The sequence below is a fragment of the Streptomyces sp. NPDC088197 genome, assembly GCF_044741185.1.
GTDB lineage: Bacteria > Actinomycetota > Actinomycetes > Streptomycetales > Streptomycetaceae > Actinacidiphila.
In genome coordinates, this window is record NZ_JBIUSD010000001.1 from 687,986 (window position 1) to 743,465 (window position 55,480).

The following is a 55,480-nucleotide window of genomic DNA, read 5'->3' on the forward strand; positions in this document are numbered from 1 at the left end:
CCGCGGGGGGGCCCTTAACCGGGGGGGGGGGGGGGGGGGGGGGGGGGGGGGGGGGGGGCCGGGTGGGGGGGGGGGGCCCGGCCCCCCCCCCGCCGCGCGTCCTAAGGGACAATGGCGGTATGGAGATGCCGATGAACGCGATGAACGAACGCTCGCCGGAAAGCTCGCAGAATCCGCAGAATCCGCAGCACTCACCGAATCAGCAGGTCCTGATCGTCGGTTCCGACGGAATGGCCCTGGGAGGCGCGCCGACCGGTGACGGCGGCGAGCACGGCGAGATCCCGGTGACGGAGATGGTCGAGCAGCCCGCGAAGGTCATGCGCATCGGCAGCATGATCAAGCAGTTGCTGGAGGAAGTGCGCCAGGCGCCGCTCGACGAGGCCAGCCGCGTACGCCTGAAGGAGATCCACGCCAGCTCGGTGAAGGAGCTGGAGGCCGGGCTCGCGCCCGAGCTGGTGGAGGAGCTGGACCGGCTCTCGCTGCCCTTCACCAACGACAGCGTGCCCAGCGAGGCGGAGCTGCGGATCGCCCAGGCCCAGCTCGTCGGCTGGCTCGAAGGGCTCTTCCACGGCATCCAGACCGCGCTGTTCGCCCAGCAGATGGCGGCCCGCGCCCAGCTCGAACAGATGCGGCGCGCCCTGCCGCCCGGCGCCGGCGGCCACGAGGAGGACGACGGCGGCAACCAGGGCGCCCGCTCGGGCCCGTATCTCTAGTCCGTATCTCTCGTCCGGATCTCTCGTCCGGCCTTTAATCCGCATCCGAGCCGGTGAGGTGTCGCACCGGCGGGGGCCCGGTCAGTTCGAGCTCTTGCCGGTGGACACCCAGATGGTGACCTTGCCGCCCTTCTTCGGGTTGTAGTCCTCCAGATACTTCGGGGTCTGGCTGGTCACCGCGCCCTTGCCCCACTGCTGCTCGTCGGTCTGCTTGATCGTGTACTGCCAGCCCGCCGCCTTGATGCAGGCGACGACCGAGTCCACGTAGATCGACGTGAAGTCCGGCATCGTCATGACGTCCGGGTCGTTCGAGATCAGGTCGTTGTGCGCCTTGGTGCACTTGTCGGGGTCGATCGTGCGGCTCTGGTCGCCGTTCACGACGTCGCCCGCGCCGGTGCCCGTGGTCGGGTCGTCGGACGCCTGGGTCGAGGACGAGGTCGTCGGGCCGCCCGACTGGTCGTCGGCGCTGGGGCTGCCCTTGCCGCCGCCGCTGTTGGCCAGGACGATCGCGACGATCACCGCGATGGCCACGACCACGACGGCCGCGCCCGCGATCAGCGGTGTGTTGGACTTCCCGCCGCCACCGGTGCCGCCGCCGACCCCGCCGTGACCGCCGGGGCCGCCTATGCCGCCGCCCGGGTGACCGCCCGCGCGCTGCTGCGGCATCTGCTGCTGGTGCTGCTGGTGCTGCATCTGGGGCGCCATGGTGTACGCCGGGGTCGGCGGCGGCGTCTGGGACTGCTGCGGGTAGCCGTACGCCGAGGGCAGCGACGGGGCCGGCGCGGGCTGCCCGTAACCGCCCTGCTGCGGATTGCCCGGCGCGTACGGCGTCCGCATCTGCGGCGGCGGGGTCTGGAGCGGGCCCTGCGCGTACGGGAAGACCGACGCCGCCACGTCCTGGCCGCGGTTGCCGGTGGGCGGCGCGGAGCCGGACATCAGCGGCATCGTGTCGCGCCGCGTGGCCGCCAGGACCCGGTCCGCCTCGTCGTGCATCGCGTCCGCGGTCGGGAAGCGCTCCGCGGGGTTCTTGCGCAGCGCGCGCGCCACCAGCGCGTCCACGGCCGGGCCCAGCGCGCGGTTGAACGTCGACGGCGCGGGCGGGATCTCCTGTACGTGCTGGTACGCCATCGCCAGCGGCGAGTCCGCGTCGAAGGGCAGCCGCGCGGTCAGCAGCTCGAAGAGCATGCAGCCGACCGAGTACAGGTCGGAGCGCTCGTCCACACCGCGCCCCAGCGCCTGCTCCGGCGACAGGTACTGCGGGGTGCCGACCACCATGCCGGTCTGCGTCATCGAGGTGACACCGGACTGCATGGCGCGCGCGATGCCGAAGTCCATGACCTTGACCACACCGCGCTTGGTGATCATCACATTGCCGGGCTTGATGTCCCGGTGGACCAGGCCCATCTCGTGGCTGACCGCGAGCGCCGCCAGCACGTCCCCGGTGATCTTCAGCGCCTTGTCGGCGGGCATCGCGCCGTGCTGCGCCACATCGGCGGCCAGCACGTCGCCGAGCGGGCTGCCCTCGACGTACTCCATGACGATGTACGGCACGAGCTGGCCGTCGATGGTGTCCTCGCCGGAGTCGAAGACGGAGACGATGTTGGTGTGGTTCAGCTTCGCGACGGACTGCGCCTCGCGGCGGAAGCGCTCGCGGAAGGACTGCTCGTTGCCCAGGTTGGTGTGGAGGGTCTTGACGGCCACCGGCCGGTCGAGCACGGTGTCGTGCGCCAGGTGCACAGACGCCATGCCGCCCTCGCCCAGCAGGTCGCGCAGCACGTACCGCCCGCCGCCGACCGAGCGCCCCGTGTACTCGCCCTGCGTGGCGTCCCCGCTCATCTGTACCGCTACCCCCTGGAAAGTCCACCGGGGAGAGGGTCGCGCCGGTACCTGTGCGGTTGCCTGTGGCGATATTCGTCCCCGAGCTTGCCCGCCAAGTCTGGCCCATCGCACGGACACGTCAAGTTCGTTGACCATCTCGTCACCTGACGCACATCGGGCACGCACATGCTGTGTATCCCCGCGGGACCGCCGTATTGAGGTGCTGTGACGCGGACGTGTGCCCGGCGGGGCACGCGAAAGCGGTACGGTGGCCGCTCCGGGGCATCCGTACGATACGGGCGTCCGCGCGCGCCCGCCCGGACGATGACCGCGTACGAACGACGGCGAGGACTGATGGTCGACCCCAAAGAGACGGCCCCGGGCCCCGGAGCGTCGGAGACATCCGGCCAGTGGGGCGTGGGCACCGTCGTCGGCGAGGGCCGCTACCGGCTGACCGGGCGGCTCGGCCGCGGCGGCATGGCCGAGGTCTTCGCGGCGGAGGACGTACGCCTGGGCCGGATCGTGGCGGTGAAGCTGCTGCGCACCGACCTCGCCGAGGACCCGGTCTCCAAGGCCCGCTTCACCCGCGAGGCCCAGGCCGTCGCGGGTCTGAACCACCACGCGGTGGTCGCGGTCTACGACTCCGGCGAGGACCGTACGCCCACCGGCACCGTCCCCTACATCGTGATGGAGCTGGTCGAGGGCCACACCATCAGGGACCTGCTCTCCAGCGCCGAGCCGCCGCCCGTCGACCAGGCGCTGCTCATCGTCTCCGGCGTCCTCGAAGCGCTGGCCTACAGCCACCAGCACGGCATCGTGCACCGCGACATCAAGCCCGCCAACGTGATCATCACCACGAACGGCGCGGTCAAGGTCATGGACTTCGGCATCGCGCGGGCGCTGCACGGCGCCCAGAGCACGATGACGCAGACCGGCATGGTCATGGGCACCCCGCAGTACCTCTCGCCCGAGCAGGCGCTCGGCAAGGCCGTCGACCACCGCAGCGACCTGTACGCGACCGGCTGTCTCCTCTACGAGCTGCTGGCGCTGCGTCCGCCCTTCACCGGCGAGACGCCGCTTTCGGTGGTCTACCAGCACGTCCAGGACGAGCCGCAGGTCCCGTCGCAGATCAGCGACCGGGTGCCGCCCGAGCTGGACGGGCTCGTGCTGCGCGCGCTCGCCAAGCAGCCGGACGACCGCTTCCAGAGCGCCGAGGAGATGCGCGGCGTCGTCCAGTACGCGCACCAGGCGCTCGTCCAGCAGGGCGGCTGGACCGGCGGCATGTGGAACACCGGCGTCATCACCCCCCTCGCGGGCCCCCGGACCGGCGGCATGTCGCCGACCGTCGTGGCACAGGGGCGGCCCGGCAACAGCACCACCGCCGAATTCGGCGCCCCGCTGCTCGCCGGCATCTCCGGCACCGGTGACGACGACGGCGGTCAGGGCTACGGCGAGCGGCCGCCGGGCGGCGGCGGCAACCGCTGGCTCAAGCCGGTGCTCTTCGCCATCGCCGCGGTGCTGGCCATCGCGCTGGGCGTCTACTTCGCCACGCGCGGTACCGGCGGGGACGGCGGCGCCCCCGCCAACTCCCCGTCGCCGTCGGTGACCCAGGACACGGGCACCCCGTCCGACCCGCCGTCCACGGAGCCGACGGAAACCGGGTCCGACCAGACCGACCCGACCACGACTCCGGCGACGACCCCGCCGACGACTCCGTCCACGACCCCGCCGACGACTCCGACCACCAAGCCCCCCACGACCCCGCCGACGACTCCGCCGACCACGCCCCCCACCACCCCCCCGACCACGCCCCCCACCACCCCGCCGACGACCCCGCCGACGTCGGACGCGGCCACCCCGGAGAACTGACCCTCACGGTCAGCGCCCCTCCGGGCGCACGGCGGGTCGGAGCCCCGTAGGGGCGCGGGGAACTGCGCGCTCAGCCAGCGCGATGGTGCGCCGTGAAAAACCGGCCCCAGTGGGGCAGATGCTGTTGTTTTCGGTCTGACAGCCCGGTGGGGGCTGGTGGCGCAGTTCCCCGCGCCCCTAAAAACTCGGGGTACCGCCCTGCGCAGGGGCACCGCTGAAGACTCCGCGCACCGCCCCGCGTAAGGGCACCCCTGTCGGGGGGGCCGTTAGGACGTGAAGGCGTCGATGACGGCGCCGTATTCGGCCGTCCACCAGACGGCCAGGGCGGAGGCGGGCGGGAAAAGCGGATCACTGCGGGGGTCACGCCGCTGATAACGCCACTGGAGCATCCAGAAGTCGTTGAGGCGTTCCCACCAGACGCGGTGGACGGCGGCGGCCAGCTCGGCGACGGGAACCCCCGCCGCGGAGCGGTAGGCACGGGCGTAGGAGCGGATCTTCCGCAGGTCGAGACGCCCGTCCAGCGGGTGGACGAAGAAGATGGCGGCGGCGCGTACGGCCTCCTCGGCACGCGGCTGCACACCGAGCCGGTCCCAGTCGACGATGGCGGCGGGCTCCTCACCGCGGTAGAGCAGGTTGAGCGGGTGGAAGTCGCCGTGCACCCAGCCGCTGACCGTCCCGTCGGCGTCCGGCGGCCGGCGGTGGGCGTGGCGGCGCAGCAGGGCGCGGCGCTCCAGCAGCCGGTGCTCGGCGAGTTCGTCGAAGGCGTCGCGCGGCCGGTGCCGGCGTACCAGCGCGAGCAGTTCGTCGATCTGCGCGTACGTACGGTCCGGGTCGGCGCTCGGGTGGTGGCGTTGGTCCTCCGGCGGGGGCGGCTGCACGCGGGCGAGCCCGGCGTGCACCATGCCGAGCAGCGTGCCGAGCCGCCGCGACTGCGTGGCGGTCAGTTCGGTGCCCTCTCGGTGCCTGCCCTCGATCCAGGGGAAGAGCGCGTATCCGTGGCCGCCGAGCCGCGCGACCGTACGCCCGCGGGAGTCCGGCAGGGGCGCGGCGACGGGCAGTCCGAGGCCGACCAGACCCCGCGTCGCGCGGTGCTGCCGGGCGATCACGCCGGGGTCCGCGGTGTCCCGGGCGACGTACTGCTTGAGGAAGAACCGGCCGCGGGTGGTGGTCACCTCGTAGCCTTTGTTGAGCAGTCCCCGGGGAACGGGTACGCAGGTCAGCGGGGTACCCGCGTCCTCGTAGCGGCGCAGCAGAGCGGTCAGCGAAGCCCGCGCCGGCGGCACCTTCGCCGTGCCCGTCACGTGCAGAAGCGTAGATCACCGCGACACCCCGCCCGCGCGGACTGGCGCCGACCCCCTGGGACGTGCTAAGGCATATGCCTCCGGTCACCCTCGGCCTGCATGCGGGCCACGTATGCGGCGGCCTGGGTGCGCCGCTCCATGCCGAGCTTGGCGAGCATCGAGGACACGTAGTTCTTCACCGTCTTCTCCGCCAGGTGCAGGCGCTCGCCGATCTGGCGGTTGGTGAGGCCCTCGCCGATCAGGTCGAGGATGCGGCGCTCCTGGGCGGTCAGGTCGGCCGTACGGTCGTCGCCCTCGGAGCGTGCGCCGCCGTGCCGGAGCCGGTCCAGGACCTTGGCGGTCGCGACCGGGTCCAGCAGCGACTTTCCCGCGGCCACGTCGCGGATGGCGTCGATCAGGTCGTTGCCGCGGATCACCTTGAGCACGTATCCGGCGGCGCCCGCCATGATCGCGTCGAAGAGCGCCTCGTCGTCCGCGAAGGACGTCAGCATCAGGCACTTGATCGACGGGTCGTGCGAGCGGACCTCGCGGCACACCTCGACGCCGCTGCCGTCGGGCAGCCGTACGTCGAGCACTGCGACGTCCGGGCGGGTGGCCGGAATGCGCGCCACCGCCTCCGCGGCGTTCCCGGCCTCGCCGACGATCTCGATTCCCGGCTCGGCCGAGAGGAGTTCGTGCACCCCGCGCCTGACCACCTCGTGGTCGTCGAGCAGGAACACGCGGATTGTGGGGCTATTTCCTTCTACAGGCACCTGCCCAGCGTCGCACCGCCGGGAGCTCCCCGCCTCTTACGGACAACAGCCCGCGTCTCTTACGGACGACAGCGCCGCCTCTTACGCACTTTCCGTATCCGGGATACGGTGCGGTTGTCCCGGTGGCCTGCGGTAACGCGTATTTACTAGGAACTCCAAGCAAAACCGCAGGTCGGACGGCTTCGCGCGATGGCGTGGGTTATAGGTAACGTCTCTGTTGCAGGCCACGTGGCCGGGGCACTGTCACGCCTGGCTCGGCCATGCCGCACACACCCCGTGCGCCGCGTCGTACCAGGTGAGCCGCACACTGGCTGCCCGGCGGATCCCGGGGGCCGGACAGACGGAGGAGCGAACGTGAGCGTGAAGAGCACTGCCGCTGGGGCCACCCCCGCCAGGAGCGGGGGGCGAAGCACCGCCACTCCCGCCAAGGGCAGGGGACGGACCACCCGCGCAGCAGGCGCCAAGCGCCGTGGCACCGAGCCCGAACTCGTACAGTTGCTGACGCCCGAGGGCGAGCGCGTCGAGCACGGCGAATACTCCATCGACCTGACGCCGGAAGAGCTGCGTGGCCTGTACCGCGACATGGTGCTGACCCGCCGTTTCGACGCCGAGGCGATCACCCTGCAACGCCAGGGCGAGCTGGGCCTGTGGGCCTCGCTGCTCGGCCAGGAGGCCGCGCAGATCGGTTCGGGGCGGGCCACCCGCCCGGACGACTACGTCTTCCCGACCTACCGCGAGCACGGTGTGGCCTGGACCCGTGACGTGGACCCGCTCAATCTGCTCGGCATGTTCCGTGGTGTGAACCACGGCGGCTGGGACCCCAACGAGAACAACTTCCACCTCTACACGATCGTCATCGGCTCGCAGACGCTGCACGCCACCGGCTACGCCATGGGCGTGGCCAAGGACGGCGCGGATTCGGCCGTCATCGCGTACTTCGGCGACGGCGCCTCCAGCCAGGGCGACGTGGCGGAGGCGTTCACCTTCGCCGCCGTCTACAACGCGCCGGTCGTCTTCTTCTGCCAGAACAACCAGTGGGCGATCTCCGAGCCGACCGAGAAGCAGTCCCGCGTGCCGATCTACCAGCGCGCCGCCGGTTACGGCTTCCCCGGCGTCCGCGTGGACGGCAACGACGTCCTCGCGGTGCTCGCCGTCACCCGTGCGGCCCTGGAGCACGCGCGCAGCGGCCAGGGCCCGATGCTGGTCGAGGCGTTCACGTACCGGATGGGCGCCCACACCACGACCGACGACCCGACCCGCTACCGCGCCGACGAGGAGCGCGAGCAGTGGGAGTCGAAGGACCCGATCCTGCGGCTGAAGACCTATCTGGACAAGCAGGGCCTGGCCGACGAGGCGTACTACGCGTCGATCGAGCAGGAGAGCGACGTACTGGCCAAGCGGGTGCGCGACGGCGTACGCACGATGGAGAACCCGGACACCATGGCGATCTTCGAGAACGTCTACGCCGACGGGCACGCGCTCGTCGACGAGGAGCGCGCGCAGTTCGCCGCGTACCTGGCCTCGTTCGAGTCCGAGGGCGCCGCTTCCGGAGAGGGACGCTGACATGACCCAGATGTCCATCGCCAAGGCCCTCAACGAGTCGCTGCGCACGGCGCTCGACAACGACCCGAAGGTCCTCGTCATGGGTGAGGACGTCGGCAAGCTCGGCGGCGTCTTCCGGATCACCGACGGTCTCCAGAAGGACTTCGGGGAGGGGCGCGTCATCGACACCCCGCTCGCCGAGTCCGGCATCGTCGGCACCGCGATCGGCCTCGCGCTGCGCGGCTACCGCCCGGTGGTCGAGATCCAGTTCGACGGCTTCGTCTTCCCGGCCTACGACCAGATCGTCACGCAGCTCGCGAAGATGCACGCCCGTGCGCTCGGCAAGATCAAGCTGCCGGTCGTCATCCGTATCCCGTACGCGGGCGGCATCGGCGCGGTCGAGCACCACAGCGAGTCGCCCGAGGTGCTGTTCGCGCACGTCCCCGGCCTGAAGGTGATCACGCCTTCGAACGCCTCCGACGCGTACTGGATGCTCCAGCAGGCCATCGAGTGCGACGACCCGGTGATCTTCTTCGAGCCGAAGCGGCGCTACTGGGACAAGGGCGAGGTCGACACCTCGGCCGTGCCCGGCTCCCCGCACAAGGCGGTCGTGGCCCAGGAGGGCACCGACCTCACGCTCGCCGCGTACGGTCCGATGGTGAAGGTCTGCCTGGAGGCTGCCGCGGCCGCCTCGAACGAGGGCCGTAGCCTGGAGGTCGTGGACCTGCGCTCGCTCTCGCCCCTCGACTTCGACACTCTCCAGACGTCCGTGGAGAAGACCCGCCGCCTGGTCGTCGTGCACGAGGCCCCGGTCTTCTACGGCACGGGCGCGGAGATCGCGGCCCGGATCACCGAGCGCTGCTTCTACCACCTCGAGGCCCCGGTCCTGCGGGTGGGCGGTTTCCACGCCCCGTACCCGCCGGCCCGCCTGGAGGAGGAGTACCTGCCCGGCCTGGACCGCGTACTCGACGCCGTCGACCGCGCGCTGGCGTTCTGAGGAGAGGGTTGTGACGACCATGACCGCACCTGCACAGCGCTTCCGCGAATTCCGGATGCCGGATGTCGGCGAGGGCCTGACCGAGGCGGAGATCCTCAAGTGGTACGTGGCCGTCGGTGACACCGTCACCGACGGGCAGGTCATCTGCGAGGTGGAGACGGCGAAGGCCGCCGTCGAGCTGCCCATTCCGTACGACGGGGTGGTGAGCGAGATCCGCTTCGGCGAGGGCACGACGGTGGATGTCGGTACGCCGATCATCGTGGTGGACGCCGGGGGGGACGGGGCCGCCGGTTCCGTCGATTCCGCAGGGTCCGCCGGGGTCGCGGCTTCCGAGCCGCCCGCCGTGGAGACTCCCGCCCCGGAGGCCCCGCCCGCCGAGCCCAAGCGGCAGGCGGTGCTCGTCGGATACGGCGTCGCGCCGTCGGCCACGACGCGCCGTCCGCGCAAGCAGGCGGCCCCTGACGTACCAGTCCCTGACGTACCGACCGCTGACGTACCGGCCGCTGCCGTACCGGCCCCCTCCGTACCGGCTCAGGCCGCCGAGCTGAACGGTCACGACCGTGCGGCGGCGGTGGACCGGCCGCTGGCCAAGCCGCCGGTACGGAAGCTGGCCAAGGAGCTGGGCATCGACCTGGCGACCGTGGTGCCGACCGGGCCGAACGGCGTGGTGACCCGCGAGGACATCCGCGCGGCGGCGGCCCCGCCTGCCGCGCTGCCGCCGGTGACGGCCGCGCCCGAGCCGTTCGCGGCGACCGCCGGCGCCCGGGAGACGCGTATCCCGATCAAGGGCGTCCGCAAGGCCACCGCCCAGGCGATGGTCACCAGCGCCTTCACCGCGCCGCACGTCACGGAATTCGTGACGTTCGACATCACGCGGACGATGAAGCTGGTCCAGGAGCTGAAGGAGGACCGCGCCTTCACGGGCGTACGGGTCGGCCCGCTGCTGCTGGTCGCGAAGGCCCTGCTGGTCGCCCTCAAGCGGCACCCCGAGGCGAACGCCGCGTGGGACGAGGCCGCGCAGGAGATCGTCCACAAGTCGTACGTCAACCTGGGGATCGCCGCCGCCACCCCGCGCGGTCTGATCGTCCCCAACATCAAGGACGCGCACGACAAGACGCTCCCCGAACTGGCCGCCGCACTCGGCGAACTGGTCGCCACCGCCCGTGACGGCAAGACCTCGCCGGCCGCGATGCAGGGCGGCACGGTGACCATCACCAACGTCGGTGTCTTCGGCGTGGACACCGGCACGCCCATCCTCAACCCGGGCGAGTCGGCGATTCTCGCCTTCGGCGCGATCAAGCTCCAGCCCTGGGTCCACAAGGGCAAGGTGAAGCCGCGTCAGGTCACCACGCTCGCCCTCTCCTTCGACCACCGCCTGGTCGACGGCGAACTCGGCTCCCGCGTGCTGGCCGACGTGGCCGCCATCCTCGAACAGCCCAAGCGGCTGCTCACCTGGGGCTGACGCCGTCACCCGCACGGAGGGCCCGGACGTACAAACGTCCGGGCCCTCCGTCGTGCGTGCGTCCCACCCATTCGTCCCCTTTTATGCTGCCATCACCCCATGGCCGTCTCCGTCTCCGTCGTCCTGCTGCTCCTCGTCCTCGCCGCCATGATGATGCGCAACAAGTCCCTCAAGCCCAGCCACGCCGTCATCTGCGTCCTCCTCGGCTTCTGCCTCTCCTCCACCAGCCTCGCCCCCACCATCCAGTCCACGATGAACTCCACCGCCTCCCTGGTCAGCACGATCCGTCCCTGACGAACGCCGCTGACGCCCGCAGGACCATGAGCGGCCCCTCCACGGCCGCCACCATGGCGAAGGGGAACCGGTCGAGTTCGAGGCAGAGCGCGATGTCGTCGGGGTGCACTCCTTCGCGCACCCCCTCCGCCAGCTCGGCGGCGGCGCGCGACGTGGCGGCGCGGCGCAGGAACTCGGCGGCGTCCGTTCCGGCCCCGGCGGCCCGCCCGGCGATGTACTGAGCGCACGCCAGGTCCTCGTCGGCCTGACCGTCCTCGCCGGTGACCACGAAGGTGACGCCGTCGCCCGCGTGCGCCCGCAGGTGGTCGGCCGTCGCCTCCGCCACCACGAACGCGGCGCACAGCACCAGCGGCGCGTCCTTCACCGCGAGCGCGCCGACCGTCCCCGCCGTGGTCTTCTGTACGACGGTCCGTCCCTCCAGGGCGAGCGACCGCATCAGGCCCGGTGAGTTGACGGTGTCGAACCCCGGCGCGGGCGCACCGTCCTTGACCGTCACCCAGTCCGGATGCCGGGCCTTGAGCGCCAGCGCCTCGTCCAACGACCCGGCCAGCACCACCTTCTCCGCCCCGCGCCCGAGCGCCCAAGCCGCCACGGTGAACGCCCGCATGACGTCCACGACCACCGCCACGGCCGGCGCCCGGCCCCGCTCGCCGAGTTCAGCGATCCCGAGAAATGAAGTCTCCATACCGCCCATGCTCCCCCTCACCCTCGCCGTCGCCCCAGGGGCGTCAGATCCAACTCGGCCCAGACCGTTTTGCCCACGTCCAGGGGGACGACGGCCCAGCGGGCGGCGACGGCCGCGACGATCAGTAAGCCCCGGCCGGACTCGTCGTCGTCGCTCACGGCCTCGGGCACCTGGGGTCGCCGCTCCCCGCGCGCGTCGGTGACGCCCACCCGCAGCACGTCGTCGGCCAGCCGCACCTCGACCCGGAACAGCCGCCCGGCCACCCGCCCGTACCGGACCGCGTTGGTCGCCAGCTCGCTCACCAACAGCCCGGCGTCCCCGGCCACTTCGGGGTGCCCCCACTTCTCCACCAGCTCGGCGGTCCGCACCCGCGCCCTGCTCACACTCCGCGCCGTCGGTGCGTACAGGCATGTGTCATACGTCGTCTCCGCGTCGCCCATCCCGGCGACCTCCCAGCCTCGCGCGTCAGCCCGCGCACGGTCCCTGGCGGTGGCGTCGCCCCTACGCCCTCCGCCCCACCCGGGCATGACGCAGCGGTGCACTTCCGCCGTGCGGCGCCGCTGTGCGAGCGGGTCGTCACCGACGGTAGAGGGTTCCCTTTCTTGGGTGCAACCTTCTTGGGGAAACATGTCTCCGTAACTGGCTTGCCGCTGCGGAAGATCGGTTGCAGACTGAGTCCGCTTCCAGGGAGGTGGCGACCCGTGGCAACCAGCCGGGCAGATGTGGGCAATCGCGTATCGACCGTGCTCGCCCGCAAGTTGGGCGGCGAACTGCTCCGCCTGCGCGAGGACGCCGGACTGACCCAGCCGCGCGCGGCGGAAGTGCTCAGCGCGTCGGTGGCCAAGGTGACGAAGATGGAACGGGGCTGGGTCCCGTTCCGCGACCCCGACGTCATCGCCCTGTGCAAGCTCTACGGCGTTCAGGACGAGTCCGCCGTGGAGGGACTGCTGCAAATCGCCCGGCTGGACCGGGAACGGCGCAAGGCAAAGGGCTGGTGGAAGCCTGACGCGGGCAATCTCAGCGAATACATCGCGATGGAGGATGTCGCCGTACGTATCCGGACGTGGCAACTGTCGGTGGTCCCAGGCCTGTTTCAGACCGCCGACTACGTACGCGCGCTCGCTGTCAGCGGCGGCGTATGGGAGAACCCGGACGACATCGAGCGGTTGGTCGCCGTCAGGATGAAGCGCCAGGCCCGTCTGCAAGGGGAGAACCCGCTACGCGTGCACGCCGTCATCTGGGAGGCGGCTCTGCGACAACTCGTGGGCGGTGCCGAGGTTATGCGCGAGCAGTTGTCGCACCTCCATGACCTGGCCAAGCTCCCGAACGTGCACATCCAGGTGCTCCCGTTCCGAGCGGGCGCGCATCCCAGCATCGGCGGTCCGTTCAATATCCTTTCGTTCCTCGACAGCGCGGCGATGGAGGTGGTGCACATGGATACGCTTGCTTCCACGCAGTGGGTGGAGGACGCGGCCCATAGCACCGTCTACCAGTCGTTCTTCGAGAGCACGGCCCGGCTAAGTCTGTCGCCGTACGCGTCCTCGAAGCTGATCGATGACATGGGCAAGGGGTTGCACGACTGATGCAGTTCGAATTCGTGAAGTCGAGCTACAGCACTTCGGGTGGTGAGTGCGTTGAGGTCGCCGTCAACGTGCCCGGCACCGTACGTGTCCGCGACTCGAAGAACCCCGAGGGCCCGGCCCTCGCCTTCACCCCCGTCGAGTGGACGCACTTCCAACGGGCGCTCGCCGCAGGCGACTTCGTCAACTGACCGGCAGCCGCCGGTTACGGCGCCCGCACCACGGAACCACCTCGGCGTGCCCGCCCCACGGTGTCAGCGGTCGGCGTACAAACCGGCACCCGTACGGCACCGGCCCCGTCAAGGCCGCCCGTCACCGCGACCCACCCCGGGCCCGGGCCCGCCCGACAGCCTCGACCCGCCCCCCTCCCCACCGCAGCCAGCGGCAGTGCGCCCGCAGGGCGCGAGACGAACCCGCCACGGCCCCACCGGGCCGTTCGCCCCAGCCCCCATCAACGAGAGCGGCGTTGAGATGAGTCAGTACTACGAGGTCGGCGACCGCGTCCTGTGGAACCCCTCGACGGGCGTCAGCCGCCTCTTCCACGGGCAGGTGCCGGTGTTCGAGGAGCGGGTCGGGGTGGCGTCGGGCATCGGACCGATGGTGAACGACGACTGCCGGGTCGACCCGGCCGCGCTGGCCGTCTTCGCGCAGGCGCTGCTGGACTGGGACCTACGGGTCGGCCATTCGATCAACCGGGCGCTGTCCGAAGGCTTCGTCGGCACTGTCCTGGCCCTCGCCTCCCGCGCGGGCGTCACGCTCACCTGGCCGTCCCCGCCGGACCTCGGACGCGGTGCCCGGCTGCGGCGACTGGCGCGCGAACTGGAACAGGCCATGCCGGGCGACCGCCCCTGAGGGCGTACGCGCGCGTCGTAGCCAGGCAACCTGACGGGCGGGGGCCGTACCGCTGGTCAGGCCGGGACGGCCGGGGAGGCGGGCTGGATCGCGCGGCGCCTGACGAGCAGCACGATGATCAGGGCGACCTGGAGCAGGATGATCAGGAGGGTGCCCAGCGACACCTGGGGCTTGTCGCCCACGAGGTTGGAGATCAGGCTGGTGTCCCACAGGCCGTGGACGAGCATCGGCAGCACGAGGACGCCGCCGGCGCGCAGGCACAGGTAGAAGAAGTAGCCCGAGGTGGAGACGACGGCGGCCTGCCCGAGCGCTTGTGGTCCCTGGCTGATGGCGTTGCTGATGTGGACGAGGCCGAAGACGACGGAGGAGCAGAGTGCGACCTTGCCCTCGGTGAATCCCGCGCGGCGGAAGACATGGACGCCGATGCCCCGGAACATGAGTTCCTCGCCGACGCCGACGAACAGCCCGAGCAGCAGCAGGCAGGCCACGAGAGACAGGCTCTGGTCCGCCAGGTGCGGGTAGTTCAGCCCGATCACCGCGGCGGCGATCATCGAGATCGGTACCCAGCGCACCCAGCGCCGCACCGGCGCGCGGTAGCGCAGGACCTCGCCCCACCAGCCCAGCCAGGAGACGACCGCGGCGCCGAACGCGATCGACGCCCCGATCGGGATCAGCGCGTTGCGCACCAGGGACGCGGTCGTGGGGAACTGGCTGTCGGAGTCACCGGTGTCCACGCCGATCAGCAGGCCCAGGCCCTGGATGATGCCCACGTACACGACCACCACGACGAGGAACCAGGGCCACGACAGCCTGCGTCCCGCCCCGGCCTCCGGTATCGCTTCCGCCGTGTCGCGCATCGTGCAGCCCTTTCAGTGGCGGCGAGGTTCGCCGCCCGACGGGCACCGTCACACATCGCCGCGGTTCCCCAGCAGACTCTCATACCGGAATGAACACCCCTCGTGTCCCTTCCCCGAACCGGCGGCACCACCCCGAGGACCGGCCGACCGTCCGCGGTGGCCGTCCCGGTGGGCCGCGAAAGCCGACAAGCGATCGGGGATTCGGCTACTCCGCGCTCCTGACACTTCACCGCGCCGCTGACACTTCACCGTGCCGGTGATGCCGAACGGGCATATGACGTCGAGGATATGGCAAAACGAATATGCCGGGAATCGTCTCGGGGCGGGAGGCGCATCATGCATATGACCGCGCATGGGGGTAAATCGGCTATTCGGGAGGGGCGATGGGGCCCGGACCGGTGGGAACCGGACAGGCTCGGGTGCCGTGAAGTGGTGCGCAAGGAAGGTGAGTTGGGCGGGGCGGCCGGTCGGCAGGGCGGGGGACGGGCTGGTCAGGGCGGGAAACGACGGGACGGCGGCGGGTTGCGGCGAGAGAAAGTTGATCTTGGCCGGAAGGGGCGAAAACTTGCCTCGGTGAGGCGGCCTCGGGGTGCCTCGAATTGCGCATGAGTGATATCGAGCCCCACGCGTCCCCGCTGTGTACCAATTTTGAAGATCAATATCGCCGAATGGCCGTATAGGTGATACAAGGTCGTACACCTGTGCGCGCGTGCCTCTCCGGCCTGCGCTGTCGTCACTTCACTCAGCAGGCAGGAAAATCCTGAGAGGGCCGCTCAAATGCAACACCACGAACCGCTCTGGTCCAACTCCCTTTATCCGACGTTCGCTTACGTGATCGCCTTTGTCGGCTCCGTGCTCGGCCTGGCCTGCTCGTCCCGGCTGCACCTCGTGGGATTCGGGCGGGGAAAGAGCTGGCTCGGATCGGGAGCCGTCGCGCTGGGCACCGGAATCTGGGGCATGCACTTCGTCGCGATGCTCGGCTACGACGTGCAGGGCGTGACGCTGCGCTACAACGTGACGCTGACCGTGCTGAGTTGGGTGCTCGCGGTGGGCGTCGTCGGCGTCGGGATCTACGTGGCGGGCCGGGACTCGTCCTGGCCGTCGCTGCTGGCGGGCGGCCTGCTCGCCGGGGTCGGCGTGGCGGGTATGCACTACCTCGGCATGGCGGCGATCATCATGCCGGGCACGATGAGCTACGACGGCTCCACCGTCGCCCTGTCGATCGTCATCGCCATCGTGGCCGCCACGGCGGCGCTCTGGGCGACGCTCCGCGCGCGCGGCCCGCTCTTCATCACCGGGGCCGCGCTCGTCATGGCCTTCGCGATCAGCGGCATGCACTACACGGGCATGGCGGCGGTCAGTTCCACGATCACCGACCACACCGACCCGACCACGGGCGTCTCGGCCTCCGCCTTCGTCCTGCCCCTGATCGCGGGCCTGAGCCTGATCGTCTTCGTGGTCGCCTTCGCGGTCCTGATGAACCCGACCGAGGAGCTGGCCGCCGACAATCCGGCCCCCGTCCGCCAGGCCCCGCCCCAGCCCGCGACGACCCACGGCGACTGGCCGTCCTGAGCCCGGACGCCCGGACGCCCAGACGTCCGGACGCCCGGACGCCCAGACGTCCGGACGCGTACGAACCGCCCTCCCCGGTCGTCCCGGCAGCCCCACCAGCGGGCCGACGCGGCCCGCTCGGTAGCGTGGACCGGGTTCCGGCGGCCCGAGGCCGTTACGGGGAAGTGTTGTTCACGGGGAAGCAGGGACTCATGGTTAACCGAAAGCACCGCGTCGCGCTGGCGGCGGGCCTCGCGGCGACGTGTCTCGTCCTGACCGCCGGGTGCGGCGGCTCGTCGTCGGACGAGACGTCGGACACGTCCACGGAGAAGAGCGGGGACGCGGGCAAGGGCAAGGGCGGGAAGAAGGCGGCGCCGCTGCTGACCGTGGCCGAGGCGAACAAGATCGTGGACACGTATCAGGCGCTCAACAACGAGGCGAACGCGAAGCTCAGCCCGGCGCTGATTGCCAAGGTCGAGGCGGGGGCCATGCTCGCCTTCGACAAGGGCTACTTCACGCAGGCGTCCGGCCTCGACCAGAAGAACGTCAAGGCGAATCTGGCGGCCTTCGTGTACGTCAACCGCGCGTTCTACATCCCTCCGGCCGCGGCCAACACGGACTGGTTCATGGTGAGGGCACAGGGCGCGGAGCTGAAGGACGGCAAGCCGGGCGCGCCGTGGACGACCGGCACCCGCTTCATCGTCTTCAAGCACACGGCCGACGGCTGGCGCGCGGTCAACTCCCAGGACTTCTCGGGCGACGAGCAGAAGAAGATCCCGGAGATCGCGCTGGACGCGGACGGGCTGGCGCGGGTCGCCGAGCCGACGGCGAAGATCGGCGGCACCGCGCCCGCGGACTTGGCCGACCTGGTGGCGGACCTCTACGTGACCGGCGGCGCCGACACCCCGCTGGCGCGGACCACGGCGCGCGAGAACGCGATCTCCGCGTACAACAACCGTCTCAACGGCCTCGACGGCCACGCGTACAACGACTACAAGAAGGCCGCCCCGCGCGTCGGCACCACGTACGCGCTGCGCACGAAGGACGGCGGGGCCCTCGTGCTCAACGACAGCGCCGTCGACGAGACGTCACTGGCCAAGGACCTGACCTCGTACATCACCCTCGGCAAGCGGCTCAAGCCGTTCGTCAAGAAGGGCGCGAGCGACCACATGTACCAGGTCGTGAACCACGAGATGCAGATGGAAGTGGGCGTGATCGCCCCGAGCGGCACCCCCGCCGTCTACGGCCTCGAACAGCAGACGACGAGCGTGGACGCGACCCCGATGAGCACCGTCTGACGGACGGTGCGTCCGCGCCGACAGTACGGCGGGCGGCGGCCGTTGAGCCGCCCGCCGCCCGCCGCCTCGCGTCCGTCCGCCCGCCGCCCGCCGCCTCGCGCCCGTCCGTCCGGGACGACATCACCCGAAGACGGCGACCAGCCGTCCGATCACCTCGCCGCGCTCCAGCCGCCCGACACCCTCGCCGATCTCCTCGAATCCGATCTCGGTGACCCGCGACGACAGCTTCCCCTCGGCGACGAGGTCGAGTACCGCCGCGCAGTCCTCCTTCGACCCGGCCTGGGAGCCGACGAGTTCGACCTCGTTCAGGGTGAGCGCCTGAAGGTCGATCTCGCCGCGCGCGCGGCCGAGGCCGACCTGGACGATACGGCCGCCCCGGCGTACGGAGTGGATCGCGCCGTCGGTGGTCGTCCCGAACCCGGCGAAGTCGACGACCACGTCGAGGTTCTCGCCCGCGAAGTCGGTGATGTCGCCCGCGACCTTCTCCGCGCCGAGCGAGCGGGCGAAGTCGTGCACGCGCTCGTTCTTCTCGGCGACGAACACCGTCGCGCCGAGCGCGAGCGCGGTCTGGGCGCCGAGCGAGCCGAGCCCGCCGAGGCCGATGATCCCGACGCGGGAGCCGGCGGTGACCCTCCCCTGCACGGAGACCGCGTGGTACGAGGTGAGCCCGGCGTCGGTGGCGGCTGCCGCCTGGTCGAACGGCACCCCGTCCGGCAGCGCGACGACGAGCCGTTCGAGGACGACGACCTCGTCCGCGAATCCGCCGTTCTTCGACGTGCCGGGCCCCTCGATGGCGGCCGGGATGACGACCTTCTGGCCCACGGTGAACCGCGTCACGCCCGAGCCCACGGCGGAGACGACACCCGCGATCTCGTGACCCAGTGTGATCGGCCGGAACGGGAGCAGCGGCGTCAGCGTGCCGTCGAGAAACCCGACGTCGCTGTGGCACAGCCCGGCCGCGCGGACGTGCACGACGAGTTCGTCCGCGCCCGGTGCCGGGGCCGGGACCTCACTGAGGGTGAGGGGCTGGCCGATGTCGGTGAACTGCCATGCGCGCATTTTCCGCTCCTTGGACGGTGGGCTCCCGGCGGGGCCGCGCTGATGTCGGCGGTCACCCGGAAGAATATTGGTACCTCATCCCAAAAATACTCCTCCACTACGCTCGGGCGATGACCACCTCCCGAAGGAGCCGCGGGCGACCGCCCGCCTCGACCCGCGAAGCCCTGGAGGAAGTCGCCTTCGACCTGCTGCTTCGCGACGGCTACGAGGCGACGACGCTCCAGGCGATCATGGCCGCGGGCGGTGTCGGGCGCTCGACGCTCTTCCGCTACTTCGGGTCGAAGTCGGGGATCGTGTGGGGCGAGTTCGACCGCGCGGTCGAGCGGCTGCGGGCCGCCCTTCGCGACGCCGACGACGTACCCGTCATGACGGCCGTACGGGCGGCGGTCGTCCGGTCCACGCGGCTTTCGCAGGCGGCGGCGCCGGACTCGTGGCTCGACCGCTTCCGCGTGCTCGACCGGGACCCCGCGCTCGTCGCGGAGGCCGCCGCGCACTGGCGCGTCTGGGGCGAGACGGTGAGCGGGTACGCGGCCGGGCGAACCGGCCTCGACGCGGGCGACCCCGTCCCGGCCGCGATCGGCGGCGCCGTACAGGCGGCCTACGTCGCGGTGCTCAGGCGGTGGGCCGGGGCGGCGGAGACGCGCGGGGACGACGCCGGGGCCGAAGCGGTCGACATCGACGAGCTCGACCGGGACCTGCGCCCGGTCACCGACGCCTTCCAGGCCGTCCTGGACGGCGTGACGCGAGGCTGAACGGAGGCTCCGCCGCCGCTTGGCGACCTCCTTCAGTCCCCTTGTCCCGCGGCGGCGGCCGTGTTGCGACGGTGGGCGCGAGCCAGCCGAAGCGCGAGGGACATCAGGACCGCACAGGCGTCGATCGGGGAGAGAACCTGCCCCGCGATGCGCGGTCGGGCAGCGGCCTGATCCGTGTCGTCTCCTCCGAACCCGTCGGCGACGGCGTCCGCTCCGTCCACGTCGCCTACGAGTTCCCCGAGGGCCGCTGGACCCAGACCTTCCTCTCCCGCCCCCTCACCCCCGTCCCCTTCGAACAGGCCCTCCGCGAAGCCGACTTGACCCTCGGCCGGGGCCGCAGCCCACGTCCGCCACGGGACCGCCCCCGGCGCCGGTGACCTCGGCGGCGAACAGAGCGAGGGCCGTACGCAGGGCCGGCGCGCCGTCCAGGGCCTCCCGTACGAAGTCCGCGTAGCTCACCGCGACCGTGTCGTACGAGGTTCGGGTGTCCGCCAGCCAGTCGTCCGCAGTCATGCTCCGAGACGGTAGCCCCGCGGCCCGCCGCCGCCGAAGCGCCCCTGTGCGACGGGCTCCTGGCATGTCCATATCCCGGACGGCCGTACCGTCCCCTCCGCTGTTGTATCTATGATGCGTGCATCATGGATGCCAGCACTCTCACCGTCGCCGCGCCCGGCCCCGCCGTCAAGGCGCCGCCCGCCGCCGAGCGGGTCTATCTGCACGTCAAGTCCGGTGTCCTGGACCGGAGTTATGAGGGCGGCACGCTGCTCACCGAAGGGGATCTCGCCGACGCGGTGGGGGTCTCGCGCACGCCGGTGCGCGAGGCGCTGCTGCGGCTGGAGGCGGAGGGGCTGATCAAGCTCTACCCGAAGAAGGGCGCGCTGGTGCTGCCGGTGTCGGCGCAGGAGATCGCCGACGTGGTGGAGACCCGGCTGCTGGTGGAACAGCACGCCGTGGCCAAGGTGGTCGGGGCGGTGCCGCCGCGGCTCATCGCGCGGCTGGAGGAGTCCCTGGCCGAGCAGCGCGGGCACGCGGAGACCGGCGACCTGGCGGCCTTCGCCGTCGCGGACCGCTGCTTCCACGCGGAGATCGTCCGCGCGGCGGGCAACCGTATCCTCGCGCACCTCTACGACCAGCTCAGGGACCGTCAGTTGCGGATGGGGGTGGCCACCATGCACGCCGAGCCGAGCCGGGTGGCGAAGAACATCGCGGAGCACACCGAGATCCTGGACGCGCTCAGGGACGGCGCGGCCGACACGGCCGCCGACGTCGTGGACCGGCACGTCTCGTGGGTGAAGGTGCTCGCCAGGGGCGAGTCGTGAGCCGGAGCCCGGCCGCGGAGAAGGTCCTGCCGGGCGACCCGCCCGGCGGACGCCGTGCCGCCCTCGTCTGGGGCGTCGGCACCTCCGTCTACCTCGTCGCCGTCGTCCACCGCACCAGCCTCGGCGTCGCGGGCATCGACGCCGCCGACCGCTTTCACATCGGCGCCTCCGCGCTCTCCAGCTTCTCGATCCTCCAGGTGCTGGTCTACGCGGGCATGCAGATACCGGTCGGGCTGATGGTGGACCGGCTCGGCACGAAGAAGGTCCTGCTGCTCGGCGCCGTGCTGTTCACCCTCGGCCAGGGGGCGTTCGCGCTGTCCCACTCGTACGGCATGGCCCTCGGCGCCCGCGCCGTGCTGGGCTGCGGCGACGCCATGACCTTCGTGAGCGTGCTGCGGCTCGGCTCGCGCTGGTTCCCCGCCAGACGCGGTCCGATGATCGCCCAGGGCGCCGCCCTGTTCGGCGTCGCGGGCAATCTCGTTTCGACCGTCGTCCTCTCCCGCGTCCTGCACTCGGCGGGCTGGACCCCGACCTTCCTCGGCACCGCCCTGGTCGGCGCGCTCGTCCTCGTCCTGGTCGCCCTCTTCCTCAAGGACCATCCCGAGGGATACGAACCCGCGCCCGCCGAACACGCGGGCCTGACGTACGTACGCCGCCAGATCGCCGCCTCCTGGGCCGAGCCCGGCACGCGCCTGGGCATGTGGACGCACTTCACCACCCAGTTCTCCGGCATGGTGTTCCTGCTGCTGTGGGGGCTGCCGTACCTCGTCGAGGACCAGGGGCTCTCGCGCGGCGCGGCGGGCGGGCTGCTCACGCTCGTCGTCGTCGCCAACATGTTCTTCGGCATGGTCTTCGGGCAGCTCATCTCCCGCCACCACGGCGCCCGCATGCCGCTCACCCTCGGCGTGATCGCGGCCACCGCCGCCGCCTGGGCCACGACGCTCGCCTGGGGCGGCGGCCACGGCCAGGACCCGATGTGGCTGCTGGTCGCCCTGTGCGTCGTCCTCGGCGCCTGCGGGCCCGCCTCGATGATCGGCTTCGACTTCGCCCGCCCCGCCAACCCGCCCGAGCGCTTCGGCACCGCCTCCGGGATCGTCAACATCGGCGGCTTCACCGCCTCCGTCCTCACCCTGCTCGCCGTCGGCCTGCTCCTCGACGCGACCGGCGACGACTACCGGATCGCCTGGAGCAGCGTCTTCGTGCTCCAGGCGGTCGGCACCGCCCAGATCCTCCGGCTCCGCCGCCGTGCGGAACGGCTGGAGCGGGAGCGGATCGCGGTCAGCCGCGTCGAGAGCGTGCACCGCCTGCCGGCGGCGGTCACCTCCGACTGACGCCCGGCGCGGCCGTACGACGCTGTACGGCGGCGGGGTTCATGGCGGGCGCGCCGTGATTCGGGAAAGGCGTGATCCGGGTACACCATGATCCGGAAACGGCGTGTTCCGGGAACGGCGCCCGAGGCGCCGGGCGCTACTTCGTGACCGCGATGTGCGACAGGATCGCGTCCGCCAGTTGCCGGTCGCCCTCGATCTTGAGCTGGTCGGCGAGCGCGGCCGGACGCGCCCGGCCGGTGAGCAGCCGCAGGAACGTCTCCCAGTCCACGACGAAGGTGACGGCCGGACCGAGCGAGACGGCCGAGTCGATGCTGCCGTGGCCCTCGGCGTTCACCCGTACGGTCCGCATGAACTCCAGCGGTCCGTGCACGTCGAAGACGACCGCGGAGCCCGGCTTGGCGCCCGCGTCCTCGGCGACCAGCTTCGGCAGCGAGCGCAGGACGTAGTCACGGGCCAGTACGGCCGCGGGGGAGGCGAGGTTGCCCGGGGCGTCGAGGGCCCGGCGCAGATCCTGCTCGTGCACCCACACGTCGAAGACGCGGCCCCAGAGCTGTTCCTCCAGGGTGACCTCGCCGCCGCCGATCGCGCGGACCTCGGCGTCCGGCTGCCGCGACTCGTTCCTGAGCTGCCGCGAGCGGCGGATGATCGTGTACTCCAGCTCGGACGTCATCTCCGGCGCCGTGTGGTGGCGGCGGATGTCGACCGGGACCTCCGTGTAGCGGGCCGTCTCGCTGGTGATGTGCCGGAGGTCGCTGGGAAGTGTGTGGATGGGGCGCGGGTCGCCCAGCAGCTCGCACTCGAAGCCGATGATGTGGGACACGACATCGCGGACCGACCAGTACGGGCACTCGGTGTGGCGGTTCCACGCGCCGTCGGGCAGCGGCGTCACCAGTTCGTTGACGGATTCTATGGAGTGGGTCCAGGCGTCGATATACGGCTGGAGCTTGCTGTGGACGGTCACGGGACCCCTCGACGGTCGGTGCGCGGTCGTGGCGGTTGGCGCCTAAGTTACGCTGCGCGCGGGCGCCCACGCAGTGCTTTCGAGTGACGATGGTAGGCCCGGCTTGACGACCCAACGTATGGGCGGTGTCCGAGTGCGCGCAACGCTTCTTCAGATCGACGTGGACCAGAGGGAATCGGTCGCCTCGCGGCGCGACCGTGTGGCAGCGATGGTACGTGCCCACGCGGACGCGGATCTTGTCGTGCTGCCCGAACTGTGGCCGGTCGGCGCCTTCGCCGCCGAGGACTTCGCGGCCGAGGCCGAGACGGCGGACGGCGGCCCGACCGCCGAGGTGATGAGCGCGGCGGCGCGCGACGCCGGGGTGTGGCTGCACGCCGGGTCGATCGTCGAACGCGACGTCGTCGGCGGCGAATTGTTCAACACCTCGCTGCTCTTCTCCCCCGCCGGCGCTCTCGCGGCGGTCTACCGCAAGATCCACCGCTTCGGCTTCGACCAGGGCGAGGCCGTCCTCATGTCCTCCGGGCACGACATCGTCACCGCCCGCGTCCCCGGCACCGTCCTCGGCCTCGCCACCTGCTACGACCTGCGCTTTCCCGAGCAGTTCCGGCTGCTGCTCGACGCCGGGGCGCAGACGCTGGTCGTTCCGGCGGGCTGGCCCGCGCGGCGGCTCGCCCACTGGCGGCTGCTGGTGCGCGCCCGCGCCGTCGAGTCCCAGGCGTACGTCCTCGCCTGCGGGACGGCCGGCACCCACGCCGGGGTGGAGCAGGCCGGGCACAGCATGATCGTCGATCCCTGGGGTGAGATCGTCGCCGAGGCCGGGCCCGCCGAGCAGGCGCTCTCCGCCGAGGTCGACGTCTTCCGCGTGGACGTCACCCGCGCCGATTTCCCCGTCCTCCGCGACCGCGTCCTCGGAGTCCCCACCCCGAAGCCCCGCTAGGGCCTGTCCGGCCGCGAGAAGGGCCCGCCGATCTTTCAGGGGCGCTGCGGGCACCCACCCGCGCGAGGTTCGGGCACAAAGGCGGCGCCCCGGAAAGACCGGGTCGCCGCCCTGCGCAGGGCTATTCGTCCTCGTGCTCCTTGTCGACCATGCGGTCGACGCACACCGCCACCGCGATCAGCATCGCGGCATCGGCGTCCTCGCGCTCGATGTCGATGGCGTAGGCGTCACGGAGGGTGAACCACTTGCGGGAGATGCGCGCGAGGCGCTCCCCCTCGTACTCGATGTCGAACTCCTTGTCGATGATGTCGCCGCGCACTTCGAGTTCCTCGCCGGAGGCGAGCTCGGCGCGGAAGACGTCGCGGAGCAGGTGGAGGCGCTTCTTGCGGACGGTGACGAGGACATCGCCGTCGCGCTCGATGGTCATGGCGTCCCGCAGGGACACCAGCTTCTTGCGGATGACGGCGACCTCGTTGCCGTCCGGGTCCTGGAGTTCGAGGGTGTCGCGGATCCGGAGGACCTTCCCGTCGACGTAGAAGGCCCTGCGGCCGTGCTCGTCCTCGATCCAGTAGTCGTCACCGATGGCGAACATCTTCTCTCGCACCACGTATTTCATAGGGAATGCCTACCCCGGCGGATGCTGTTGGATGGGGATATGACTGCACGTGCACGTGTCCGGGCGCCCGAGCTGACCGGCGAGGGCGGCTGGCTGAACACCGGCGACAAGCATCCGACCCTCGCTGACCTGCGGGGCAGCATCGTCATTCTGGATTTCTGGACGTTCTGCTGTGTGAACTGTCTGCATGTCCTGGACGAGCTGCGGGCCCTGGAGGAGCGGCACAGGGACACGGTGGTGATCGTCGGCGTGCACTCGCCGAAATTCGTGCACGAGGCCGAGCACCAGGCGGTCGTGGACGCGGTGGAGCGGTACGAGGTGCACCACCCGGTGCTGGACGACCCGCAGCTCTCGACGTGGAAGCAGTACGCCGTACGGGCCTGGCCGACGCTGGTGGTGATCGACCCCGAGGGGTACGTGGTCGCGCAGCACGCGGGCGAGGGGCACGCGCACGCGCTGGAGCAGCTCGTGACGGCGCTGGAAAAGGAGCACGCGGCCAAGGGCACCCTGCGCAGGGGCGACGGCCCGTACGTACCGCCCGAGCCGGTCGCGACCGACCTCCGCTTCCCCGGCAAGGCGCTCGCGCTGCCCGGCTCCGGGCACTTCCTGGTGTCGGACTCGACCCGGCACGCCCTGGTGGAGCTGGCGGCGGACGCCGAGAGCGTGGTGCGGCGGATCGGCACCGGCACGCGCGGGCTGGCCGACGGCAACGCGGAGACGGCCCGCTTCAGCGAGCCGCAGGGGCTGACGCTGCTGCCCGACGGCAGCGTGATCGTCGCCGACACCGTCAATCACGCGCTGCGCCGCGTCGACCTGGGCACCGGCCACGTGACGACGGTCGCGGGCACCGGAAAGCAGTGGTGGCAGGGCTCCCCGACGTCCGGCCCGGCCCGCGAGGTGGACCTGTCCTCGCCGTGGGACGTGGCCTGGTTCGACGACCGGGTGTGGATCGCGATGGCGGGCGTGCACCAGCTCTGGACGTACGACCCGGCGACGGAGACCGTACGGGTCGCGGCGGGCACGACCAACGAAGGGCTGGTGGACGGGCACGCGGCGCAGGCGTGGTTCGCCCAGCCGTCCGGGCTCGCGGCGGCGCCGGAGCGCGGCGAGGCGGGGGCGCCCCCGGCCGACGGCTGGGGAAGGCTGTGGATCGCCGACTCCGAGACCTCGGCGCTGCGCTGGGTCGAGCGCGCCGACGACGACCCGGACGCGGACGCGGACACGGCAGGCGGTGACGGCGGTGAGCCGCGCCGCTACATCATCCGTACGGCCGTCGGCACCGGCCTGTTCGACTTCGGCCACCGCGACGGCCCCGCCGGGCAGGCGCTGCTCCAGCACCCGCTGGGCGTCACCGCGCTGCCGGACGGCTCGGTCGCGGTCAGCGACACGTACAACAACGCGCTGCGCCGCTACGACCCGGTGACCGGCGAGGTCACCACGCTCGCGACCGACCTGCGCGAGCCCTCGGACGCGGTGGTCGTGGACGGCGACATCGTCGTGGTGGAGTCCGCCGGGCACCGGCTGACCCGGATGCACCTGCCGGAGGAGGCCGTCCGCGTGGAGGCCGTCGCCCACCGTACGCAGCGGGACGCGACCGACGTGGCGGCCGGTGCCTTCCGGCTCGACGTGGTGTTCACCGCGCCCGACGGGCAGAAGCTCGACGAGCGGTACGGGCCCTCGACGCGGCTGCTGGTCAGCGCCACCCCGCCGGAACTCCTGGCGGAGGGCGCGGGCAAGGGCACCGACCTCTTCCGCGACCTGGTCCTCGACCCGTCCGTCACCGAGGGCGTCCTGCACGTCTCCGCGATGGCCGCGTCCTGCGACGACGATCCGGCCAACCCCTACCCCGCCTGTCACGTGCACCAGCAGGACTGGGGCGTCCCGGTCCGCGTCGGCGCCGACGGCGACTCGCGGCTGGCGCTGGTCCTGGCGGGCCTGGACGCGTAAGGCGTACAGGCGCCGTACGGGCGTGCCCGGGCGGTGAGTAAGCTCCGGCCATCACTCTTGATCCGCCGGGGGGCGGAGCGTCACCTGGGGAGGGACCGAGTGCCTCGTCGCGCTCTCACACGCGGCTCCGTCGCGGCGGCCACCGTCGTCGTCATGGCCGCCGGGCTCGCCCCGGCCGTCACCGGCGGCACGGCGTACGCGGACGGTACGCCGTCCGGTACCGCGTCGCAGGAGACCGTCATACCCGCCGGTTCGCGGTGGCTGCCGCAGAGCGAGCCGCTGATCACCGCCGGGAACGACGGATACCTGGTCAGGGGGGCCAACGGCGCCCACTGGGTGAATCCGGCGGACGGCAGCGAGGGCCCGGTACTGCCGGATCCCACGCCGCCCTTGGTCAACACCGGCCTGTCCGCGCACCTCATCCGCAACTTCCCGTCCCAGTCGGTGACGATCACCGACTACGACACCAACACCTTCCGCACGGTCACCGCGCCGGCGGGCCAGCGCTGGGTGCCGTTCGGCTTCAGCCTCGACCGCGTCCTCACCAGCGAGACCGCCGCCGACGGCACGCTCGCCGCGCTGCACGTGATCGGCGACGGCAAGGACGGTTCCGCCGACCTGACCGTCACCGGGCTGCCCCCGGGGACCGCCGTGCCCGACTGGCCCGACCTGCTCGCGCAGAACCGCGACCACGCCGTCCTGCGGCTGACCTCGGGCGCCGCGCCCGGCACCGCGCACGCCTACCTGCTGGACTACCGCACCGGCACGCTGCGTGCGATCCTCGCCGACGTGCCCGCCGCCGAGCAGACCACCGTCGTCCTCGGCAGGGACCGGGTGCTGGCGTACGGCGGCGCGGCCACGACGGCGTACACCGTACGGCTCGACGACCCGACGGCCCCCGTCGAGAAGACGCCGCTGCCCACCGACGGCCGGGACGGTACGCCGAAGCTCACCGTCACCGGGGACCGCGTCCTGGTGCTGGAGCGGTCGACGGACAGCCAGTCCGCGGGACTTCCGCTGCGGGCCGTCCCGGTCGGCGGCGGCCCCGCGCGGACCCTGCTGGCCAAGGTGGCCACGGACATGGCGACCGCGCCCGACGGCTCGGTGCTGGTCGAGGGCGGCACAGGACCCGACGACTGGGCGGTCCGCCGGATCACCGCGGCCGACGGCGCCGACGCGACCGTCACCGACCTCAAGACGCTGCCGCCGGTCGCGGCCACGGTCTACGGACTGTCCTACAGCGCCGGGCGGCTGGCGTACTCCGACACCACCCGGCCCTACCCGGCCCTGGTACGGCGCGATGTGGCCGCGGGCCCGGCGCCCGCCGTGTCGGAACCCGAACTGCTGTGGAGCTACGGTCCGAAGCCCGCCGACTGCGGCTCCGGCGTCGCCTGCGTGCACCTCCAGGGCACCGGCACCGGCACCGTGGCCTTCTCCGCCGCCAACATCATCACCGTGCCCCAGCCGCCGTCCCCGACCGATTCGCGCGCCGTCTTCCTCGGCGCGCCCGGCACGGTCACCGACGCCGCGGGACCGTACGTCGTGGTGCACACCGGCACCCCCGCGCGGCAGAAGGTCTTCGACCTCCGCTACGACGGCACCCTGTTCGACGGCCCGGTCACGGCCTCCGCGCTGTGGGGCCGCACCCTGTGGGTGCCCGGCAGCGCCACCGGCACCGTCCGCCCGTACGACCTGGAGCGGCGGACGTACGGCGCCACGGTCCAGACGGGCGCGCCGTGCGTGCCCAAGGAGCTTCAGGCGGACGGGCGTTGGCTGTACTGGTCGTGCGGCACCAGCGCCGGGGTGCACGACCGTACGACCGGCAAGAACGTGCCGGTGCCGACCGGGACCGCGCTGCTGGGCGACGGTTACGTCGTCCGGCACGACACGACGGCGGGCCGTCTGATGCTCACCGACGTGCACACGGGCTCGGCCGTCGGCAGCAACCTCGCGGAACTGGCAGCGAGCGACCTGGCCGACGACCGAGGCGTGAGGTGGACGGTGGACAAGTACGGCGGCGGTGTCGTGTACGTCGATGCGCAACACCGCTTCCACGTGCAGCCGTTGACCTCGATACCGCGCAGCGCGGTGTCGGTGCTGAGCAGCGACGTCGGCCCGGCCGTCGTCGACGTCCTGGACAACCCCGAGGACTGGTACGGCAGGTGGACGCTGTCCCGGCCCGTCGCGGGCTGGAGCCTGACGGTCACGGACGAGGCGGGCAGGACGGTCGCCACCCGCCGCGGCTCCAAGGGCGCGCAGGTGTCGGCGAGTTGGAATCTCAAGGGCGCCGACGGGGCGTGGGTCAGGAACGGCCGCTACACCTGGACGCTGACCGCGCCCCCGGCCGACGGCGGCCCCGGCGGGCTCTCCCTCACCGGCCTGATCGTCGTCAAGGGCGCCGCGGGCGTGCACGACTTCACCGGTGACGGGACCGGCGACTTCTTCGGCCTCACCCCGTCCGGCCGCCTGGACCTGCGCGCGGGCAACGGCAAGGGCAACGTCAACGCGGCGCGCTCCACGTCCGGTTGGCCGACGTCCTCGCTGTACGTGCCCTACGGCGACCTCAGCGGTGACCGGGTCAACGACCTGCTGGTCAGGGACGCCTCGGGCCAACTGTGGCGCTACGACGGCAAGGCGGGCACGAACTTCACCCCGTCCCAGCCGCGCACGCTCATCGGCCCCGGCTGGAACGCGTACGACGCGCTGGCCTCGGTCGGCGACCTGACCGGTGACGGCCGCGCGGACCTCGTGGCGCGTACGCCGTCCGGCAGCCTGTACCTCTACGCCGCCGACCGGAACGGCAGGTTCGGGCCGCGCACCCTCATCGGCGGCGGCTGGAACACGTACAACCTGCTGATCGGCTCGCAGCACTCCGAATCCGTCGGCTACGGCCGTCAGCTTCTGGCCCGGGACAAGTCCGGGGTGCTGTGGGCCTATGACGGCGACGGCAAGGGGCACTTCGGGCCGCGCGTGAAGATCGGGTCCGGCTGGAACATCTACAACTCGATCGTGGGCGTCGGCGAAATCCGGCCGGTCCGGGGGGCGTACCTCACCGGACTGGTCGCCCGTGACGCGGCGGGCGACCTGTGGCGCTACGACGGCCGCGACAGCGAGCCGGGCTTTGCCGCCCGCGTCAGGCTCGGCGCGGGCTGGCAGATGTACAAGTCGCTGTTCTGAGATCCGGGGCTGACCTCACGTCAGAACGCCGGTGGTACTGGCCTGGTGTCAGTACCGCCGGTCACCCGGGTAGTAGCGCTCCTCGACGGGCGGGATGTCGCCGTCGGCCGTCGGGGGAATCCGGCGGCGCTTGAAGATGCTGACGTAAGCGGCGAGTCCGATGATGCCGACGGCCATCATGATCAGGCCGAGCAGATCCATGTTGACGCCCTTGGCGTGCCAGTCGGTGGCGAACGTGATGATCGCACCGACCGCGATCAGAATGATGCAGCCTCCGATGCCCACAATTACCGCTTCCTTTGGCCTAGTTGTGCTCCGGCGTTCTGAAGCAGCGCCTACCCCGGACCTCGGGGCACAAGCAGGCGCATCGGGTCACGGGCGGGCCGGGGCGCGGCCCCGGCCCGCAAGCAGGCCCCGGAAGGCCCCGGAAGCAGTCCCCGGAAGCAGTCCCCCGAGTCAGGCCGCCAGGAAGGCCGTCAGGGCGCTGGCCAGCAGATGCGGGTCGTCGGCGCCGGACATCTCGCGGGCCGAGTGCATCGAGAGGATCGGCACCCCGACGTCGACCGTGGTGATGCCGTGCCGGGCGGAGGTGATCGGGCCGATCGTCGTCCCGCAGGGCATCGAGTTGTTCGACACGAAGTGCTGGTAGGGGACGCCCGCGGTGTCGCAGGCCGCCGCGAAGACGCCGCGGCCGGTGCCGTCGGTGGCGTACCGCTGGTTGACGTTGGTCTTCAGGATCGGGCCGCCGTTGGCGCGCGGGTGGTGCGTCGGGTCGTGCCGCTCGGCGTAGTTGGGGTGCACGGCGTGGCCGGAGTCCGACGAGACGCAGACGCTCGCGGCCAGCGCGCGCTGCCGCTCCTCGAAGCCGCCGCCGCGCGCGTGCACCGAGCGGCTGAGGACGTTGCCGAGCAGCGGGCCCTGGGCGCCGGTGTCGGACTGGCTGCCGTTCTCCTCGTGGTCGAAGGCGGCGAGCACCGGGATGTACGTGAGGTCCTGGCCGCCCGACGCGGCGGCCAGCGCGGCGGCGCCCGCGTGCACCGACAGCAGATTGTCCAGCCGGGGGCAGGCGAACAGTTCCTCGTCGCGCCCGAGGAAGGCGGGCGGCTGCGTGTCGTGCGTCATCAGGTCCCAGCCGACGACGTCCTCCGGGTCGAGGTCCGCCCGCTCGGCGAGGTAGCCGATCAGGTCGCCGTCCTGGGCGTCGCCCAGGCCCCACACCGGCTGGAGGTGGCGCTGCTTGTCCAGCGTCAGCCCGTCGTTCACGCCCCGGTCCAGGTGGATCGCGAGCTGCGGCACCCGCAGCAGCGGGCGGTCGGTCGCGACCAGCCGTGTACTGCCGTCGCGCAGCGTCAGCCGGCCCGCCAGGCCCAGGTCCCGGTCCAGCCAGCTGTTCAGCAGCGGGCCGCCGTAGATCTCCACCGCCACCTGGCGCCAGCCCTGCGACCCCATGTCCGGGCGCGGCTTCACCCGCAGATTCGGCGAGTCCGTGTGCGCGCCGACGATCCTGAACGGTGTCTCCGGCCGTGCGCCGTCCGGCACGAACCACGCCACCACCGCGCCCCCGCGCAGCACATACCGCCCGCCCGGCTCGGCCCCCCACTTCTCCGTCTCCGCCACCCGCCGGAACCCGGCCCCCTCCAGCCGCTCCGCCACGGTCGCCACCGCGTGGTACGGCGTCGGACTCGCCTGCACGAAGGCGGCCAGATCTTCGGTGTGCTTACGGCCAAACGCCGGACGCTGAGAGCTCATGCCCTCAGCTTAGTTTTCGGCCACATGGCTCGCCCCGTTAGGGGCGCGGGGAACTGCGCGAGCAACCCACCACCGGCGGGCAGTCCGGCGACCACCGGACTGCCCGCCGGGGCGGGTTGGAAGGAGTCCCCGGGGGCGGGTCAGAAGGAGTCCTCCGGGAGGTCCATGAGGCCGAGGTCGACGGATTCGGCCAGGGACCGAGCCGTCCCCACGCCGGGAAGGACATTGGCGGCGAAGAACTTCGCGGCGGCGACCTTCCCCGCGTAGAAGGCGGCGTCCTTGGCGGAGGCCCCGGAGAGCTTCTCGGCGGCCACGCCGGCCCCGCGCAGGAGCAGGTACCCGATGACCACGTCACCGGAGGCGAGCAGCAGCCGCGTGGTGTTGAGCCCCACCTTGTAGATCGAGCGGACGTCCTGCTCGGTGGCCGAAAGGTCCGTGAGCATGGCGCCGACGATCGCCTCCAGGTCCACCGCCGCCTTGGCGAGCTGGTCGCGGGCGGCGGCCAGGTCCTCCCCGCCCGTGGCCTCGGCGAGGAACTTCTTGATCTCCTCGCTGAGCGCCGTCATGGCCTGCCCCTGGTCGCGGACGATCTTCCGGAAGAAGTAGTCCTGGCCCTGGATGGCGGTGGTGCCCTCGTAGAGCGTGTCGATCTTGGCGTCCCGGATGTACTGCTCGATCGGGTACTCCTGGAGGTACCCGGAGCCGCCGAAGGTCTGGAGGGACTGGGCGAGCTGCTCGTACGACTTCTCGGAGCCGTAGCCCTTGACGATCGGCAGCAGCAGGTCGTTGAGCCCGTGCAGCCTCGTGGCGTCCTCGCCGGCCGCCTCGGCGACCTGGATGGCGTCCTGCACGGAGGCGGTGTAGAGCACCAGCGCCCGCATGCCCTCGGCGTACGCCTTCTGCGTCATGAGCGAGCGGCGGACGTCGGGGTGGTGGGTGATGGTGACCTTGGGCGCGGTCTTGTCCATGAACTGCGCGAGGTCCGGGCCCTGCACGCGCTCCTTGGCGTACTCCAGCGCGTTCAGGTAGCCGGTGGAGAGCGTCGCGATGGCCTTCGTGCCGACCATCATGCGGGCGAATTCGATGATCCGGAACATCTGCCGGATGCCGTCGTGCTTCTCGCCGATCAGCCAGCCCTTGGCGGGGAGCCCGTCGCCGAAGGTCATCTCGCAGGTGTTGGACGCCTTCAGGCCCATCTTGTGCTCGACGTTGGTGGCGTAGACGCCGTTGCGCTCGCCCAGCTCGCCGGTCTCGAAGTCGAACTCGTACTTCGGGACCATGAACAGCGACAGGCCCTTGGTGCCGGGTCCCGCGCCCTCGGGGCGGGCCAGCACGTAGTGGATGATGTTCTCGGACATGTCGTGCTCGCCCGAGGTGATGAAGCGCTTGACGCCCTCGATGTGCCAGGTGCCGTCGTCCTGCTTGACCGCCTTCGTGCGGCCCGCGCCGACGTCGGAGCCCGCGTCGGGCTCGGTGAGGACCATGGTGGAGCCCCACTGCTTGTCGACCATGAGCGCGGCGATCTTCTTCTGCTCCTCGGTGCCCTCCTCGTAGAGGATTCCGGCGAAGGCCGGGCCCGAGGAGTACATCCACACGGCGGGGTTGGCGCCCAGCACCAGCTCCGCGTAGGACCAGATCAGGGAGCGCGGCGCGGTGGTGCCGCCGATCTCCTCGGGCAGGCCGAGCCGCCAGTACTCGGCGTCCATGAAGGCCTGGTAGCTCTTCTTGAAGGTCTCGGGCACCGGGGCGGTGTTGGTCTTCGGGTCGAAGACCGGCGGGTTGCGGTCGGCGTCGGCGAAGGACTCCGCCAGCTCGTTCTCCGCCATGCGCGCCAGCTCGGCGAGGACGTCCTTCGCGGTCTCCACGTCCATCTCGGCGAACGGACCCGTGCCGTAGAGCTGGTCGCGGCCGAGCACCTCGAAGAGGTTGAACTCGATGTCGCGGAGGTTCGACTTGTAGTGGCCCATGACGTCGGCTCCGTATCGCAAGTGGGGTGGTCGTGGCACTCGTGGAAAATAATGCTACCCGTCGGTAATAAGAAGCAACCCCGGAAGGGTCGGATGTGACCGTTTCCTCGTCCCGGGGGCCGTTACTCTTGAGGCCGTGTACGGCTACGAGCAGAGCGTGAATCCCGGACCCGGCCCGGTCCAGGGCGCCGCACCCATGCCCGGTGGCTATCCGGAGCCCTCCCCGCCGTCCCTGGCCGACGCGGTCCGCGCCTTCACCACGGGTTCGATGGCCGCCGAGGACTTCCAGGCGATCTTCGCCACGTCCAAGGTGTACTGCCCGCGCGGCGACAATCCGGGCTTCCTGGCACTGCACGACACCCAGCAGCCGGTCATCCCGATGTTCACCTCCCTGAAGGAGCTGCGGCGGTACGCGGGCAAGGAGTCCAAGTTCTTCGTGATCACCGGCGCCGAGGTGCTGGACCTGCTGCCCACCGGCTACGGCTTCGTGCTGGACATCGACGGCCAGCATCGCATGGTCTTCGACGCCAAGGCGGTCGAGCAGATGGTCGACTTCACGATGCGCCGGATGTACGGCTGAGGCTGCCCGGCGGCACGCCTGAGGCCGTACGGCGGTACGCCTGAGGCCGTACGGCGGTACGCCTGAGACCGTACGGGCGCACGTCCCGGCTCGTACGCCCGCGCTTTCGATCTTCCCCTCCGGTGAGTGCTGGAATAGTCACGCCTTGCGAGATGTTCAGTGTTCAACTACTTTGGAACCGGAGCATCCCGAAGGAGGCAGTCATGCCCGCCGTGACCGTAGAGAACCCGCTGACCCTGCCGCGTGTGAGCGCGCCCGACGACGCCCAGCCCCGCAAGGCGCTACAGGTGTCCACCGCCCCGAGCGGTTTCGAGGGGGAGGGCTTCCCCGTGCGCCGCGCCTTCGCGGGCATCGACTACCGCAACCTCGACCCGTTCATCATGATGGACCAGATGGGTGAGGTGGAGTACGCGCCGGGAGAGCCCAAGGGCACCCCCTGGCACCCGCACCGCGGCTTCGAGACCGTCACGTACATCATGGACGGCACCTTCATCCACCAGGACTCGCACGGCGGTGGCGGCACGATCACCAACGGCGACACCCAGTGGATGACCGCCGGGTCCGGCCTGCTGCACATCGAGACCCCGCCGGAGTCGCTGGTCACCAGCGGCGGCCTCTTCCACGGCCTCCAGCTCTGGGTGAACCTGCCGAAGGCCGACAAGATGATGCCGCCCAAGTACCAGGACATCCGGGCGGGCGGCCTGAAGCTGCTCACCTCCGGTGACGGCGGCGCGCTGATCCGGCTGATCGCCGGTGACCTCGCGGGCCACGAGGGCCCCGGCGCCACCCACACCCCGATCACGATGATCCACGTCTCGGTGAACCCCGGCGCCTCGGTGACCCTGCCCTGGCGCGCCGACTTCAACGCCCTCGCCTACGGCCTCGCCGGCCGCGGCTTCGCGGGCCCCGACGCCCGCCCCTTCCGTATGGGCCAGGCCGTCGTCTTCGGCAAGGGAGACTCCCTCACCATCCGCGCGGACGAGACCCAGGAGTCCCGCTCGCCCAACTTCGAGGTCGTCCTGCTCGGCGGCCTCCCGATCCGCGAGCCGATGATGCAGTACGGCCCCTTCGTCATGAACACCCACGCCGAATTGGCCCAGGCCTTCGACGACTTCCAGGCCGGCCGCCTGGGCACCATCCCGGCCGACACGGTCCTCGGCCGCTAGCCGGTCCGCCCCGGCGGCCCGGACGGTGCGCCGGGCCGCGCGCCGGGCGGTGTTTCGAGGGGTGTGTCGAGCAGGCCCGCGGCGGTCAGCTCGCCGAGCGCCAGCCGGACGGCCGCGGTGTCGGCCGGGGGCCGGACGCGCGCGACGGCCGCGGTGAGGTCGGTGAGCGTGCGGGTGCCGTCCGCGAGGAGGTAGACCGCGGCGGACTGCGGGCCGAGAAGGTGTCCCTGCTCGGCCCGCTCGTCGTAGACGGCCAGGCGGCCGTCCGCGAGGGACTTGACGCGCAGCCCGTCACGGCGGGCCTGGGGCGAGTTCACCGGGCGGGCGCTCCTTCGGGTGCCTTCGCGGGGACGGTTCAGAGGGCGAACTGGTCGCGCAGGTCCTCCGCCACCAGGTGGATCTGGTCGGTCTGGGCGGCGACGACGGGGACGGTCCGGTAGCAGTCGGGCCGGTCCCAGGCGGCGAGGTACTGGTCGATCGCGGTGTGGCGCCGGATCCAGGCGGTCATGCCGTCGACGGTGTCCGGGAGTTCGTCGAGCAGGTCGGTGAAGACATCGCGGTGGTACGCGATGGCGTGGGCGGTGGTGATCCCGGTGACGGGCTCGATGTGTCCGCAGTTCTCCGCGCGCGGGAAGGTCCGGCCCCAGTCGGCGCCGCCGAGGTAGAGCAACGACCAGGGCCGTGACCCGAGTTCGGCCAGGGCGCGGCGCAGGACCCACGTGGTGCCGTGCAGGAAGACCGCGTCGTCCTCCAGGACCAGCAGGGACTCCAGGCCGTCAATGTGGGCCTGCTGGATGGCCCGGCGGTGGGAGAGGGCGCAGCCGATGTGGTGGTTGACGGGGGTCGCCGTGGCCGACAGGCGGTGGACGCGCGCGGCGGGGATCTCCAGCGCGCCGAGCCGCCGTCGCACGGTCTCCCAGCGGTCGGGCCGGTCGTCGAGGTTGATGCAGGTGATGCCGTCGAAGGCGGTGAAGGGGCTGCGCGTCTCGGTCCGGTAGTCGGCCAGGCCCTGGCGGACGGCTGTTTCGCCCAGGATCGAGGTGAAGTGGCCGACGGCCTCGTCGGCGCTCTGGCCGAGTTCGTCGAAGCCGATCAGGTAGTTGCGCAGGCGCTGGTACCAGTCCTGGGTGATGTGGCCGGGGCGCGGCGCGTCGAAGCGGTGCGTCCAGCGCAGGGCGGGCAGGCACAAGGTGGTGTGGCCGGAGCGGCGGAACTTTTCGTGCAGGTGGCCCTCTTCGCCGCCGTGGCCGGTGAAGGCGGGGTTGAGCCCTGGCCAGGCTTTCGTCCGGCAGGCGAACAGGCCGAGGCCCTGCATCCCGATCTCGAAGGCGGGAGCGTCGGGGTCGGTGCCGCGCGGGTCGGTGGCCCAGACCCCGTACATGAACCGTTCCCAGCGCGGTTCCCAGTGGGTGGACACCGTGTGCCCGTCGGTGGAGACAAGGGGTCCCTGGAGCAGGTCGCCGCTGTCGGGGTGCTCGTCGATATGGTCCAGCAGGGCGGCCAGCGCCCCGGGCAGCAGCTGGACGTGGGAGTCCACGCACAGCACCCAGTCCGAGACGGCCTCGCGGAAGATCCGGTCGCGGGCGGCGGTGCCCACGCGGCGGTCGTAGGGGACGTAACGCAGTTGGGGGATCTGCTGCTCCAGGCGCTTGAGCGCCCAGGCGTGCGGCCCGGAGGGGTGGTTGTCGACGACCAGGACGCTGACCCGGTCCATCGCCTCCGCGTGGTAGAGCAGCAGGCTCATGACGGTGAAGTACACGCCGTCGTAGTCGTCGTAGGTCGCCATGCCCACGGTGAGGGTGCGCGGTTCCTGTTCGGGTCCCGGGGCGGGGCGCTGACGGAAGCGGTCGGCGGGGGCCGCCACCAACTCGCGCAGGGCCGCCAGGCCCGCCTCGTCCGCGGGCTCGCTCATCGGCCCGACCGTGCGTGCTGCGCGGTGATCTCGCGCAGGCCGCGCACTTCGGCGGTCAGTTCGTCGATGCGCCGGTTCAGGGCCTGGATGCAGACCATGGCGACGCCGTTGGCGTCGACGAGCGGGATCACGCTGGTGTTGGCGTGCTGGAAGTCGAAGGCGGCGTGCCAGTCCTGGGACATCGGACCGATGTGGCGTACGTGCTCCGGCTCCCAGAGGTAGCGCCAGGTGCTGACCGGCAGGGCCGCGACGGTCGCCAGCACGTGGTAGCCGTTGACGGCTCCCGTCGAGGTGACCTCGGCGGAAGCGGTCGTTACGGCGGCGTCCGCTGCTGGTGTGGCTGCTACCGGTGTGGCCGCGCCGGAACGGCGGAAAGGCCACACGCTCAGCGGCTCCAGTCGACCGGGACGACGGCGCACTTCAGCCCGCGGTCGCTGCTGGCGGCCATGGTGCAGTCCGTGCCGATGGTGATCGCCGCGTGCGCCGAGGCGGGGGCGTGGATGCCGTCGCCGACCAGCACGGCGGTGTAGCCGTTGAGCAGTTCCTGGACGGTGCCGGGGCCGAAGTTCTCCGAGGCGCTGATGGCGGCGACGCCCTGGTAGTTGGTGTACGCCGAGCCCAGTGCGCGGCCGTTGCTGGTGGAGAACTGGACCAGCGCGCCCGCCAGCGGCCGGCCGGTGACCGCGTCGGTCGCCGTGGCCGAGATGTTCTCCAACTGCATCTGCGTGACGTTCAGCGATCCCTGGGTGGCCGACAGGTTGGCCGGCGACAGACTGGGACAGTCGGTGGTGCCGCAGATCGGCGGCTGGGCCACGGCAGGCGCGGCCGACGCGACGATGGCGCCGAGCGACAGCGTGCTCACGGCGACCGCCGCGAGTCCGGCGAACCTGGTTCCTGAGACCTTCATGTCTTCTCCGACGGGTGCTGCGGCGACGGTTGGTCCGGGTCATTCGACCCCAACGGCCCATCCGCCGCTCTCCGCCAATCGGTACATAGGGGACGACGATCGCATTTTTCGCCCCATCGAGTGACCCCTCCGCCCCGACCTACGTTCGCCCCCTGGTCCGCCTGTACGAGAAGGGTGTCGCCGGTGCCGGAGGAGTGGCTGACCAGCAGGGCCTCGCCGTCGAAGGGCTCCGCGAAGACGGCCGACCGGCTCTCGCTCGACCGGGACGCCCTCACGAGCGAGAACACCACGGCCGTCTACGCCCGTTACGGCATCGACCTGGCGGGCAGCCCCGAACTGCGGGTCGTGACCTGACCCGACGGTGACGGCCGACGGCCGTCGGGGGCTTCTTGACCGCGAGGTGGCCGGCCTACAGCAGGTGGTCGGCCTTGCCGGCCTTGATGTCGGTGATCAGGGTGCGGAGGGCTTCGCGGGTGTCGGTGAGGGGACGGTCTTCTTGGCCGTTGACGGCTATGTAGCCGTTGCCGTCGGCGTCGGTGCCGAGGCGGAAGCAGGAGCTGCCTTCGCCGCAGAAGGGGGCTTCCCAGGTGATGTCGGGCATCGGGTCTGATCTCCTCAGAGCTGGTGCGCGATCTCGCGGATGAGGTCGCGGGACCGGTCGGCGGACACGGACAACTCTTCCAACAGGTCGAGTTGCGCTCGGTATTTCGCGAGTTGCGCCTCGGCGTGGAGGAAGACCGGTCCGTGGGAGCTGTCGACCTGCACGGTGTCGAGCTGGCTCACGGCGCCTTCGGCGTAGACGACGGTGTGACCCGCGCCGGGGAAGGCCCCGTGGGCGAAGGGGAGGACCAGCACGGTGACGTTGTCCCGCTCGGAGACCTCCAGCAGGTAGTCCAGTTGGGCGCGCGCCACGTCAGGTCCCCCGAACTGCATGCGCAGCGCGGCTTCGTGGATCACCGCGACGTACGGGAGCGTGCTGGTGCCGGTGACCAGTTGCTGGCGCTCCGATCGGTGGGCGAGGCGCAGGGCGACCTCGTGCTCCGGGAGCTTGGGCACCACGGCGCGGAAGATGGCTATGGCGTGGTCGGACGTCTGGAGCATGCCCGGGATGTGGACCGTGTTGGCGCCGCGCAGCCGTAACGCGCCTGCCTCCATTTCGGAGATGTCCAGGAACCCCTGGGGCAGGCTGCCCCGATAGCGCTCCCACCATCCGGTGCCGCTCGGTTCGGCCATCGCGGCCAAGGCGTTGACGTACCGCTCGTCCGTGCATTCGCAGTTGACGGCCAGCTTGCGCACGCGCTCCGCGCTGATCGCCCGAAGTCCCGACTCCATGTTGGAGATTCGGCTCCGGTCGACGCCCAGGAGTCCCGCCGCGCTCTCGGCGGACATGCCCGCCGCCGTGCGCAGCCTGCGCAACTCGCTTCCCACACGCTTCTGTCGCTCGGTGAGGACCGTCCTCGTCGGCATGCCCTTCCTCCCTGTGCGCGTCTCGACCGCCTGCCACGGTGAGCATAGGCGCATGGCCGGAAGGCCATTTATTTGAAGCGCCTGGCAAAAGTGGCCCCATCCCCCTACCGTAGTAGCGCGCAGCTACGCACAACTACGTCGGAAGCGCACCGCGAGTGACGGCGGCATGCCACCGGCGAACCCTCAGAACGCCACAAGACCCCTTCGACGCAACGGAGTTCGTCATGCCTGAAATCCCCCGCTTACCAGCACTCTGGCGCTTCCCGGCGCGGCCGGAGTCCGTGCGCCGGGCGCGGCATGCCGTCGCGGAGGCGCTCCCTCGTGGGGTGGAGCCCCAACTGGCCGCGGATCTGGGGCTGGTGACCAGTGAGCTGGTCACGAACGCCGTGCGGCACGGGGACCGGTGCGAGGAGGACGCGGTCATCGAGCTGGTGCTGTGGCCCGCCGACGGGCACTACTGGGTGGCGGTGTCCGACGGCGGGCCGGAGAAGCCGGAGTTGGCCGAGGCCGGGCCGGAGAGCGAGGGCGGAAGGGGGCTGGTGCTCATTGACGCGCTCGCGGAGGTCTGGGGAGTCGTGCCGCGCCCGGTGCGCGGGAAGTCGGTGGTCGCCGGGCTTAGCGACGTCAGCCGGTCGAGGCCGGGCGGGGTTCGGACAGGCGGTTGGCCTGGTGGGTGAGCGCGCGACGCAGGATCGGCGTTAGGGGGCGTTCGACCAGGCGGTAGATGAGGTAGGCGAGCAGCAGCATCGAGCCGATGGCGAGGGCGAGTACGCCGTAGTCCGGTATGCCGGTGTGGGCCTTCAGCTTCTCGATGACGAGCGTGCCCAGGATCTCGTGCACCAGGTAGAAGGGGTACGTCAGGGCGCCCGCCGTGGTCAGCCAGCGCCAGTCGACGTCGGCGACGCGGCGCACGAGCGTCACCGCGGCGATGGCGGCGAAGCCCGCGGCGACCAGGGCGATGACGACGGTCGGCGAGCGGTGGAAGGTGACGGCCACACCGGGCTTGGGGACGAGGCCCAGGACCGCGTAGTGCTGGCCGAGCAGGAAGCCGGTCGCGACGACGCCCCAGGTCAGCAGGTCGTGGCCGAAGCGGCGCAGCAGGTAGAGGCCGATGCCGCCGATGAAGAAGGGCGCGTACTCGGGCATCAGGGCCAGCTTGAGGAACTCCTGGCCGGAGGAGTCCGCGTACAGGGCGCCGATCGTCCACAGGGCGCAGAAGGCCAGGACGCGCTTGCGGGTGGCGCCGCGCCACAGGACGGTGACGGCGAAGAGCACGTAGAAGCGCATCTCGGCCCACAGCGTCCAGGAGACGCCCAGGACGCGCTCGGAGCCCGCCGGGGTCTGGAGCATCGTGAAGTTGGTGAGCAGGTCGGTGCGCGAGACGGTCTTGTAGCCGAGGACGAACAGGACGACGGTCACCAGGATCAGCGCCGCCCAGTAGGCCGGGTACAGGCGGCTGATCCGGGAGATCGCGAACGCCTTGACGCTGCGGCCCCAGCCGCTCATGCAGATCACGAAGCCGCTGATGATGAAGAAGAACTGCACGCCCAGCGGTCCGTACGCGGCGGCGTGCGACAGGTGCGGGAAGATCTCCAGCGGCTGTCCGCGCCAGGCTCCGCTGCCCCGGAAGGCCAGGTGGTAGATCGCCACCATGAGCGCGGCCACCAGCCGCAGCCCGTCCAGCGCCCGCAACCGGCCCTTCCCGCCGCCGCGCGGTGCCGGTGCGGCGGACGCCGCCGGTACGTGGCCGGGCGCGGTCGGGTCGTCGGGCGACGTCGGGTCGCCGGGCGCGGTCGGGTCGCCGGGCGATGTCGGATCGTCCGTGGGTGCGGGGAGTTTCAGGCTCATCCCAGTGCTGCCTTTTCGCCGGCGTGAGTGTCAGGGCGCGCGGTCGGCCGTACGATCGCCCGTCACGTAGGCGTTCAGGCTAGGTGGAGGCACCGGCTCCACGGGGCGTTGGAGCGGGCCCAACCGCTCTGTGCGACCAGTGTTTTCCTCCGTTTCACGGCCGGTTCACACGACCGTGACGGATTCGCGTCCGCGGCCGACCCCGCCCTCCCGCCGGGCGGTCACCCGATCGACGGGCTCGTCGCCTCGTACAGCTCGAACCAGATGGATTTGCCGTCGCCGCGCGGGTCGACGCCCCAGGCGTCGGCGAGCTCCTCGATGAGCATCAGGCCGCGGCCGGAGGAGGCCATCTCGCCGGGGGAGCGGCGGTGCGGCATGTCGTCGGAGCGGTCGCCGACCTCGACGTGGAGGCGGCGGGTGCCGGGCATGCCGGTGACCATGGCGGTCAGTACGGCGTCCTCGTCGGTGTGCACCAGCACGTTGGTGACCAGTTCGGAGACGAGCAGGACGGCGGACTCGACCTGGTCGGCCGAGGTCCAGTCGTGCAGCAGGGCACGGATGTCGTCGCGGGTGGCGCGGATGCGGCCCGGGTCGGTCTGCGAGACGGTCAGCACCGCGCGGCGGACCGGGACCGCGCAGGTCGGGCCGTCGGGGTCGCGGCGCAGCAGGACCAGCGCGATGTCGTCCTCGCGGCGGTCGGCCAGCGGCCCGGTGGTGTGGTGGGAGGCGGGCCCGTGCACCGCGCGGATCAGGGAGTCGGCCAGCTCCTCCAGATCGCCCGCGGGCCCGGCCTCCAGCACATCGCGCAGCCGCTGCCAGCCGGTCTCCAGGTCGTGGCCGCCGGTCTCGATCAGGCCGTCGGTGCACAGCAGCAGCACCTCGCCGGGCTCCAGGACCAGCCGGGTCGTCGGGTAGTCGGTGTCCGGCTCGATGCCCAGCGGCAGGCCGCCCGCCGTACGCCGGACGATCGTCGTACCGTCGCCGAGCCGGATCGCGGGCTCCGGGTGCCCGGCGCGCACCACGTCGAGCGTGCCGGTCAGCGGGTCGGCCTCCAGATAGAGGCAGGTCGCGAAGCGTACGTCGGCGGACTCGTCGGCGCTCAGCCCCTCGTGCAGGCCGTCGCGCAGCCCGTCCGCCGGCCCGTCGGGGAGCCCGTCGTGCAGCCCGGCCAGAAAGCGGGAGGTGCGCGAGAGCACCGCGTCCGGGTGGTGGCCCTCGGCCGCGTAGGCGCGCAGCGCGATCCGCAGCTGGCCCATGATCCCCGCGGCCCGTACGTCATGGCCCTGGACGTCGCCGATGACGATCGCGGTACGGCCCGACGGCAGCCCGATCACGTCGTACCAGTCGCCGCCGACCTGGAGGCCGCCACCGGTCGGCACGTACCGGGCGGCCACCGCCATGCCCTCGATGCCGGGCCTGCGCGCGGGCAGCATCGTGCGCTGGAGGCCGTCGGTCAGGGCGCGCTCCGACTCGTGCAGATGCGCGCGGGACAGCGCCTGCGCGAGCATCCGGGCCACCGTGGTGAGCACCGAGCGCTCGTCGGGCGTGAAGGCCACCGGGTCGCGGAAGGCCGCCATCCAGGCGCCGATCGTGGACCCGGCCACGACCAGCGGGAGATACGCCCAGGAGGAGCGGCCGAACGGTTTCACCAGCGGCCAGGTGACCGGGAAGCGGTCCTCGTACGCGGCCGGCGACGGCAGATAGACCGCCTGGCCGGTACGGACCACCAGCGCGGCCGGGTAGTCGGTGTCCAGCGGCATGTCGAGGAAGGGGTCCTCGGTGCCCGCCGCCTGCCCGTGGTGCCCGATCACCGACAGCCGGTCGCCGTCCGTGCCGAAGACGGCGAGGCCGTCGGGCGAGAAACCCGGCATCGACAAGGTGGCCGCCACCCGCAGCACCTCGGCGGTGGAGTCGGCCTCGGCCAGCGCGCGCCCCGCGTCCAGCAGGAACGCCTCCCTGGCCCGCCGCCAGCCGCCGCCCGCCTGCGCAGCCGCCCGTGAGGGCCCGCCGCGCACCTCGTGCAGCGTGCCCGCCATCACCGTGCCCTGCGGGCGCACCCTGGCCCGTACCGTCCGCAGGGTCGCGCCGTCGTCGCCCACCACCCGCACCAGCGCCTCGGCGACCGTGCCCTCCGAGTAGGCCAGCGAGACCGCGCCGGCCAGCGACACGTAATCGGCGGCGTGCAGGCACGCCCGAACGGCGGACGTCCGGTGCTCGGCCGGGCCGCCGGACAGCCCGAGCAGGCGCGCGGCGCGGGCGTCGACCGTCACGGTGCCGGTGGCCTCGTGCCACTGCCACAGCCCGGTACCGACTGCGGCCAGGACGTCCTCGGTGCGCATTGTGCCATTTTATGAGAATTGGGGCGTTATGGCCCAGTAGGGCGGCCTTCGTGGCCTTACGCCCCACCGAATCCGGAGTGAGGCCGGTGTGCGGGCGCCGGTAAGCTGTGCTGGGCCGCTGGCCCGGCCACCCACCCAACATCCAGCGTCGAGGACGAATGATGCACCGGTACCGGTCCCACACCTGCGGCGAGCTGCGCGCCACCGACGTCGACACCGACGTCCGCCTGTCCGGCTGGCTGCACAATCGCCGCGACCTGGGCGGCATCCTCTTCGTCGACCTGCGTGACCACTACGGCTTCACCCAGCTCGTCGTCCGCCCCGGCTCCCCGGTGTACGACCAGCTCAGCGGCCAGTCCAAGGAGTCCGTCGTCCGCGTCGACGGCCGCGTCCTGGCCCGCTCCGCGGAGAACGTCAACCCGGAGCTGCCGACCGGCGAGGTCGAGGTCGACGTGACCGCCCTGGAGGTGCTGGGCGCGGCCGACCCGCTGCCCTTCCCGGTCTTCCCCGAGGACAACGCGAACGAGGAGATGCGGCTCACCAACCGCTTCCTCGACCTGCGCCGCCAGCGCATGCACCGCAACATCATGCTGCGCACCCAGGTCATCTCCTTCCTGCGCCGCGAGATGACCGCGCTCGGCTTCAACGAGATGGCCACCCCGATCCTGTCGGCCACCTCCCCCGAGGGCGCCCGCGACTTCCTGGTGCCCTCCCGCGTGCACGCCGGGAAGTTCTACGCGCTGCCGCAGGCCCCGCAGCAGTTCAAGCAGCTCCTGATGATCTCCGGCTTCGACCGCTACTTCCAGATCGCGCCCTGCTTCCGCGACGAGGACTCGCGCGCCGACCGCTCGCCCGGCGAGTTCTACCAGCTCGACGTCGAGATGAGCTTCGTCGAGCAGGAGGATGTCTTCGGCGTCATCGAGAAGGTCATGACCGACCTCTTCACCGAGCTGGGCGGCGGACGCACGGTCACCTCGCCGTTCCCCCGCATCCCCTTCCGCGAGTCGATGCTCAAGTACGGCAACGACAAGCCGGACCTGCGCACCACGCTCGAACTGGTCGACGTCTCCGACGTGTTCGCCGGGAGCGGCTTCAAGGCGTTCGCCGGCAAGCACGTACGCGCGCTGGCCGTGCCCGACACCGCCGAGCAGCCGCGCAAGTTCTTCGACCAGCTCGGCGAGTACGCGGTCTCGCTCGGCGCCAAGGGCCTGGCCTGGGTCCGGGTCGGCGACGGCAACGCGTTGACCGGCCCGATCGCCAAATTCCTCACCCCCGAGGACGTCACCGCGCTGCTCGCCGCCGTCGGCGCGAAGCCCGGCACCGCGATCTTCTTCGGCGCCGGTGAGTTCGACGAGGTCTCCAAGATCATGGGCCCGGTCCGGGTCGAGGCCGCCAAGCGCACCGGCCAGTTCGAGGAGAACGTCTTCCGCTTCTGCTGGATCGTCGACTTCCCGATGTTCGAGCGCAACGAGGACACCGGGGCCGTGGAGTTCTCGCACAACCCCTTCTCCATGCCGCAGGGCGGCCTCGAAGCCCTCAACACCAAGGACCCGCTGGACATCCTGGCCTGGCAGTACGACATCGTCTGCAACGGCATCGAGCTGTCCTCCGGAGCCATCCGTAACCACGAACCCGCCGTCATGTACCGCGCGTTCGAGATCGCGGGCTACACCCGCGAGACGGTGGAGGCCGAGTTCGGCGGCATGCTCCGCGCCTTCCACTTCGGCGCGCCGCCGCACGGTGGCATCGCGCCGGGCGTCGACCGTATGGTCATGCTCCTCGCCGATGAGCCCAACATCCGCGAGACGATCGCGTTTCCGCTCAACCAGAACGCCCAGGACCTGCTCATGGGCGCGCCCTCCGAGGTCGAGGAGGCGCGGCTGCGCGAGCTCCACATCCAGCTCCGCCCTTCGGCAGGGCGCCCTTCCGCGGGGCGCTAGGACCGCGTCTCGGGAGGGGCGAGCCGGGGGGCAACCCCGGAGGCGGGTCACCGCGTTGAAGGGGTGTGGAGAGGAACAACGGTGTCGCACCCCGGTTTCGAGGAGTTCGTGGCGGCCCGCGGCCCCAGACTGCTGCGGGTCGCGTGGCTGCTGACCGGCGACCCGCACCTCGCAGAGGACCTGCTCCAGACGGTGCTGGCCAGGGTGTGGCCGAAGTGGCACCGGATCGCGGGCGACAGCCCGGAGGCGTATGTACGCAAGGCGCTGGTGCACACCCACGCCTCGTGGTGGCGGCGGCGCTGGCGCGGCGAGGTGCCGCACGGCGAGCTGCCCGACCGCCCGCAGCCGGCGGACCCGTACGGGGACGTGGACCTGGAGCAGGCGCTGGCCGCGGCGATACGGGAACTGCCGGTACGCCAGCGCGCGGTGGTCGTGCTGCGCTACTTCGAGGACCTGAGCGTGGCCGACACCGCGGATGTCCTCGGCTGCACGGAGGGCACCGTCAAGAGCCAGGCGTCCAAGGCGCTGCGGGCGCTGCGCGGACGGCTGCCCGAAGCGGTCGACACGGGCGTCGGAGGTGAACACCATGCCGGATGAGCGTTTCGCGGAGGACGAGCTGCGCGACCTGCTGGAGCGCGCGGTGCCCCAACTGCCCGCACCCGTACAGCGGTTGGAGCGGGTCAAGGAGCGTGCGCTGCGCCGTCGCAGGCGCCGCGCGGTCGGGATGTCCGCCGCCGTCGTGGTGGCGGTCGCGGCGGCCGGGACGGTGCTGCCCGGTCTCGGCGGCGCGGCGAGCGCCCCGGCGCCGCCCGCCGTCGTCACCTCGCTCGCGCCGCCCGCGTCCGGCAGCGGCGGCCCGACGGCGAGCGCTTCGACGGCGACCGGCCCGGTGGACAGCGGTCCGAGCCCGACCCCGAGCCCCGGACAGACCACCCGCGCGACCGAGTCGGCGTCCGCCGCGTCGGCGGCGGTCACGTACCACTTCCCCGAACTGGCCGGTCTCGACCTGCGGTTGCCGCCCGGCTGGACGACGGTCGTCGCGCCCAAGACGGGTGACGTCTTCGCCTCCTCGCAGGCGCTCGGCCTGCCCACCGACGGCTGCGTCAAGCCGCTGGACGGCTTCTGCACCCCGCTGGTCCGCACCCTGACCCGCGGCGGGGCGCTGATGATGCTGACACTCCGGCACAGCAAGACGACGGTGGACAAGCTCAACGCCGACGGCCACCCGGTGACTTCGTCCGTCGTCGTCAGCGCCTGCCGGGCGGTCGGCGGCACCGCGCAGACCAAGGCCCTGCTCACCGACGCGTCCGGCTCCGACGTCCTGATCGAGGTCTCGGTGTGCCTGGCCGACGCCACCGACGCGCAGCAGTCCCAGATCAACGACGCGCTGAAGAACGCCGTCTTCTCGTGAAGGCTCCCGTGAAAGGCCCCCGCCACGTCATGCGCACCACCCGCCGCCCCCGCCGTCTCCTGGCCGCCGCCGTCCTGACCGCGCTGGCCGCCGCCCCGCTGGTGTCCGGCTGCGTGGCCGGTGGCACGGGCGTGCGGGCGTCGAAGGTCGGCGACGAGGGGCCGCTGAGCACGGTGGTGAGCGGTCCCGCGGGCCGGGCGGGCAGGTCCGCGCCCGAGCCGGTGCGCACGACACCCGCGCCGCCCGCCCAACTGCCGGGCCTGGGGCCGAAGACGCGCTCGCAGATCCCCGCCGACGCGCGGCAGGCCGTCCTGGTCACCGGCGCGGGCCCCGACTCGCCGGACGCGAAGGTCACCTTCTACACCCGCGAGAACACGGCCGGTTGGCGGCCGTCGGGCCCGGTGTGGGCCGCGCACAACGCGCTGCGCGGCTGGACCGACACGCACCGCACCGGCGATCTGCGCTCACCGATCGGCGTCTTCGGCCTCACCGACGCGGGCGGCCACCTCCCCGACCCCGGCACCGAACTCTCCTACGACCACGCGCCGATCGGCTTCAGCGTCTCCGGCACCGGCTTCAGGGGCGAGCCGCTGGCGGGCTCCTTCGACTACGTCATCGCCATCAACTACAACCACCTGCCCGGCACGTCACCGCGCGACTGGACGCGTCCGCTGGGCGCCTCGCGCGGCGGCGGCATCTGGCTGCACGTGGACCACGGCGGCCCGACCCAGGGCTGTGTCTCGCTGCCGCAGCAGGCCATGCGGACGCTGCTGCGCACCCTGGACCCGAAGCTGCACCCGGTGGTGGTGATGGGCGACGGGGCCGCGCTGGCGCGCTGAACGGCCGTACGCACGGCCCCGATCGCGTTCCTCAGGCGGCCGGCGCGTCCGGGTCGCCGCCGAACCGCTCGATGTACGACGCCAGGTCCTCGTCGGAGATCTTCGCGAAGAGCACCGGCGGCACCGTGAAGGGGGTGCCCGCGGGCACCGAGTCCAGCGCGCGGGCCTCGTCGGCGGTGACCCAGCGGGCGTCGTCGGCGGGCAGCGCGAAGGCGGCCCGCATGGCGGCGGCCGAGGCCGGGATGAACGGCTCGGACACCACCGCGTAGAGGTGGATGAGATTCATCGCGGTACGCAGCGTGAGCGCGGCGCCGTCCTGGTCGGTCTTGATCTCCATCCAGGGGGCCTTCTCCTCCAGGTAGGAGTTGCCCGCACTCCACAGCGCCCGCAACGACTGCGCGGCCTTGCGGAATTGCAGCGTCTCCATGTGGCCCTCGTATTCGGCGAGCAGCGCGGCGATCTGCTCGCCGAGCTTCGCCTCGGCGGCGCCGGCCGCCGAACCCGCGGGCACTTCGTCGCCGAATCGCTTGCGCGAGAAGGACAGGACGCGGTTGACGAAATTGCCGAGGGTGTCGGCGAGGTCCTTGTTGACGCCCGCCGCGAACAGCTCCCAGGTGAAGGAGGTGTCGTCGGACTCCGGCGCGTTCGCGATGAGGAAGTAGCGCCAGTAGTCGGCGGGCAGCAACTCGAGGGCGGCGTCGGTGAAGACACCGCGGCGCTGCGAGGTGGAGAACTTGCCGCCGTAGTAGTTCAGCCAGTTGAAAGCCTTGACGTAGTCGACCTTCTTCCACGGTTCACGGGTGCCCAGTTGGGTCGCCGGGAACATCACGGTGTGGAAGGGCACATTGTCCTTGGCCATGAACTCGGTGTAACGGACCGTGTCGTCGGCCTCGTACCACCACGACTTCCAGTCCCGTACTTCACCCTCGGACGCGGCGTCGGCCCACTCCTTGGTGGAACCGATGTACTCGATGGGTGCGTCGAACCAGACGTAGAACACCTTTCCGTCCGCGGCCAGCTCCGGCCAGGTGTCGGCCGGTACGGGAACGCCCCAATCCAGGTCACGGGTGATCGCCCGGTCCTGGAGTCCCTCGGTGAGCCATTTCCGCGCGATGGACGAGGCCAGGGTGGGCCAGTCGGCGCCGTTCGCGTCGATCCACGCCTCGACCTCGCCGGCGAGCTTGGACTGGAGGAGGAACAGGTGCTTGGTCTCGCGGACCTCCAGCGCGCTGCTGCCGCTGATCGCGGAGCGCGCGTCGATGAGGTCGGTCGGGTCGAGCACCCGCGTGCAGTTCTCGCACTGGTCGCCGCGGGCCTTGTCGTACCCGCAGTACGGGCACGTGCCGACGATGTAGCGGTCGGGCAGGAAGCGTTCGTCGGCGAGCGAGTAGACCTGCCGGACGGCCCGCTCCTCGATGAAGCCGTTCTCGTTGAGCCTGCGCGCGAAGTGCTGGGTGATGTCGCGGTTCTCCGCCGAGGAGCTGCGGCCGAAGTGGTCGAAGGACAGCTCGAAGCCGTCGTAGATCGCCTTCTGCGCGAGGTGTGCCTGGCCGCAGAAGACGTCGACCGGCAGGCCCGCCTCCTTGGCGGCCAGCTCGGCGGGGGTGCCGTGCTCGTCGGTGGCGCAGATGTAGAGGACGTCGTGGCCGCGCTGCCGCAGATACCGCGAGTAGACGTCGGCCGGGAGCATGGACCCCACCATGTTGCCCAGATGCTTGATCCCGTTGATATAGGGGAGGGCTGAGGTGATGAGGTGACGCGCCATTGCGGGCTGCTCCCAATTCGTTGCGGGGAGTGAGTAATTCCTCTACGGACGGTCAATATCGTATCGGACGACCGGGGGGCATCCGCCGCCCCTTTTCCGGGTAGCCGGGCTGTGAAGGGCTGTGAACAGCCCCGGGGGGTCGAGCCCTGAAGATCACAGCGAGTGACTGCACGTGCACATGCACGTGCACATGCACGTGCCTGCCCAACGAGTTATGATCTGCCGTACCAGACATGGCACTTATGGGGAGTGGCTGATGCGCCGGACGCACAACGGAATGGCTGCAGAAGACCTACGTGGAGTGGTCTGGCAGAAGAGCCGTCACAGTAATGCCAATGGAACGTGCGTCGAGTTCGCCGCCCTGCCCGACGGCGAGGTCGCCGTACGGAATTCGCGCTTCCCCGAGGGTCCGGCGCTGATATACACACGTGCGGAGATCGAATCGATGATCATCGGCGTGAAAGCCGGTGAATTCGACCACCTGGTCCCGTAATGCGCCGGTTGCGCCGCGACCCGCGTGGAACCGGCGGAACTAACAGGGTCCGCCCGGTGTGAGAAAAAGCGCCCAGACGACCTTTCCCGTGCCGCTCAGCGGGTGCCATCCCCAGTTCTCGCTGAACGAGTCCACCAGATGAAGTCCGCGGCCTGTCTCGGCCACGAAATCAGGGTCCTTGGCGACGGGCGCCACCCCGCTGGGGTCACGCACCGCACACACCACGCGCGAGGTCCAGCGCACCAGGCTCAGCCGTACCGGGGCGCCGGGCGCGCCGATCGGCACCGCGTACCGCAGCGCGTTGGTCACCAGCTCGGACGCGACCAGTTCGACCGAGTCGCGGAGCGTGGACAGATCCCATCGTTGGAGCGTCGCGCGCGTGAAGTGACGTGCCTCACCCACTGACTCCAGGGCGGCGGGCAGCTCACAGGTGGCTCCGTTACCCGAGGCCACGCGCTCAGGCGCGAGCACTCCCTGCCATAACGGCTCCAGCACGGCGACTGCCTCTGCCTTCATACGTGCCCCCGGGGTATCTGCACGTCCACCATGCTCATGGATCAGCACCCTCCGATGCAAGAGCGTCTGCACGTGCATCTGCAAGGAATTGATGCACGTGTCGGTGGAGAGTGACCGAACGGGTACACCGCGCAGTCCGTTAGTGGCAGACTGCTGATGAACCAAGGGCGGAGCGTGACCTATGAGCGCAGGGCAGCCGGGAGGCGGGTCCATCGTGCGACGAATGCTGCTCGGAGCGCAGCTGCGGCGGCTGCGTGAGTCCAAGGGCATCACCCGCGAGCTGGCGGGCTACTCGATCCGGGCCTCCGAATCGAAGATCAGCCGCATGGAGCTGGGAAGAGTCAGTTTCAAGGAGCGTGACGTCGCCGATCTGCTGACCCTCTACGAGGTCACGGACGAAGCCGAGCGGGCGGCCATGCTGGGCCTGGTCCGCGAGGCCAACGCGGCGGGCTGGTGGCACGGATACGGCGAGGTCATGCCGACGTGGTTCCAGACGTACGTGGGCCTGGAGGAGTCGGCCGCGCTGATCCGCACCTTCGAAGTGCAGTTCGTGCACGGCCTGTTGCAGACCGAGGACTACATAAGATCGGTGATCCGGCTTGGTCACCCCGAGGCAGCCGTGCCCTGGGTGGAAAGACGAGTCGGTCTACGCCTGGAGCGGCAAAAGCTTCTCGTCTCCGAGCAGGCGCCCCACTTCGTCGCCGTCATGGACGAGGGCGCGCTGCGCCGTCCGTTCGGCGGTCGGCAGGTGATGATCGACCAGGTGCGGCACATCCTGGAAGCCGCCGAGCGGCCCAACGTCGACGTCCGCATCCTGCCGTTCGCCACGGGCGGGCACGCGGCGGGCGGCGGCGCCTTCACGCTGCTGAGCTTCCCGGAGTCCGATCTGCCGGACCTGGTCTACCTGGAGCAGCTCACCGGGGCGCTCTACATCGACAAGCCCGACGAAGTGGTCGAGTACCAGAAGGCGATGAACGCGCTGAGTGATGTCGCGCTGACGCCCACCGCTTCCCTGGACTGGCTGAACTCCTTCCAGCGCGAACTGTGAGTCGTGCGCCCGGGGCCGACTTCCGCCGATGACGGCGGGAGCCGGCCCTTCGCGTGCGCCCCGGCCCTTCGCGTGCGCCCGAGCCCTTCGCGTGCGCCCCGGCCCTTCGCGTGTGCGCCGCGCCACGGACAGCCGCGGATGCGGAGCTTCCGCTCCCGATTCCGTCACCCTCCCCGCATTGACGATTACCGAAATGCGCACCACGTACAGTGTCTCGCCGGGCAATTCCCCCGAGGCGGAGCCGGTGTGACGCGCGTCATACGAGCGGGATGGTTCAAGTGGTAAACGTTGGGGCTTCGTCGTGTGCGTGCGAGCCACCGGACTGAAGGTGTGGGAATGGGCGTTCGTGGGCGCAAGCGAGAACCCAAGCGCAGTCGCAAGCGCTGGATCATCGCGATATCCGTCGCCTTCGTGGTGCTGCTGGCCGGCGGCGCCGGCGCGATCTACCTGAAGCTCAACGCCAATATCTCGACGTTCGACTCGGCGGGGCTGAGCAAGAACCGGCCCAAGGCCGGGCCCGCGGACGCCAACGGCCACACCGCCGTCAACGTCCTGCTGATCGGCTCCGACACCCGCTCCGGCGCGAACGGCAAGCTGGGCGGCTCCGCCTCCGGCGACATCGGCCGCTCGGACACCACGATCCTGCTGCACGTCTACCCCGACCACAAACACGCGGTGGGCATCTCCGTACCGCGTGACTCGATGGTCGACATACCCCCGTGCCTGCTGCCCGACGGCAAGTGGTCGCCGGACCAGCCCAGGGCGCAGTTCAACTCGGCGTTCTCGATGGGCGACACGGCCAAGGGCAATCCGGCGTGTACGCAGAACACCATCGAGAAGCTGTCCGGGCTGCGCGTGGACCACACCATGGTGGTCGACTTCGAGGGCTTCGCGTCCATGACCTCCGCCGTGCACGGCGTCGAGGTCTGCGTGCCGAACAAGATCTACCAAGGGGACATGAACCCCAACCGCGGCAGCAAGGGCAAGGTCGTCCTCGACGCGGGCATGCAGAACCTCCAGGGCCAGCAGGCACTGGACTACGTCCGCGTACGGCACGGGGTCGGCGACAACTCCGACGTCGGCCGCATGCTGCGGCAGCAGGCGTTCCTGTCCGCCCTGATCGCCAAGATCAAGGGGCAGGGCATGAACCCGACGACGCTGCTGCCGCTGGCCGACGCCGCCACCAAGTCGCTCACCGTGGACCCGGGGCTCGGCAGCGCCACCAAGCTGATGTCCTTCGGGCTGTCGCTGAAGAACATCGACCTCAAGAACATCCAGTTCATCACCGCGCCGTGGAAGTACGACGGGCCGCGCATCGACCTCGTCCACCCCGACGTGGACGACCTCTTCGCGGAGCTGCGGGCCAACCGGACCCTGGAAGGCGTCGACGCCTCGGGCAAGCCGAAGTCGACGGCCTCCCCGACGCCCGCCGCCACGGTCGACGGCACCGGCGTCTCGGTCGGCGTCTTCAACGGCACCACCGTGGACGGGCTCGGCGGCAAGGCCGCCGACAAGCTCAAGGGCTCCGGCTACACCGTCACCGGGACCTCCACCGCCAAGTCCCAGGACCACGCCACCACCCGTATCGAGTACGGGCCCGCCGACAAGACGCACGCCACCGAGCTCGCCAAGCTCTTTCCCGGCGCGGAGCTCGCTCCGCTCGCCATCTCGGGCATCAATCTCGTCGTCGGCCAGGATTTCGCCTCGGCGGCGAGCAAGCCGAAGCCGTTGCCGACCAATCTCACGCAGCAGGCTCGCGCCGCGGACACCGACCCCTGCAAAAAACTCTCCTACGGCTAGCCCCCCGCCGGGCCTCTCCCGGGCAGGGGCGCTCTTCCAGGGGCCCGGCCCCAGGGCGGTTCCTCTGCGCTGGTCGGCACGCCGATCTTTTCGGGGCGCGGCCCCGGGCGGTTCTTCTGCTGGGGCGGCAGCCACGCGTTTTTTGGGGGCGCGGTCCCGGGGCGGTTCCTTTGCGCTGGGCGGTACGCCGATTTTTTAGGGGCGCGGGCCTGGGCGGTTCTTCTGCTGGGGCGGCAGCCACGTGTTTTTGGGGCGCGGCCCTGGTGCGGTTCTTTTGCCGGGGGGCCAGCCACGTGTTTTTAGGGGCGCGGGGAACTGCGCGCTCAGCCACGGCGGTGGTGCGCCGTGAAAACCGGCCCCAGTGGGGCAGATGCGGTTGTTTTCGGGCTGAAAGCCCGGTGGGGGCTGGTCGCGCAGTTCCCCGCGCCCCTAAAAAGATCGGCCCACCGTCCGGGCCAGGTGCGGGCACGGGGGCCGGGCCCCGGAAAAGATCCGGCCCACGGCCCCGGGCGGGTGCGGGTGCGGGGACGGCGCCCGGGAAAGATCGGCCCACTGCCCCGGGCAGGTGCGGATACGGGGGCGGCGCCCCGGGAAAGATCGGCCCACCGTCCGGGCCAGGTGCGGGGACCGGGGCGGCGCCCCGGGAAAGATCGGCTTACCGTCCTGGGTGGGGGCGGGGCCCGGGGGCTAGTCGGCTACGGCGGCTTGGGCCGTGACACGGTTGATGCGGCCACGGACGAGATATTCACCGGGAACGGCGTTGCGGGCACCGAATTCGGCCCCCCGGGCGGAGCCCATGTAGCGGGAACCGATCTTGGTGGACCAGTGAAGCAGGGCGGCGGGGTCCTCGACGAGCTCGGCGGTGCACTCGAAGAGGACGTAGGAGTAGGGCGGCTCCTGATCGTCCACGCAGAGCGCGAAGCGGGCGTCGCGGCGCAGGGCCTTGCCCTTGAGGGAGTCGCTGCCGGTGTTGAAGACGACGCGGATGTCGGAGGGGTCGGTGTCGTCGAGCAGGAACCAGACGGGCGTGACGTGGGGACCGCCGTCCTTGCGCTGGACGGCGAGCTTCCCCGTGCGGGTACCGGTGGAGGCGAAGGCGCGCCATTCGGCCTCGGTCATGTGCTGCATGGGGTCAGGTTAGGGCCGGGCGGGTCCGGGGGTCAGGCCGCCCCGCCGTGGGCGCGGGCGGCGGCGCCGCGTACCTCCAGGCCGTCGAGGAGGTCGGCGGTGGCCGCGGCGACGGCGGCCACGGCGGCGTCGAAGACCTCCCGGTTGTGCGCGGCGGGCGCACGGAAACCGGAGATCTTGCGGACGTACTGGAGCGCCGCCGCTTCGATGTCGTCCTCGTCCGGATCGGGCGTCATCGGCGGTCGCAGGGTCTTGATGCTTCTGCACATGCCTCCAGTGTCGCGCGGGGGTACGACATCGCGCCACGAACTCGGTCGCGGCGGCCCCTTGGCGTGCGGCCGTCGCAGTGCTTCAATGCTCTCCATTGGTTAGGAACCTTTCCTAACTGCACAGCAGGCCCCCGCAGTTGGCCGTTCCTCCGACGGCCGGAAACGGAGACGCACGTGCACCGATCCCCCCACTCGCACCGCTCGAACCGGCGCCCCAGCCGCCGGATAGCCATGATCGCCGCCGTCGGCGTACTGGCGGGCGGCGGCGCCTCGCTGGCCCTGGCCACGGCGGGCAACGCGGCCACCGCGCCCGGCGCGCACGCCGCCGCCGTCGCGCCCAAGGCGGCGGCAGCCGGTCTCGCCGACCCGCACAAGAAGGAAATCGCGATGGAGCTGGTCTCCAGCGCGGAGAACTCCTCGCTGGACTGGAAGGCCCAGTACAAGTACATCGAGGACATCGGCGACGGCCGCGGCTACACCGCGGGCATCATCGGCTTCTGTTCCGGCACCGGCGACATGCTGGACCTGGTCAAGCACTACAACGACCTCAAGCCCGGCAACGTCCTGGCCAAGTACCTCCCTGCGCTGGAGAGCGTCAACGGCTCCGACTCGCACTCCGGCCTCGGCTCGGCCTTCGTGAGCGCGTGGAAGACCGCCGCCAAGGAC

At 71.1% G+C, this 55,480-nt stretch carries 53 protein-coding genes (1 of these 53 only partly in view); 29 read left to right on the forward strand and 24 right to left on the reverse strand.

The window, feature by feature from the left end:
- Positions 1 to 140: 140 nt before the first annotated feature.
- Complete coding sequence (locus tag ACIOC1_RS03070) at positions 141 to 713, forward strand: proteasome activator (RefSeq protein ID WP_391043469.1); 573 nt, start codon at positions 141 to 143, stop codon at positions 711 to 713.
- An 81-nt stretch (positions 714 to 794) separates the two neighbouring features.
- Here ACIOC1_RS03070 and ACIOC1_RS03075 read toward each other — a convergent pair whose 3' ends face one another.
- Positions 795 to 2,549: a protein kinase domain-containing protein gene (locus ACIOC1_RS03075; RefSeq protein WP_391041914.1), complete on the reverse strand. Its 1,755-nt coding sequence runs from the start codon at positions 2,547 to 2,549 to the stop codon at positions 795 to 797.
- Between the two features lie 336 nt (positions 2,550 to 2,885).
- On the opposite strand from ACIOC1_RS03075, the gene ACIOC1_RS03080 reads away from it, so the two are divergent.
- Positions 2,886 to 4,400, forward strand: a complete 1,515-nt coding sequence (locus ACIOC1_RS03080) for a protein kinase domain-containing protein (RefSeq protein WP_355336732.1) — start codon at positions 2,886 to 2,888, stop codon at positions 4,398 to 4,400.
- A 266-nt stretch (positions 4,401 to 4,666) separates the two neighbouring features.
- Here ACIOC1_RS03080 and ACIOC1_RS03085 read toward each other — a convergent pair whose 3' ends face one another.
- Both ACIOC1_RS03085 and ACIOC1_RS03090 read right to left on the reverse strand, forming a co-directional pair.
- Positions 4,667 to 5,701, reverse strand: coding sequence for a phosphotransferase (locus ACIOC1_RS03085; protein WP_401305543.1), 1,035 nt, complete (start codon positions 5,699 to 5,701; stop codon positions 4,667 to 4,669).
- Between the two features lie 65 nt (positions 5,702 to 5,766).
- Positions 5,767 to 6,426, reverse strand: coding sequence for a response regulator transcription factor (locus ACIOC1_RS03090; RefSeq protein ID WP_355336779.1), 660 nt, complete (start codon positions 6,424 to 6,426; stop codon positions 5,767 to 5,769).
- Positions 6,427 to 6,807: 381 nt separating this feature from the next.
- Here ACIOC1_RS03090 and pdhA point away from each other — a divergent pair, with 381 nt between their 5' ends.
- The 4 genes from pdhA (at position 6,808) to ACIOC1_RS03110 (ending at position 10,748) form a co-directional block, all read left to right on the forward strand.
- A complete protein-coding gene (gene pdhA / locus ACIOC1_RS03095) occupies positions 6,808 to 8,016 on the forward strand; it encodes a pyruvate dehydrogenase (acetyl-transferring) E1 component subunit alpha (protein WP_355336734.1) in 1,209 nt (402 codons plus the stop codon).
- 1 nt (position 8,017) lies between these two features.
- Complete coding sequence (locus ACIOC1_RS03100; protein WP_355336735.1) at positions 8,018 to 8,992, forward strand: alpha-ketoacid dehydrogenase subunit beta; 975 nt, start codon at positions 8,018 to 8,020, stop codon at positions 8,990 to 8,992.
- A gap of 10 nt (positions 8,993 to 9,002) precedes the next feature.
- Complete coding sequence (locus tag ACIOC1_RS03105; RefSeq protein WP_401851421.1) at positions 9,003 to 10,454, forward strand: dihydrolipoamide acetyltransferase family protein; 1,452 nt, start codon at positions 9,003 to 9,005, stop codon at positions 10,452 to 10,454.
- A 99-nt stretch (positions 10,455 to 10,553) separates the two neighbouring features.
- A complete protein-coding gene (locus tag ACIOC1_RS03110; protein WP_355336737.1) occupies positions 10,554 to 10,748 on the forward strand; it encodes a hypothetical protein in 195 nt (64 codons plus the stop codon).
- Here the strand turns inward: ACIOC1_RS03110 and ACIOC1_RS03115 are convergent.
- Both ACIOC1_RS03115 and ACIOC1_RS03120 read right to left on the reverse strand, forming a co-directional pair.
- Complete coding sequence (locus ACIOC1_RS03115; protein WP_401851424.1) at positions 10,729 to 11,433, reverse strand: 2-phosphosulfolactate phosphatase; 705 nt, start codon at positions 11,431 to 11,433, stop codon at positions 10,729 to 10,731. The genes ACIOC1_RS03110 and ACIOC1_RS03115 overlap by 20 nt on opposite strands.
- 17 nt (positions 11,434 to 11,450) lie before the next feature.
- Positions 11,451 to 11,873: an ATP-binding protein gene (locus tag ACIOC1_RS03120; protein ID WP_401851427.1), complete on the reverse strand. Its 423-nt coding sequence runs from the start codon at positions 11,871 to 11,873 to the stop codon at positions 11,451 to 11,453.
- Positions 11,874 to 12,134: 261 nt separating this feature from the next.
- Here ACIOC1_RS03120 and ACIOC1_RS03125 point away from each other — a divergent pair, with 261 nt between their 5' ends.
- From ACIOC1_RS03125 to ACIOC1_RS03135, 3 genes are all read left to right on the forward strand, one after another.
- Positions 12,135 to 13,016, forward strand: coding sequence for a helix-turn-helix transcriptional regulator (locus tag ACIOC1_RS03125; RefSeq protein ID WP_355336740.1), 882 nt, complete (start codon positions 12,135 to 12,137; stop codon positions 13,014 to 13,016).
- Positions 13,016 to 13,204 (forward strand): DUF397 domain-containing protein, encoded by a 189-nt coding sequence (locus tag ACIOC1_RS03130; protein ID WP_401717727.1) that lies wholly within the window; start codon positions 13,016 to 13,018, stop codon positions 13,202 to 13,204. Before ACIOC1_RS03125 ends, ACIOC1_RS03130 begins: the two co-directional genes overlap by 1 nt.
- Positions 13,205 to 13,484: 280 nt before the next feature.
- Positions 13,485 to 13,865, forward strand: a complete 381-nt coding sequence (locus ACIOC1_RS03135; protein ID WP_401851431.1) for a DUF6086 family protein — start codon at positions 13,485 to 13,487, stop codon at positions 13,863 to 13,865.
- A gap of 56 nt (positions 13,866 to 13,921) precedes the next feature.
- On the opposite strand, the gene ACIOC1_RS03140 is transcribed toward ACIOC1_RS03135, so the two are convergent.
- A complete protein-coding gene (locus tag ACIOC1_RS03140; RefSeq protein WP_355336741.1) occupies positions 13,922 to 14,722 on the reverse strand; it encodes a CPBP family intramembrane glutamic endopeptidase in 801 nt (266 codons plus the stop codon).
- A gap of 777 nt (positions 14,723 to 15,499) precedes the next feature.
- On the opposite strand from ACIOC1_RS03140, the gene ACIOC1_RS03145 reads away from it, so the two are divergent.
- Positions 15,500 to 16,294, forward strand: a complete 795-nt coding sequence (locus ACIOC1_RS03145; RefSeq protein WP_391041900.1) for an MHYT domain-containing protein — start codon at positions 15,500 to 15,502, stop codon at positions 16,292 to 16,294.
- A 191-nt stretch (positions 16,295 to 16,485) separates the two neighbouring features.
- Positions 16,486 to 17,571: a hypothetical protein gene (locus tag ACIOC1_RS03150; RefSeq protein ID WP_401851434.1), complete on the forward strand. Its 1,086-nt coding sequence runs from the start codon at positions 16,486 to 16,488 to the stop codon at positions 17,569 to 17,571.
- A 120-nt stretch (positions 17,572 to 17,691) separates the two neighbouring features.
- Here ACIOC1_RS03150 and ACIOC1_RS03155 read toward each other — a convergent pair whose 3' ends face one another.
- Entirely contained in the window at positions 17,692 to 18,630 is a 939-nt protein-coding gene (locus ACIOC1_RS03155; RefSeq protein ID WP_401717722.1) for a zinc-binding dehydrogenase, read from the reverse strand.
- A 110-nt stretch (positions 18,631 to 18,740) separates the two neighbouring features.
- Here ACIOC1_RS03155 and ACIOC1_RS03160 point away from each other — a divergent pair, with 110 nt between their 5' ends.
- The 3 genes from ACIOC1_RS03160 to ACIOC1_RS03170 all read left to right on the forward strand — a co-directional run bounded on the left by ACIOC1_RS03160 (position 18,741) and on the right by ACIOC1_RS03170 (position 22,032).
- Positions 18,741 to 19,382 carry a TetR family transcriptional regulator gene (locus ACIOC1_RS03160; RefSeq protein WP_401851436.1) on the forward strand — a complete coding sequence of 214 codons (642 nt, stop codon included), beginning with the start codon at positions 18,741 to 18,743 and terminating at the stop codon, positions 19,380 to 19,382.
- Positions 19,383 to 20,020: 638 nt separating this feature from the next.
- Entirely contained in the window at positions 20,021 to 20,701 is a 681-nt protein-coding gene (locus ACIOC1_RS03165) for a GntR family transcriptional regulator (protein ID WP_355339557.1), read from the forward strand.
- Positions 20,698 to 22,032: an MFS transporter gene (locus tag ACIOC1_RS03170; RefSeq protein WP_355339560.1), complete on the forward strand. Its 1,335-nt coding sequence runs from the start codon at positions 20,698 to 20,700 to the stop codon at positions 22,030 to 22,032. The genes ACIOC1_RS03165 and ACIOC1_RS03170 overlap by 4 nt, the downstream gene beginning before the upstream one ends.
- 136 nt (positions 22,033 to 22,168) lie before the next feature.
- Here the strand turns inward: ACIOC1_RS03170 and ACIOC1_RS03175 are convergent, their stop codons facing one another.
- Positions 22,169 to 22,993: a maleylpyruvate isomerase family mycothiol-dependent enzyme gene (locus ACIOC1_RS03175; protein ID WP_401851439.1), complete on the reverse strand. Its 825-nt coding sequence runs from the start codon at positions 22,991 to 22,993 to the stop codon at positions 22,169 to 22,171.
- Positions 22,994 to 23,126: 133 nt separating this feature from the next.
- On the opposite strand from ACIOC1_RS03175, the gene ACIOC1_RS03180 reads away from it, so the two are divergent.
- Entirely contained in the window at positions 23,127 to 23,930 is an 804-nt protein-coding gene (locus ACIOC1_RS03180) for a carbon-nitrogen family hydrolase (RefSeq protein ID WP_401851440.1), read from the forward strand.
- A 121-nt stretch (positions 23,931 to 24,051) separates the two neighbouring features.
- On the opposite strand, the gene ACIOC1_RS03185 is transcribed toward ACIOC1_RS03180, so the two are convergent.
- A complete protein-coding gene (locus tag ACIOC1_RS03185) occupies positions 24,052 to 24,546 on the reverse strand; it encodes an LURP-one-related family protein (protein WP_355339569.1) in 495 nt (164 codons plus the stop codon).
- Between the two features lie 39 nt (positions 24,547 to 24,585).
- On the opposite strand from ACIOC1_RS03185, the gene ACIOC1_RS03190 reads away from it, so the two are divergent.
- Together ACIOC1_RS03190 and ACIOC1_RS03195 are read left to right on the forward strand one after the other, a co-directional pair.
- Positions 24,586 to 26,493, forward strand: a complete 1,908-nt coding sequence (locus ACIOC1_RS03190) for an NHL domain-containing thioredoxin family protein (protein WP_401851442.1) — start codon at positions 24,586 to 24,588, stop codon at positions 26,491 to 26,493.
- A gap of 99 nt (positions 26,494 to 26,592) precedes the next feature.
- Positions 26,593 to 29,670: an FG-GAP-like repeat-containing protein gene (locus ACIOC1_RS03195; RefSeq protein WP_401851444.1), complete on the forward strand. Its 3,078-nt coding sequence runs from the start codon at positions 26,593 to 26,595 to the stop codon at positions 29,668 to 29,670.
- A gap of 48 nt (positions 29,671 to 29,718) precedes the next feature.
- Here ACIOC1_RS03195 and ACIOC1_RS03200 read toward each other — a convergent pair whose 3' ends face one another.
- From ACIOC1_RS03200 to ACIOC1_RS03210, 3 genes are all read right to left on the reverse strand, one after another.
- Positions 29,719 to 29,955, reverse strand: a complete 237-nt coding sequence (locus ACIOC1_RS03200; RefSeq protein WP_188282515.1) for a hypothetical protein — start codon at positions 29,953 to 29,955, stop codon at positions 29,719 to 29,721.
- A gap of 171 nt (positions 29,956 to 30,126) precedes the next feature.
- Positions 30,127 to 31,419, reverse strand: coding sequence for a M18 family aminopeptidase (locus tag ACIOC1_RS03205; protein WP_401851447.1), 1,293 nt, complete (start codon positions 31,417 to 31,419; stop codon positions 30,127 to 30,129).
- A 140-nt stretch (positions 31,420 to 31,559) separates the two neighbouring features.
- On the reverse strand, positions 31,560 to 33,386 hold the full coding sequence (locus ACIOC1_RS03210; RefSeq protein ID WP_391041888.1) for an acyl-CoA dehydrogenase C-terminal domain-containing protein: 1,827 nt from the start codon (positions 33,384 to 33,386) through the stop codon (positions 31,560 to 31,562).
- Between the two features lie 136 nt (positions 33,387 to 33,522).
- On the opposite strand from ACIOC1_RS03210, the gene ACIOC1_RS03215 reads away from it, so the two are divergent.
- Both ACIOC1_RS03215 and ACIOC1_RS03220 read left to right on the forward strand, forming a co-directional pair.
- A complete protein-coding gene (locus ACIOC1_RS03215) occupies positions 33,523 to 33,966 on the forward strand; it encodes an SseB family protein (RefSeq protein WP_391041886.1) in 444 nt (147 codons plus the stop codon).
- 203 nt (positions 33,967 to 34,169) lie between these two features.
- Positions 34,170 to 35,132: a pirin family protein gene (locus ACIOC1_RS03220; protein ID WP_355339584.1), complete on the forward strand. Its 963-nt coding sequence runs from the start codon at positions 34,170 to 34,172 to the stop codon at positions 35,130 to 35,132.
- On the opposite strand, the gene ACIOC1_RS03225 is transcribed toward ACIOC1_RS03220, so the two are convergent.
- Genes ACIOC1_RS03225 through ACIOC1_RS03240 form a run of 4 tightly spaced genes read right to left on the reverse strand, consistent with a single transcriptional unit; the run spans position 35,129 to position 37,951 of the window.
- A complete protein-coding gene (locus ACIOC1_RS03225) occupies positions 35,129 to 35,449 on the reverse strand; it encodes a hypothetical protein (RefSeq protein WP_401305573.1) in 321 nt (106 codons plus the stop codon). The two genes, ACIOC1_RS03220 and ACIOC1_RS03225, sit on opposite strands and share 4 nt — an antisense overlap.
- A 38-nt stretch (positions 35,450 to 35,487) precedes the next feature.
- Positions 35,488 to 37,044, reverse strand: coding sequence for a glycosyltransferase (locus ACIOC1_RS03230; protein WP_355339590.1), 1,557 nt, complete (start codon positions 37,042 to 37,044; stop codon positions 35,488 to 35,490).
- Positions 37,041 to 37,427, reverse strand: coding sequence for a tail fiber domain-containing protein (locus ACIOC1_RS03235; protein WP_401305575.1), 387 nt, complete (start codon positions 37,425 to 37,427; stop codon positions 37,041 to 37,043). Before ACIOC1_RS03235 ends, ACIOC1_RS03230 begins: the two co-directional genes overlap by 4 nt.
- Before the next feature lie 2 nt (positions 37,428 to 37,429).
- Entirely contained in the window at positions 37,430 to 37,951 is a 522-nt protein-coding gene (locus tag ACIOC1_RS03240; RefSeq protein WP_355339595.1) for a hypothetical protein, read from the reverse strand.
- A gap of 183 nt (positions 37,952 to 38,134) precedes the next feature.
- Between ACIOC1_RS03240 and ACIOC1_RS03245 the strand changes: the two genes are divergently transcribed.
- The gene (locus tag ACIOC1_RS03245; protein ID WP_355339598.1) at positions 38,135 to 38,305 is read left to right on the forward strand and encodes a hypothetical protein; all 171 of its coding nucleotides are present in this window, start codon (positions 38,135 to 38,137) and stop codon (positions 38,303 to 38,305) included.
- Between the two features lie 55 nt (positions 38,306 to 38,360).
- On the opposite strand, the gene ACIOC1_RS03250 is transcribed toward ACIOC1_RS03245, so the two are convergent.
- Together ACIOC1_RS03250 and ACIOC1_RS03255 are read right to left on the reverse strand one after the other, a co-directional pair.
- Positions 38,361 to 38,552: a hypothetical protein gene (locus ACIOC1_RS03250; protein WP_391041870.1), complete on the reverse strand. Its 192-nt coding sequence runs from the start codon at positions 38,550 to 38,552 to the stop codon at positions 38,361 to 38,363.
- Between the two features lie 14 nt (positions 38,553 to 38,566).
- On the reverse strand, positions 38,567 to 39,418 hold the full coding sequence (locus ACIOC1_RS03255; protein ID WP_391041868.1) for a Scr1 family TA system antitoxin-like transcriptional regulator: 852 nt from the start codon (positions 39,416 to 39,418) through the stop codon (positions 38,567 to 38,569).
- 224 nt (positions 39,419 to 39,642) lie between these two features.
- Here ACIOC1_RS03255 and ACIOC1_RS03260 point away from each other — a divergent pair, with 224 nt between their 5' ends.
- On the forward strand, positions 39,643 to 40,095 hold the full coding sequence (locus tag ACIOC1_RS03260; RefSeq protein ID WP_391041866.1) for an ATP-binding protein: 453 nt from the start codon (positions 39,643 to 39,645) through the stop codon (positions 40,093 to 40,095).
- Here the strand turns inward: ACIOC1_RS03260 and ACIOC1_RS03265 are convergent.
- A complete protein-coding gene (locus ACIOC1_RS03265) occupies positions 40,043 to 41,266 on the reverse strand; it encodes an acyltransferase family protein (protein WP_401851455.1) in 1,224 nt (407 codons plus the stop codon). The two genes, ACIOC1_RS03260 and ACIOC1_RS03265, sit on opposite strands and share 53 nt — an antisense overlap.
- A 221-nt stretch (positions 41,267 to 41,487) precedes the next feature.
- A complete protein-coding gene (locus ACIOC1_RS03270; RefSeq protein WP_355339615.1) occupies positions 41,488 to 43,605 on the reverse strand; it encodes a SpoIIE family protein phosphatase in 2,118 nt (705 codons plus the stop codon).
- Positions 43,606 to 43,766: 161 nt separating this feature from the next.
- Here ACIOC1_RS03270 and aspS point away from each other — a divergent pair, with 161 nt between their 5' ends.
- The 4 genes from aspS to ACIOC1_RS03290 all read left to right on the forward strand — a co-directional run bounded on the left by aspS (position 43,767) and on the right by ACIOC1_RS03290 (position 47,795).
- Positions 43,767 to 45,545, forward strand: coding sequence for an aspartate--tRNA ligase (gene aspS, locus ACIOC1_RS03275; protein ID WP_355339618.1), 1,779 nt, complete (start codon positions 43,767 to 43,769; stop codon positions 45,543 to 45,545).
- Between the two features lie 81 nt (positions 45,546 to 45,626).
- Entirely contained in the window at positions 45,627 to 46,142 is a 516-nt protein-coding gene (locus ACIOC1_RS03280; RefSeq protein ID WP_355339621.1) for a SigE family RNA polymerase sigma factor, read from the forward strand.
- Entirely contained in the window at positions 46,132 to 46,956 is an 825-nt protein-coding gene (locus ACIOC1_RS03285; RefSeq protein ID WP_401851459.1) for a hypothetical protein, read from the forward strand. The genes ACIOC1_RS03280 and ACIOC1_RS03285 overlap by 11 nt, the downstream gene beginning before the upstream one ends.
- Before the next feature lie 29 nt (positions 46,957 to 46,985).
- On the forward strand, positions 46,986 to 47,795 hold the full coding sequence (locus tag ACIOC1_RS03290) for a hypothetical protein (RefSeq protein WP_401851462.1): 810 nt from the start codon (positions 46,986 to 46,988) through the stop codon (positions 47,793 to 47,795).
- A 31-nt stretch (positions 47,796 to 47,826) separates the two neighbouring features.
- On the opposite strand, the gene metG is transcribed toward ACIOC1_RS03290, so the two are convergent.
- Positions 47,827 to 49,560 carry a methionine--tRNA ligase gene (gene metG, locus ACIOC1_RS03295; protein WP_355339630.1) on the reverse strand — a complete coding sequence of 578 codons (1,734 nt, stop codon included), beginning with the start codon at positions 49,558 to 49,560 and terminating at the stop codon, positions 47,827 to 47,829.
- Positions 49,561 to 49,816: 256 nt separating this feature from the next.
- Between metG and ACIOC1_RS03300 the strand changes: the two genes are divergently transcribed.
- Complete coding sequence (locus ACIOC1_RS03300) at positions 49,817 to 50,053, forward strand: DUF397 domain-containing protein (RefSeq protein ID WP_355339633.1); 237 nt, start codon at positions 49,817 to 49,819, stop codon at positions 50,051 to 50,053.
- Positions 50,054 to 50,092: 39 nt separating this feature from the next.
- On the opposite strand, the gene ACIOC1_RS03305 is transcribed toward ACIOC1_RS03300, so the two are convergent.
- Entirely contained in the window at positions 50,093 to 50,569 is a 477-nt protein-coding gene (locus tag ACIOC1_RS03305) for an ATP-binding protein (protein ID WP_355339636.1), read from the reverse strand.
- Between the two features lie 181 nt (positions 50,570 to 50,750).
- On the opposite strand from ACIOC1_RS03305, the gene ACIOC1_RS03310 reads away from it, so the two are divergent.
- On the forward strand, positions 50,751 to 51,617 hold the full coding sequence (locus ACIOC1_RS03310) for a helix-turn-helix transcriptional regulator (RefSeq protein WP_355339639.1): 867 nt from the start codon (positions 50,751 to 50,753) through the stop codon (positions 51,615 to 51,617).
- Positions 51,618 to 51,953: 336 nt separating this feature from the next.
- Positions 51,954 to 53,417, forward strand: a complete 1,464-nt coding sequence (locus tag ACIOC1_RS03315) for an LCP family protein (protein ID WP_401851467.1) — start codon at positions 51,954 to 51,956, stop codon at positions 53,415 to 53,417.
- 687 nt (positions 53,418 to 54,104) lie between these two features.
- Here ACIOC1_RS03315 and ACIOC1_RS03320 read toward each other — a convergent pair.
- Positions 54,105 to 54,545: a PPOX class F420-dependent oxidoreductase gene (locus ACIOC1_RS03320; protein WP_355339645.1), complete on the reverse strand. Its 441-nt coding sequence runs from the start codon at positions 54,543 to 54,545 to the stop codon at positions 54,105 to 54,107.
- 32 nt (positions 54,546 to 54,577) lie between these two features.
- Positions 54,578 to 54,814 carry a DUF2277 domain-containing protein gene (locus ACIOC1_RS03325; RefSeq protein WP_355339648.1) on the reverse strand — a complete coding sequence of 79 codons (237 nt, stop codon included), beginning with the start codon at positions 54,812 to 54,814 and terminating at the stop codon, positions 54,578 to 54,580.
- Positions 54,815 to 55,045: 231 nt separating this feature from the next.
- Here ACIOC1_RS03325 and ACIOC1_RS03330 point away from each other — a divergent pair, with 231 nt between their 5' ends.
- A protein-coding gene (locus ACIOC1_RS03330; protein ID WP_355340133.1) for a chitosanase crosses the window boundary here: on the forward strand, positions 55,046 to 55,480 show its 5' portion. It continues 402 nt past the right edge of the window; the window shows 435 of its 837 coding nt (coding positions 1–435); it begins with the start codon at positions 55,046 to 55,048; its stop codon lies beyond the right edge, outside the window.

Coding starts and splice junctions, on each gene's coding strand:
- ACIOC1_RS03070 (WP_391043469.1), top strand. CDS start 141: ATGAACGAACGCTCGCCGGAAAGCTCGCAGAATCCGCAGAATCCGCAG.
- ACIOC1_RS03075 (WP_391041914.1), bottom strand. CDS start 2,549: ATGAGCGGGGACGCCACGCAGGGCGAGTACACGGGGCGCTCGGTCGGC.
- ACIOC1_RS03080 (WP_355336732.1), top strand. CDS start 2,886: ATGGTCGACCCCAAAGAGACGGCCCCGGGCCCCGGAGCGTCGGAGACA.
- ACIOC1_RS03100 (WP_355336735.1), top strand. CDS start 8,018: ATGACCCAGATGTCCATCGCCAAGGCCCTCAACGAGTCGCTGCGCACG.
- ACIOC1_RS03110 (WP_355336737.1), top strand. CDS start 10,554: ATGGCCGTCTCCGTCTCCGTCGTCCTGCTGCTCCTCGTCCTCGCCGCC.
- ACIOC1_RS03115 (WP_401851424.1), bottom strand. CDS start 11,433: ATGGAGACTTCATTTCTCGGGATCGCTGAACTCGGCGAGCGGGGCCGG.
- ACIOC1_RS03120 (WP_401851427.1), bottom strand. CDS start 11,873: ATGGGCGACGCGGAGACGACGTATGACACATGCCTGTACGCACCGACG.
- ACIOC1_RS03130 (WP_401717727.1), top strand. CDS start 13,016: ATGCAGTTCGAATTCGTGAAGTCGAGCTACAGCACTTCGGGTGGTGAG.
- ACIOC1_RS03135 (WP_401851431.1), top strand. CDS start 13,485: ATGAGTCAGTACTACGAGGTCGGCGACCGCGTCCTGTGGAACCCCTCG.
- ACIOC1_RS03140 (WP_355336741.1), bottom strand. CDS start 14,722: ATGCGCGACACGGCGGAAGCGATACCGGAGGCCGGGGCGGGACGCAGG.
- ACIOC1_RS03145 (WP_391041900.1), top strand. CDS start 15,500: ATGCAACACCACGAACCGCTCTGGTCCAACTCCCTTTATCCGACGTTC.
- ACIOC1_RS03150 (WP_401851434.1), top strand. CDS start 16,486: ATGGTTAACCGAAAGCACCGCGTCGCGCTGGCGGCGGGCCTCGCGGCG.
- ACIOC1_RS03155 (WP_401717722.1), bottom strand. CDS start 18,630: ATGCGCGCATGGCAGTTCACCGACATCGGCCAGCCCCTCACCCTCAGT.
- ACIOC1_RS03160 (WP_401851436.1), top strand. CDS start 18,741: ATGACCACCTCCCGAAGGAGCCGCGGGCGACCGCCCGCCTCGACCCGC.
- ACIOC1_RS03165 (WP_355339557.1), top strand. CDS start 20,021: ATGGATGCCAGCACTCTCACCGTCGCCGCGCCCGGCCCCGCCGTCAAG.
- ACIOC1_RS03185 (WP_355339569.1), bottom strand. CDS start 24,546: ATGAAATACGTGGTGCGAGAGAAGATGTTCGCCATCGGTGACGACTAC.
- ACIOC1_RS03190 (WP_401851442.1), top strand. CDS start 24,586: ATGACTGCACGTGCACGTGTCCGGGCGCCCGAGCTGACCGGCGAGGGC.
- ACIOC1_RS03205 (WP_401851447.1), bottom strand. CDS start 31,419: ATGAGCTCTCAGCGTCCGGCGTTTGGCCGTAAGCACACCGAAGATCTG.
- ACIOC1_RS03210 (WP_391041888.1), bottom strand. CDS start 33,386: ATGGGCCACTACAAGTCGAACCTCCGCGACATCGAGTTCAACCTCTTC.
- ACIOC1_RS03220 (WP_355339584.1), top strand. CDS start 34,170: ATGCCCGCCGTGACCGTAGAGAACCCGCTGACCCTGCCGCGTGTGAGC.
- ACIOC1_RS03230 (WP_355339590.1), bottom strand. CDS start 37,044: ATGAGCGAGCCCGCGGACGAGGCGGGCCTGGCGGCCCTGCGCGAGTTG.
- ACIOC1_RS03240 (WP_355339595.1), bottom strand. CDS start 37,951: ATGAAGGTCTCAGGAACCAGGTTCGCCGGACTCGCGGCGGTCGCCGTG.
- ACIOC1_RS03250 (WP_391041870.1), bottom strand. CDS start 38,552: ATGCCCGACATCACCTGGGAAGCCCCCTTCTGCGGCGAAGGCAGCTCC.
- ACIOC1_RS03255 (WP_391041868.1), bottom strand. CDS start 39,418: ATGCCGACGAGGACGGTCCTCACCGAGCGACAGAAGCGTGTGGGAAGC.
- ACIOC1_RS03260 (WP_391041866.1), top strand. CDS start 39,643: ATGCCTGAAATCCCCCGCTTACCAGCACTCTGGCGCTTCCCGGCGCGG.
- ACIOC1_RS03265 (WP_401851455.1), bottom strand. CDS start 41,266: ATGAGCCTGAAACTCCCCGCACCCACGGACGATCCGACATCGCCCGGC.
- ACIOC1_RS03270 (WP_355339615.1), bottom strand. CDS start 43,605: ATGCGCACCGAGGACGTCCTGGCCGCAGTCGGTACCGGGCTGTGGCAG.
- aspS (WP_355339618.1), top strand. CDS start 43,767: ATGCACCGGTACCGGTCCCACACCTGCGGCGAGCTGCGCGCCACCGAC.
- ACIOC1_RS03285 (WP_401851459.1), top strand. CDS start 46,132: ATGCCGGATGAGCGTTTCGCGGAGGACGAGCTGCGCGACCTGCTGGAG.
- ACIOC1_RS03290 (WP_401851462.1), top strand. CDS start 46,986: ATGCGCACCACCCGCCGCCCCCGCCGTCTCCTGGCCGCCGCCGTCCTG.
- metG (WP_355339630.1), bottom strand. CDS start 49,560: ATGGCGCGTCACCTCATCACCTCAGCCCTCCCCTATATCAACGGGATC.
- ACIOC1_RS03300 (WP_355339633.1), top strand. CDS start 49,817: ATGCGCCGGACGCACAACGGAATGGCTGCAGAAGACCTACGTGGAGTG.
- ACIOC1_RS03305 (WP_355339636.1), bottom strand. CDS start 50,569: ATGAAGGCAGAGGCAGTCGCCGTGCTGGAGCCGTTATGGCAGGGAGTG.
- ACIOC1_RS03310 (WP_355339639.1), top strand. CDS start 50,751: ATGAGCGCAGGGCAGCCGGGAGGCGGGTCCATCGTGCGACGAATGCTG.
- ACIOC1_RS03315 (WP_401851467.1), top strand. CDS start 51,954: ATGGGCGTTCGTGGGCGCAAGCGAGAACCCAAGCGCAGTCGCAAGCGC.
- ACIOC1_RS03320 (WP_355339645.1), bottom strand. CDS start 54,545: ATGCAGCACATGACCGAGGCCGAATGGCGCGCCTTCGCCTCCACCGGT.
- ACIOC1_RS03325 (WP_355339648.1), bottom strand. CDS start 54,814: ATGTGCAGAAGCATCAAGACCCTGCGACCGCCGATGACGCCCGATCCG.